This is a genomic window from Streptomyces sp. TAA040 (assembly GCF_000424845.1).
The window spans coordinates 226,678-283,285 of the sequence record NZ_AUKR01000006.1 but is presented as its reverse complement, the minus strand read 5'-3'; the positions used below and the strand labels follow the sequence as shown (position 1 = coordinate 283,285).

The 56,608-nt window shown below is 72.2% G+C and carries 52 protein-coding genes and 2 pseudogenes (2 of these 54 running past the window's edge); 17 read left to right on the top strand and 37 right to left on the bottom strand.

The window, feature by feature from the left end:
* From H300_RS29160 to ychF, 4 genes are all read right to left on the bottom strand, one after another.
* On the bottom strand, positions 1 to 593 hold the 5' portion of the coding sequence (locus tag H300_RS29160; protein WP_028426872.1) for a TetR/AcrR family transcriptional regulator. It extends 13 nt beyond the left edge of the window; the window shows 593 of its 606 coding nt (coding positions 1–593); its start codon is at positions 591 to 593; its stop codon lies off the left edge, out of view.
* A gap of 371 nt (positions 594 to 964) precedes the next feature.
* Positions 965 to 1,528, bottom strand: coding sequence for a carboxymuconolactone decarboxylase family protein (locus H300_RS0106995; RefSeq protein ID WP_028426871.1), 564 nt, complete (start codon positions 1,526 to 1,528; stop codon positions 965 to 967).
* Between the two features lie 75 nt (positions 1,529 to 1,603).
* Positions 1,604 to 2,404, bottom strand: a complete 801-nt coding sequence (locus H300_RS31415; protein WP_028426870.1) for an SDR family NAD(P)-dependent oxidoreductase — start codon at positions 2,402 to 2,404, stop codon at positions 1,604 to 1,606.
* 1,024 nt (positions 2,405 to 3,428) lie between these two features.
* Complete coding sequence (ychF, locus tag H300_RS0106980; protein ID WP_028426869.1) at positions 3,429 to 4,538, bottom strand: redox-regulated ATPase YchF; 1,110 nt, start codon at positions 4,536 to 4,538, stop codon at positions 3,429 to 3,431.
* A 367-nt stretch (positions 4,539 to 4,905) separates the two neighbouring features.
* Here ychF and H300_RS25395 point away from each other — a divergent pair, with 367 nt between their 5' ends.
* Positions 4,906 to 5,385, top strand: a complete 480-nt coding sequence (locus tag H300_RS25395) for a DUF6542 domain-containing protein (RefSeq protein WP_078515767.1) — start codon at positions 4,906 to 4,908, stop codon at positions 5,383 to 5,385.
* Between the two features lie 76 nt (positions 5,386 to 5,461).
* Here the strand turns inward: H300_RS25395 and H300_RS0106965 are convergent, their stop codons facing one another.
* Entirely contained in the window at positions 5,462 to 6,466 is a 1,005-nt protein-coding gene (locus tag H300_RS0106965) for a 4-hydroxy-3-methylbut-2-enyl diphosphate reductase (protein WP_037979370.1), read from the bottom strand.
* Positions 6,467 to 6,570: 104 nt separating this feature from the next.
* Between H300_RS0106965 and xseA the strand changes: the two genes are divergently transcribed.
* The 3 genes from xseA (at position 6,571) to H300_RS0106950 (ending at position 8,905) form a co-directional block, all read left to right on the top strand.
* Complete coding sequence (gene xseA / locus H300_RS0106960; RefSeq protein ID WP_028426866.1) at positions 6,571 to 7,794, top strand: exodeoxyribonuclease VII large subunit; 1,224 nt, start codon at positions 6,571 to 6,573, stop codon at positions 7,792 to 7,794.
* Between the two features lie 71 nt (positions 7,795 to 7,865).
* Entirely contained in the window at positions 7,866 to 8,189 is a 324-nt protein-coding gene (locus tag H300_RS32215; RefSeq protein ID WP_078515766.1) for an exodeoxyribonuclease VII small subunit, read from the top strand.
* Between the two features lie 122 nt (positions 8,190 to 8,311).
* Entirely contained in the window at positions 8,312 to 8,905 is a 594-nt protein-coding gene (locus H300_RS0106950; protein WP_028426865.1) for a malonic semialdehyde reductase, read from the top strand.
* Between the two features lie 23 nt (positions 8,906 to 8,928).
* Here the strand turns inward: H300_RS0106950 and H300_RS0106945 are convergent, their stop codons facing one another.
* Positions 8,929 to 9,507, bottom strand: coding sequence for a DUF4245 domain-containing protein (locus H300_RS0106945; protein WP_486583593.1), 579 nt, complete (start codon positions 9,505 to 9,507; stop codon positions 8,929 to 8,931).
* 247 nt (positions 9,508 to 9,754) lie between these two features.
* Between H300_RS0106945 and glpX the strand changes: the two genes are divergently transcribed.
* A complete protein-coding gene (gene glpX, locus H300_RS0106940) occupies positions 9,755 to 10,798 on the top strand; it encodes a class II fructose-bisphosphatase (protein ID WP_028426863.1) in 1,044 nt (347 codons plus the stop codon).
* Between the two features lie 130 nt (positions 10,799 to 10,928).
* Here glpX and H300_RS0106935 read toward each other — a convergent pair whose 3' ends face one another.
* Both H300_RS0106935 and H300_RS0106930 read right to left on the bottom strand, forming a co-directional pair.
* A complete protein-coding gene (locus H300_RS0106935; protein WP_028426862.1) occupies positions 10,929 to 11,303 on the bottom strand; it encodes a WhiB family transcriptional regulator in 375 nt (124 codons plus the stop codon).
* A 123-nt stretch (positions 11,304 to 11,426) separates the two neighbouring features.
* A complete protein-coding gene (locus H300_RS0106930; protein ID WP_028426861.1) occupies positions 11,427 to 12,083 on the bottom strand; it encodes a DUF1707 and DUF2154 domain-containing protein in 657 nt (218 codons plus the stop codon).
* Between the two features lie 284 nt (positions 12,084 to 12,367).
* Between H300_RS0106930 and H300_RS0106925 the strand changes: the two genes are divergently transcribed.
* The 5 genes and pseudogenes from H300_RS0106925 to H300_RS25385 all read left to right on the top strand — a co-directional run bounded on the left by H300_RS0106925 (position 12,368) and on the right by H300_RS25385 (position 19,125).
* Positions 12,368 to 14,074: a fumarate hydratase gene (locus H300_RS0106925; RefSeq protein ID WP_028426860.1), complete on the top strand. Its 1,707-nt coding sequence runs from the start codon at positions 12,368 to 12,370 to the stop codon at positions 14,072 to 14,074.
* 91 nt (positions 14,075 to 14,165) lie between these two features.
* Positions 14,166 to 15,572, top strand: a complete 1,407-nt coding sequence (locus H300_RS0106920) for a class II fumarate hydratase (RefSeq protein ID WP_028426859.1) — start codon at positions 14,166 to 14,168, stop codon at positions 15,570 to 15,572.
* Positions 15,573 to 15,680: 108 nt separating this feature from the next.
* Positions 15,681 to 16,370, top strand: coding sequence for a cytidylyl-2-hydroxypropylphosphonate hydrolase (gene fomD / locus H300_RS0106915; RefSeq protein ID WP_037979292.1), 690 nt, complete (start codon positions 15,681 to 15,683; stop codon positions 16,368 to 16,370).
* Positions 16,371 to 16,490: 120 nt separating this feature from the next.
* A pseudogene (locus H300_RS0106910) lies at positions 16,491 to 17,051 on the top strand (class I SAM-dependent DNA methyltransferase); the annotation flags it as partial.
* Positions 16,972 to 19,125, top strand: coding sequence for a SpoIIE family protein phosphatase (locus H300_RS25385; RefSeq protein ID WP_486583590.1), 2,154 nt, complete (start codon positions 16,972 to 16,974; stop codon positions 19,123 to 19,125). The pseudogene H300_RS0106910 and the gene H300_RS25385, both read left to right, overlap by 80 nt.
* A 247-nt stretch (positions 19,126 to 19,372) precedes the next feature.
* On the opposite strand, the gene H300_RS0106900 is transcribed toward H300_RS25385, so the two are convergent.
* Positions 19,373 to 19,993, bottom strand: coding sequence for a TetR family transcriptional regulator C-terminal domain-containing protein (locus H300_RS0106900; protein WP_028426856.1), 621 nt, complete (start codon positions 19,991 to 19,993; stop codon positions 19,373 to 19,375).
* Between the two features lie 86 nt (positions 19,994 to 20,079).
* On the opposite strand from H300_RS0106900, the gene H300_RS0106895 reads away from it, so the two are divergent.
* Positions 20,080 to 20,478, top strand: coding sequence for a DnaJ family domain-containing protein (locus tag H300_RS0106895; RefSeq protein ID WP_028426855.1), 399 nt, complete (start codon positions 20,080 to 20,082; stop codon positions 20,476 to 20,478).
* Between the two features lie 349 nt (positions 20,479 to 20,827).
* On the opposite strand, the pseudogene H300_RS0106890 reads toward H300_RS0106895, so the two are convergent.
* From H300_RS0106890 to H300_RS0106875, 4 genes and pseudogenes are all read right to left on the bottom strand, one after another.
* Positions 20,828 to 21,037: pseudogene (locus tag H300_RS0106890) on the bottom strand (SPFH domain-containing protein); the annotation flags it as partial.
* Between the two features lie 117 nt (positions 21,038 to 21,154).
* Positions 21,155 to 23,494: an ABC transporter permease gene (locus tag H300_RS0106885; RefSeq protein WP_028426853.1), complete on the bottom strand. Its 2,340-nt coding sequence runs from the start codon at positions 23,492 to 23,494 to the stop codon at positions 21,155 to 21,157.
* On the bottom strand, positions 23,491 to 24,195 hold the full coding sequence (locus tag H300_RS0106880) for an ABC transporter ATP-binding protein (RefSeq protein WP_028426852.1): 705 nt from the start codon (positions 24,193 to 24,195) through the stop codon (positions 23,491 to 23,493). Before H300_RS0106880 ends, H300_RS0106885 begins: the two co-directional genes overlap by 4 nt.
* Positions 24,192 to 24,716 carry a PadR family transcriptional regulator gene (locus H300_RS0106875; RefSeq protein ID WP_028426851.1) on the bottom strand — a complete coding sequence of 175 codons (525 nt, stop codon included), beginning with the start codon at positions 24,714 to 24,716 and terminating at the stop codon, positions 24,192 to 24,194. Before H300_RS0106875 ends, H300_RS0106880 begins: the two co-directional genes overlap by 4 nt.
* 435 nt (positions 24,717 to 25,151) lie before the next feature.
* Between H300_RS0106875 and H300_RS0106870 the strand changes: the two genes are divergently transcribed.
* Entirely contained in the window at positions 25,152 to 26,942 is a 1,791-nt protein-coding gene (locus H300_RS0106870; protein WP_078515765.1) for an alpha/beta hydrolase, read from the top strand.
* Here H300_RS0106870 and H300_RS25380 read toward each other — a convergent pair.
* The 4 genes from H300_RS25380 to H300_RS0106850 form a co-directional block, all read right to left on the bottom strand.
* The gene (locus tag H300_RS25380) at positions 26,936 to 28,300 is read right to left on the bottom strand and encodes an AI-2E family transporter (RefSeq protein ID WP_051269605.1); all 1,365 of its coding nucleotides are present in this window, start codon (positions 28,298 to 28,300) and stop codon (positions 26,936 to 26,938) included. The two genes, H300_RS0106870 and H300_RS25380, sit on opposite strands and share 7 nt — an antisense overlap.
* A gap of 141 nt (positions 28,301 to 28,441) precedes the next feature.
* A complete protein-coding gene (locus H300_RS0106860) occupies positions 28,442 to 29,176 on the bottom strand; it encodes an aggregation-promoting factor C-terminal-like domain-containing protein (RefSeq protein WP_028426849.1) in 735 nt (244 codons plus the stop codon).
* 637 nt (positions 29,177 to 29,813) lie between these two features.
* On the bottom strand, positions 29,814 to 31,136 hold the full coding sequence (phoH2, locus tag H300_RS0106855) for an RNA 5'-3' helicase PhoH2 (RefSeq protein ID WP_028426848.1): 1,323 nt from the start codon (positions 31,134 to 31,136) through the stop codon (positions 29,814 to 29,816).
* A 468-nt stretch (positions 31,137 to 31,604) separates the two neighbouring features.
* Positions 31,605 to 32,381 (bottom strand): isoprenyl transferase, encoded by a 777-nt coding sequence (locus H300_RS0106850; protein ID WP_028426847.1) that lies wholly within the window; start codon positions 32,379 to 32,381, stop codon positions 31,605 to 31,607.
* Between the two features lie 159 nt (positions 32,382 to 32,540).
* Here H300_RS0106850 and mgrA point away from each other — a divergent pair, with 159 nt between their 5' ends.
* Positions 32,541 to 33,596 carry an L-glyceraldehyde 3-phosphate reductase gene (gene mgrA, locus H300_RS0106845; RefSeq protein WP_028426846.1) on the top strand — a complete coding sequence of 352 codons (1,056 nt, stop codon included), beginning with the start codon at positions 32,541 to 32,543 and terminating at the stop codon, positions 33,594 to 33,596.
* 701 nt (positions 33,597 to 34,297) lie between these two features.
* Here the strand turns inward: mgrA and H300_RS0106840 are convergent.
* Positions 34,298 to 35,020, bottom strand: a complete 723-nt coding sequence (locus H300_RS0106840) for a prepilin peptidase (protein ID WP_028426845.1) — start codon at positions 35,018 to 35,020, stop codon at positions 34,298 to 34,300.
* Between the two features lie 342 nt (positions 35,021 to 35,362).
* Between H300_RS0106840 and H300_RS32210 the strand changes: the two genes are divergently transcribed.
* Entirely contained in the window at positions 35,363 to 35,662 is a 300-nt protein-coding gene (locus tag H300_RS32210; protein WP_051269655.1) for a DUF192 domain-containing protein, read from the top strand.
* Positions 35,663 to 35,864: 202 nt separating this feature from the next.
* On the opposite strand, the gene H300_RS0106830 is transcribed toward H300_RS32210, so the two are convergent.
* Together H300_RS0106830 and H300_RS0106825 are read right to left on the bottom strand one after the other, a co-directional pair.
* On the bottom strand, positions 35,865 to 36,293 hold the full coding sequence (locus H300_RS0106830) for an OsmC family protein (RefSeq protein ID WP_028426844.1): 429 nt from the start codon (positions 36,291 to 36,293) through the stop codon (positions 35,865 to 35,867).
* Positions 36,294 to 36,577: 284 nt separating this feature from the next.
* Positions 36,578 to 37,315 (bottom strand): SDR family oxidoreductase, encoded by a 738-nt coding sequence (locus H300_RS0106825; protein ID WP_028426843.1) that lies wholly within the window; start codon positions 37,313 to 37,315, stop codon positions 36,578 to 36,580.
* A 93-nt stretch (positions 37,316 to 37,408) separates the two neighbouring features.
* Between H300_RS0106825 and H300_RS0106820 the strand changes: the two genes are divergently transcribed.
* Positions 37,409 to 38,272, top strand: a complete 864-nt coding sequence (locus tag H300_RS0106820; protein WP_028426842.1) for a LysR family transcriptional regulator — start codon at positions 37,409 to 37,411, stop codon at positions 38,270 to 38,272.
* Between the two features lie 146 nt (positions 38,273 to 38,418).
* Here H300_RS0106820 and pip read toward each other — a convergent pair whose 3' ends face one another.
* The 13 genes from pip to H300_RS25360 form a co-directional block, all read right to left on the bottom strand.
* Positions 38,419 to 39,387: a prolyl aminopeptidase gene (gene pip / locus H300_RS0106815; protein WP_028426841.1), complete on the bottom strand. Its 969-nt coding sequence runs from the start codon at positions 39,385 to 39,387 to the stop codon at positions 38,419 to 38,421.
* A 122-nt stretch (positions 39,388 to 39,509) separates the two neighbouring features.
* A complete protein-coding gene (locus tag H300_RS0106810) occupies positions 39,510 to 40,121 on the bottom strand; it encodes an OmpA family protein (protein WP_028426840.1) in 612 nt (203 codons plus the stop codon).
* 5 nt (positions 40,122 to 40,126) lie between these two features.
* A complete protein-coding gene (locus tag H300_RS29840) occupies positions 40,127 to 40,717 on the bottom strand; it encodes a hypothetical protein (RefSeq protein ID WP_486583587.1) in 591 nt (196 codons plus the stop codon).
* Position 40,718: 1 nt separating this feature from the next.
* The gene (locus H300_RS31410) at positions 40,719 to 41,261 is read right to left on the bottom strand and encodes a hypothetical protein (protein ID WP_158678331.1); all 543 of its coding nucleotides are present in this window, start codon (positions 41,259 to 41,261) and stop codon (positions 40,719 to 40,721) included.
* Positions 41,262 to 41,305: 44 nt separating this feature from the next.
* Positions 41,306 to 41,482 (bottom strand): hypothetical protein, encoded by a 177-nt coding sequence (locus H300_RS31770; RefSeq protein WP_028426839.1) that lies wholly within the window; start codon positions 41,480 to 41,482, stop codon positions 41,306 to 41,308.
* 486 nt (positions 41,483 to 41,968) lie between these two features.
* Complete coding sequence (locus H300_RS0106800; protein ID WP_028426838.1) at positions 41,969 to 42,859, bottom strand: type II secretion system F family protein; 891 nt, start codon at positions 42,857 to 42,859, stop codon at positions 41,969 to 41,971.
* Positions 42,860 to 42,905: 46 nt separating this feature from the next.
* On the bottom strand, positions 42,906 to 43,907 hold the full coding sequence (locus tag H300_RS0106795) for a type II secretion system F family protein (RefSeq protein ID WP_078515763.1): 1,002 nt from the start codon (positions 43,905 to 43,907) through the stop codon (positions 42,906 to 42,908).
* Positions 43,908 to 43,927: 20 nt separating this feature from the next.
* Positions 43,928 to 45,265: a TadA family conjugal transfer-associated ATPase gene (locus tag H300_RS0106790; RefSeq protein ID WP_028426836.1), complete on the bottom strand. Its 1,338-nt coding sequence runs from the start codon at positions 45,263 to 45,265 to the stop codon at positions 43,928 to 43,930.
* A 167-nt stretch (positions 45,266 to 45,432) separates the two neighbouring features.
* Positions 45,433 to 45,756, bottom strand: a complete 324-nt coding sequence (locus H300_RS0106785; protein WP_028426835.1) for a TadE/TadG family type IV pilus assembly protein — start codon at positions 45,754 to 45,756, stop codon at positions 45,433 to 45,435.
* A gap of 146 nt (positions 45,757 to 45,902) precedes the next feature.
* The gene (locus tag H300_RS25370; RefSeq protein ID WP_078515761.1) at positions 45,903 to 46,355 is read right to left on the bottom strand and encodes a TadE/TadG family type IV pilus assembly protein; all 453 of its coding nucleotides are present in this window, start codon (positions 46,353 to 46,355) and stop codon (positions 45,903 to 45,905) included.
* 3 nt (positions 46,356 to 46,358) lie between these two features.
* Entirely contained in the window at positions 46,359 to 47,672 is a 1,314-nt protein-coding gene (locus H300_RS25365) for an AAA family ATPase (RefSeq protein WP_051269598.1), read from the bottom strand.
* A gap of 7 nt (positions 47,673 to 47,679) precedes the next feature.
* Positions 47,680 to 48,396: a Flp pilus assembly protein CpaB gene (gene cpaB, locus H300_RS0106770; RefSeq protein ID WP_028426834.1), complete on the bottom strand. Its 717-nt coding sequence runs from the start codon at positions 48,394 to 48,396 to the stop codon at positions 47,680 to 47,682.
* Positions 48,397 to 48,579: 183 nt separating this feature from the next.
* A complete protein-coding gene (locus tag H300_RS25360) occupies positions 48,580 to 49,515 on the bottom strand; it encodes a hypothetical protein (RefSeq protein ID WP_486583585.1) in 936 nt (311 codons plus the stop codon).
* 315 nt (positions 49,516 to 49,830) lie between these two features.
* On the opposite strand from H300_RS25360, the gene H300_RS0106760 reads away from it, so the two are divergent.
* On the top strand, positions 49,831 to 51,534 hold the full coding sequence (locus H300_RS0106760) for a glycoside hydrolase family 18 protein (protein WP_028426833.1): 1,704 nt from the start codon (positions 49,831 to 49,833) through the stop codon (positions 51,532 to 51,534).
* A 238-nt stretch (positions 51,535 to 51,772) separates the two neighbouring features.
* On the opposite strand, the gene H300_RS0106755 is transcribed toward H300_RS0106760, so the two are convergent.
* The 4 genes from H300_RS0106755 to H300_RS0106740 form a co-directional block, all read right to left on the bottom strand.
* The gene (locus H300_RS0106755; RefSeq protein ID WP_037979291.1) at positions 51,773 to 52,678 is read right to left on the bottom strand and encodes a S1 family peptidase; all 906 of its coding nucleotides are present in this window, start codon (positions 52,676 to 52,678) and stop codon (positions 51,773 to 51,775) included.
* 201 nt (positions 52,679 to 52,879) lie between these two features.
* Positions 52,880 to 53,293, bottom strand: coding sequence for a RidA family protein (locus H300_RS0106750; RefSeq protein WP_028426831.1), 414 nt, complete (start codon positions 53,291 to 53,293; stop codon positions 52,880 to 52,882).
* Between the two features lie 9 nt (positions 53,294 to 53,302).
* Positions 53,303 to 54,079: an IclR family transcriptional regulator gene (locus H300_RS0106745; RefSeq protein WP_028426830.1), complete on the bottom strand. Its 777-nt coding sequence runs from the start codon at positions 54,077 to 54,079 to the stop codon at positions 53,303 to 53,305.
* Positions 54,076 to 55,170 carry a sugar kinase gene (locus H300_RS0106740; protein ID WP_486583602.1) on the bottom strand — a complete coding sequence of 365 codons (1,095 nt, stop codon included), beginning with the start codon at positions 55,168 to 55,170 and terminating at the stop codon, positions 54,076 to 54,078. Before H300_RS0106740 ends, H300_RS0106745 begins: the two co-directional genes overlap by 4 nt.
* Before the next feature lie 178 nt (positions 55,171 to 55,348).
* Here H300_RS0106740 and H300_RS0106735 point away from each other — a divergent pair, with 178 nt between their 5' ends.
* Positions 55,349 to 56,608, top strand: partial view of an alanine racemase gene (locus tag H300_RS0106735; RefSeq protein WP_078515760.1) — the 5' portion only. 135 nt of this gene lie beyond the right edge of the window; 1,260 of the gene's 1,395 nt are visible here — the first part of the coding sequence; it begins with the start codon at positions 55,349 to 55,351; its stop codon lies off the right edge, out of view.

The following is a 56,608-nucleotide window of genomic DNA, read 5'->3' as shown; positions in this document are numbered from 1 at the left end:
GATTCGGCCGCGAGGTGCACAGCTTGAAGGTACCGGCGTATCTCCTCGGCGCTGGCACCGGAACGCATGATCACCTGAAGCCCCAGCAGAGACGTGGTGAGCAGGTCGGCACGGGACCGGATGACATCGGGCTCCGCGCCGGACAGTCCCCGGGTGACGAGGTTCTCGATCTGCTGCCCCATCTGCTGTCGATAGTCGGTCGAGAAGTCGTACCCAGGGAGTCTGCCGCGCAACTCGTTCGAGGCCATCACCATCAGACAGCCGTCCCGGCCACGTTCGGAGACCGCGTCGGCTTCAAACAGGTCCAGGAATGTATGGATACCTTCGATGCCAGGGCCCGCCTGCTCGATCATGTCGGCGAACATCTGCATCCGCTCGGCGAGGTATCGGCGCAGCACTTTCGCGAACAGTTCGTCCTTGCCACCGAAGGTCCTGTACAAGCTGGGCTTGTGGACACCGCTGGCCTGTACGATCTGTGCCACCGTCGTCTGGCTGTATCCCTGCCGCCAGAAAAGAGCCGTCAGCCGGGAAAGCACCGCTTCTTCGTCGAATAGTCGGGGGCGACCGATCGTGGCGGGTGGTCTGTCGCTCATCTTTCCATCATACGTCTCCGAAAGGGTCCGGTACCCGTCGGTACCCTGGGCGGCAGTCCCACACGCAGCAGTCCCGGCCGTGGAGGAGCCGACGGCGAACCCACGCGTCAAGTCGGCGGGAATGGACCGCGCGGAGGTCCCGCTGCCGGTTGGCGGTACGTCGCCGCCGGACTTCCGGAGGAGCCGTGGGTAGTTCACCTACCGGTGCCACACGCAACCGACAGGCGGCCTGCCCCGGCGAGCGCACCGACCGCTTCAGCCCCGGACCGCCGACGGGAAGAGGTTCCTGACCCGATCGCGATTCTGGGGAGCTGAAGCCGGCCTGCACGACCCTTCCGCGGGCTCGGCCGCCCCGAAGCCTGGCCCCGGTCTCAGTTCGCCGTCTCGCCCCCACGCCATTCGTACTTACGGGACGGCGCATCAAGGGGCGTTTGTGCCAGATGGTTGGTGTAGTTGGACATCACCTTCTGCGAGACACCGAGAATGACCTCGAGGACCTGGCGGCGGGTGAATCCAGCGGCAAGGAACGCCTGAACCGCGGCCTCGTCGACATCGCCTCGTTCACGCAGTATGGCCAGCGTGAACGTACGAAGCGCTTCAAGTCGCGCATTCGGCAGTTCTGTTTCGTCGCGCAGCGCCTCCGTGATGGCGTCGTCCACCTTCATGGCCTTGGCAATCCCGGTGTGCGCGGGAACGCAGTAGTGGCAGGCATGCTCCACGTTGGCGGTCTGCCAGACGACCGTGAGCTCGTCCTTGTCGAAGCTGGAGTTCATGAACAACGCGTGAAGCGTCTGGTATCCCTCAAGCAGGCCGGGCGCTTCCGCCATGACGGCGTGCAGGCCGGGGATCATGCCGTTCTGCTTCTCCGACTTCGCGAGTAGGTCCTTGCTCTCCTCGGGCGCGGTGTCCTTGGTGTGCAACTGAAACTCACTCATGGGTATCTCCCTCTCGATAGTGGCGCTTGCTGGTCTTCACGCGGCAAAGGGGCGCGACTCGCCGCTCCGTACGGGTCAGATGCTGCGGTGGTCGCGAACGGCCGCCTCCAGCCCCTCCAGCTCCGGAGCGATGGCGGCATCGACCGCCAACGGGTCGGTGACGTTGAGCTGCTGCATCTCACGACTGTCCTGGGCGGTGGCATTGATCTCGTGGTCCCCGACGGAGAGCCCGGCCATGACGTCCGCCACGACATCGGCGACCGGTCGACGAGCCCAGTCGGCATTCTGGGTGGTCATCATGGCGGTGTCGGTGGCCCCCGGGTAGACCGTGGCGACATGCACACCGGTACCCTGCAGTTCACGTCGCAGGGATTCCCCGAAGCTGGCCAGGCCCGACTTCGTGGCCGCATAGACGGCATAGAACGGCATGGCCACCAGTGCGATCTCGCTGGAGATGTTCAGCACGAGACTTCTGGAGCCTACGGCGCCGGCACGCAGTTTCGGCAGGAGTTCACGGGTCAGCAGAATCGGTGCGGCGAGGTTCAGGTCGACCATCGCTCGAAGATCGGCGGCACTGGAGCCGTCCAACCGGCCGGCCCGGACGTTGCCGGCATTGTTGACGAGCAGATCTACCGCGTTCCAGTCCTGCACGAACGAGGCCACACGCTCCGCAGCGCCCGGGGCACTCACATCCTGCACCAGGGTTTCCGCGCTGCCACCGGCACTCTCGACCTGACGCGCCGTTTCCCGCAGCGTCTCTTCCGTACGCCCCACGAGGAGGAGGTGGGCTCCCCGGGCGGCGAACTCGATGGCCAGTTTCTGGCCGATCCCCTGGCCAGCCCCCGTGATGACGCCTCGAAAATTCTTGAGGTCCACGATGAAGATCCTTCCCAGTCGGGCAACGGGCCACGGCAGCAGCCCGAAGAATGCTTCGTTCTGTACCGAACGGTACCATACTCCTCGGAGGCTCTGACCCGAGTGAACGTGAGTATGCAGCGGGAACGGGCTCGGACGGTGGCGTATGTGGTGCCGCCCGGCCGGGCGGACACTCAGTCGGCGGCGTCCAGAGGGTGCCGGTGAGGGCGCGGTGGAGGGCTGCGAAGGAGCGCACGGTGAGCCGGGCCGACGCGCACTGTTCGGGCTGGTGGCAGCCGGAAGTCCTCGACGGGGTCTTCGTCGGGCGCAGGACACGTGCGCCGCAGTCGCCGGTGAGGGGGACGTGGCGGGGTCATCGGCGTATCGGAGCACGTGAGGAGCCTGCTCGCGCGGACGTGCCAGAGGGTGACGAGCGGTGGACTGTTCTCGCCCCTCGGCCGCGGCGAGTTCGCGGACCAGGTGGGCCCCGCACAGCCGACGGGTGCAGGTGTCCGGCATACGGCGACAGCGAGTCGTGCACAACCACGCCGCGGTCGTGCGGCAGCGCCGCGCCCGTGTCGCCGTCGGCTCGCAAGCGCGCCGCAAGGCGGAGCAGGGTGAGGAGCCCGGTGCAGGCCACGGCGGTCACCGGCGGGGCACACTGATCGTGGTGGTCGTCTCATCCGCCTGCGGGATGTGGCCGTGACCGGCAGGGCGGAAGACCAGCGGGGGGGGGACGACGGCACAGCCCCCGGCCCCGACGACGTGACCACGGTTCCCGCCCCTCCCAGGCCCGGCCCCTCACGTCGTCAGGTCCGGGCGGACGGTCGGCATGCTGAACGATCACACCCCTGTGGTGCAGCCCTGGGAAGCGCCGAACCCGTTCCGTCGCCTCCCTCCGCGTGGCGGCCCTTTCGGACCCGTCGCGACGGCCCTACCGCCGACGACGCGTCGGTTGCCGGTCCTCAGGGCAACGCACTCGTGCCCCTGAGGACCTCATGGTCGTCGCCCTCCCGATCCACGGCACGGGTACCCGTCGCGGCTCTCACTTCTTTCCGCTCCCGGACGTTCCTCCGTGACGGAACTCGACGACGTCGCCGTCGCGCATGACGTAGTCCTTGCCCTCCATGCGGGCCTTGCCCCTGGCGCGCGCCTCGGCGACCGAACCGGTCTCGACAAGGTCCTCGAAGGAGATGATCTCCGCCTTGATGAACCCCTTCTGGAAGTCCGTGTGGATCACGCCGGCGGCCTCGGGGGCGGTGGCGCCCTTGTAGATCGTCCAGGCGCGGGTCTCCTTGGGACCGGCGGTCAGGTACGTCTGGAGTCCGAGCGTGCGGAAGCCGACGCGGGCAAGTGTCGCGAGACCGGGCTCCTCCTGGCCGACGGACTGGAGCAGCTCCAGCGCCTCGTCCTCCTCCAGCTCGACGAGCTCGGATTCGAGCTTGGCGTTGAGGAAGATCGCCTCGGCGGGCGCGACCAGAGCGCGCTGCTCTTCCTTGAATGCCTCGTCGGTCAGCTCGTCCTCGTCCACGTTGAAGACGTAGAGGAAGGGTTTGACGGTCAGCAGGTGCAGTTCCCGCAGCGGTTCAGCCCGCTCGCTGCCCTGCGCGATACCGGCCGAGAAGAGGGTTCGGCCGTCCTCCAGGATCGTCTGGGCCTCCTGGAGCGCCTTGACGGTGACCAGTTTGTCCTTCTGGATGCGGGATTCCTTCTGCAACCGCGGCAGGGCCTTCTCGATGCTCTGCAGGTCCGCCAGGACCAACTCGGTGTTGATGGTCTCGATGTCGTTCCCCGGCGAGACCTTGCCGTCCACGTGCACGACGTTGTCGTCCTCGAAGGCCCGGATGACCTGGCAGATCGCGTCGGACTCGCGGATGTTCGCCAGGAACTTGTTGCCCAGCCCCTCACCCTCGCTGGCGCCCCGGACGATCCCGGCGATGTCGACGAAGTCGACGGTGGCGGGGAGCTGCTTCTGCGAGGAGAAGATCTCGGCCAGGGTGCCCAGCCGGGGGTCGGGGACGCCGACCACGCCGACGTTGGGCTCAATGGTGGCGAAGGGGTAGTTGGCCGCCAGCACGTCGTTCTTGGTCAGGGCGTTGAACAGAGTCGACTTGCCGACGTTGGGCAGGCCGACGATTCCGATCGTGAGCGACACGTGGCGACTTCCCGTTGCGAGTGGATCAGGTGGGCGGCCCGGGGACGCCGGGCCGGTCCACCAGTCTACGGGCGACCCCGGGCCGGTACGGCCGTACCGGCCCGGCGGCGGTCGCGGCGGTTCGAACAGGTGGCGAACAGATCACGTCAAGGTGTGTCCATGCCGTACGGAGGCGCAGGCGGCGGCCTACGTTGGTGCGGTGGAGCATCACAGCGCACCCCTCAGCCGGCCGAGTCGGCGGCGGACCTTCCCCGCGCAGGCCGCGCCGCCGCACCCCACGCCGACGCAGCCCGCCGTGCCGCGCGGCGCGGGCAGCTCCCGGACCCGGTCTGCCGCCGGCGTACCCGCGGGCGGCAGACCCCGGCCCATGCGGGACCGCTCCGCGGAGGCGGCCGTGCGCGGCGGCTCGGCGGCCGCAGGGCTGCGCACCCTGCCGCAGCGACTGCCGGCCCCGAAGCTGACCGGGCTGGGCGGCGGGCTGCTGACGGCGGCGGCGATGCTCGTCCTCGGCGGGCTGACGGGCCTGCTGTTCGGCGGCTCGACCACGTTCTACGGGGTCTGCTTCCTGCTGGTCGCGGTCGCCTCCGCGCTGTCCCTGCGCCCGGCGGACGTGTTCACCGCACCCGTGGCCGCCCCCATCGCCTACGTCTGCGGTCTCGCGCTGCTCGGCGAGGGCGGGGACGGGTTCGGCGGCCGGGTGATGGGCGTCGTCACCGCGCTGGCCGTCAATGCGGGCTGGGTGTACGCGGGCACGCTGGCCGCCGCGCTCACGGCGCTGCTGCGCCGGGTGGCGCGGGCCGCGGCCAAGCGCCGGGCCCTGCGCGCCGGAAGCGCCCCGACGCGGTGACCCGGCGCGCAGGGTCACCGGCCCGGCAAGCGCGGCGGCCGGGCCCCGCGGGGCCCGGCCGCCGAAGAACGCTCGCTCAGGCGGACTCGGCGGTTCCGGCGGGCTCCGCCAGCTTTCCGACGGCCTCCGTGCGCAGGTCACGGCGGAGCTCCTTGGGCAGCGAGAACTGCACGTGCTCGTCGACCGGCTGCACCAGGTCCACGTCGCTCCAGCCGCGTGCGGCCAGCCAGTCCAGGACGCCTTCGACCAGGATGTCGGGTACCGAGGCCCCGGAGGAGACACCGACCGTGGCGACGCCCTCCAGCCAGGCCTCGTCGATCTCGTCCGCGTTGTCGACCAGGTGGCCGTCCTTGGCGCCGTGGTTCAGCGCGGTCTCCACCAGCCGGACGGAGTTGGAGGAGTTCTTCGAGCCGACCACGATGACCAGGTCGGACTGCGCGGCGACCTCCTTGATCGCCGTCTGGCGGTTCTGGGTGGCGTAGCAGATGTCGTCGCTGGGCGGGGCGATCATCAGCGGGAACTTGGTGCGGAGCGCGTCGACGGTCTCCATGGTCTCGTCCACCGAGAGGGTGGTCTGGGACAACCACACCACCTTCTCCGGGTCCTTCACCTCGACGTTGGCGACGTCCTTCGGGCCGTCGACGAGGGTGATGTGCTCCGGGGCCTCGCCGCTGGTGCCGATGACCTCCTCGTGCCCCTCGTGGCCGATGAGGAGGATGTCGTAGTCGTCCTTGGCGAACCGGACGGCTTCCTTGTGCACCTTGGTGACGAGCGGGCAGGTGGCGTCGATGGTCGCGAGCCGGCCGCGTTCCGCCTCCTCGTGGACGACCGGGGCGACGCCGTGCGCGGAAAAGATGACGATCTCGCCGGGCGGGACCTCCTCGGTCTGCTCGACGAACACGGCGCCCTTCTTCTCCAGGCTCTGCACGACGTACTTGTTGTGGACGATCTCGTGCCGGACGTAGACGGGAGCACCGTACTGCTCCAGCGCCTTCTCCACGGCGATCACGGCCCGGTCCACGCCCGCGCAGTAACCACGGGGGGCGGCGAGCAGGACGCGGCGGGCTGTCGTAGCAGTCATGCCGTCCATCGTACGGCCGTACCGCGCGGCCCCCGCAGGGCGCACGGGTGTGCGGCGGACCGCGGGGCACCCGGTTGTCCGGGGCGGCCGATAGCCTCGTCCGCATGGCACTCACCACCTCCCCCGAGGCACCGATCCCGGTCGGCCAGGTGTCCCGGCTGATCGGCGGCTGGATCGACCGGCTCGGCGCCGTCTGGGTGGAAGGGCAGATCACCCAGCTGAGCCGCCGCCCGGGAGCCGGGGTGGTCTTCCTCACCCTGCGCGACCCTTCCCAGGAGGTGTCGCTCAGCGTCACCTGCTACCGCCAGATCTTCGATCAGGTCGCGGATCTGATCACCGAGGGCGCCCGGATCGTGGTGCACGGCAAACCGGAGTGGTACGCCCCGCGCGGGCAGCTCTCGCTGCGGGCGGCGGAGATCCGCCCGGTGGGGGTCGGCGACCTGCTGGTCCGGCTGGAGCTGCTGAAGAAGTCGCTGACGGCGGAGGGGCTGTTCGCCGCGGACCGGAAGCGTCCGCTGCCCTTCCTCCCCGGTGTGGTCGGGCTGGTGACGGGCCGGGCCTCCGCGGCCGAGCGGGACGTGCTGGAGACGGCGCGCAGCCGCTGGCCGGCGGTGCGCTTCCGGGTCCGGCACGCCGCAGTCCAGGGGGTGCACGCGGTGCCGCAGGTCATCGAGGCGGTTCAGGCGCTGGACGCGGACGGCGAGGTGGAGGTGATCGTGGTCGCGCGCGGCGGCGGCAGCGTCGAGGACCTCCTGCCGTTCTCCGACGAACGGCTGGTCCGGGCTGTCGCGGAGTGCCGGACCCCGGTCGTCTCGGCGATCGGCCACGAGCCGGACACCCCGCTGCTGGACCTGGTCGCGGACCTGCGCGCGCGCACTCCGACGCACGCCGCCAAGGACGTGGTGCCGGACGTCGGTGAGGAGCGGCTGCGGATCGACCAGCTCCGCGGTCGCGCGCTACGCTGCGTGACGACCCATCTGGAGCAGCAGGAGCGCGGCCTGGCCGACTGGATGAGCCGTCCGTCGATGGCGTATCCGCACCGGATGCTGGAGGAGCGCGGCGATCGGGTGGACGAGCTGGTGGTCCGGGGCCGGCGCACCCTGTCCCACCTGCTGGACCGCGCGGACGCGGAACTGGCCCACACCCGGGCCCGGGTGGTGGCGCTCTCCCCCGCGCAGACCCTGCGGCGCGGGTATGCCGTGCTCCAGCGCGAGGACGGCGGCGCGGTCCGCGACCCGGCCGAGGTCGGTCCGGGCGAGCTGCTGCGGGCCCGCGTCGCGGAGGGCGACTTCCGGGTCACGGTCGCGCCGCCGCCGGGCGACGAGTGAGCACGGCACCCGGTACCCGGCGCCCGGCTCGCGCCGGAACGACCGACCGACGAATTCCCGAGGAGCGAGAGTTGACAGACACCGACAGCGCCGGGACCGGCGAGGACGCGACCGGCGCCGGGCCGGAGACGGGCAGCAGGCCGGAGACGGGCAGCGGGACTGCCGGCTCCGAGTCGGCGCTCGGCTACGAGCAGGCCCGCGACGAGCTGGTGGACGTGGTGCGCCGGCTGGAGGCCGGCGGTGCGACGCTGGAGGAGTCGCTGGCGCTGTGGGAGCGCGGCGAGGAGCTCGCCGGCATCTGCCGCGACTGGCTGGCCGGGGCCCGCGCCCGGCTGGACGCCGCGCTCGCGGAGGGGGGCGACGGGAGCGGCGGGGCGGACCGTCCCGAGCGATGACGGTCCCGGCCCGTGTCGCGTCCGGTGGCGCCCGGAGTGGGGTGCGTCACCGGAGGGCACGCGGGGCGGAGGCAGCGCGCTAGCGTAGTAGTGCAAATGCGAACTACTACTGCGAGGACACCATGGCCACGCCGCTCGATCCTGCCGCCCAGGACCTGCTCTTCCGCCAGGCGCACACCGCCTACACCTTCAGCGACGAGCCCGTCGCCGACGAGCAGATCCGGGCCGTGTACGAGCTGGTCAAGTACGCGCCGACGGCGTTCAACCAGTCGCCGCTGCGGGTCACCCTGGTCCGCTCCCCCGAGGCCCGCGAGCGCCTGGTGCAGCACATGGGCGAGGGCAACCGGCCGAAGACCAGGGCCGCGCCCATCACCGCCGTCCTCTCCGTCGACCTGGAGTTCCACGAGCGGCTGCCCGAGCTGTTCCCGGTGGTGCCCGACCTGAAGGACACCTTCTTCGCCACCGCGGAGGTCCGCGAGAAGCACGGCGGCTTCAACGCGACCCTCCAGGCCGGCTACTTCATCCTCGGTGTCCGGGCGGTCGGCCTCGCCGCGGGCCCGATGACCGGGCTCGACTTCGACGGCGTCGACAAGGAGTTCTTCGGCGACGGCAAGCAGCGCTCGCTGCTCGTCGTGAACATCGGCCACCCGGGCCCGGACGCCTTCCGTCCGCGCGGCCCGCGGCTCTCCCACGAGGACACCGTCACCAGCATCTGAGCGCGCCCGCACCCCCGCCCTGGTCAGCCCTGCGGGGTCGTGCTCTGCGGCCCCGCAGGCGCGGCCGCCTCGGCCGCGGCGCCGGACTCCAGCGCCGCGGCGAGCCGCCCCAGCCGCTCGAAGGGCGCCGTCCCGGTGACCACCGTGGTGACGTCCGACTCCCGGAGGACCAGCGCGTCGTACTTCGGGCCCTCCCAGCGCTCCCACTCCCTGCCGGCCAGCCGCTCCGTCCGGTCGGTCGCCTCGGCACCGTGCGTGACGGCGGCAGCGAACCGGTCCGGGTCGCCGTCGCTCTGCTCGACCGCGGCGTACTCGTTCGCCGGGTCCACGAGGCCGAGGTGCCAGGCGGCGCCGTACTCGCTCTGGTCGCGGTAGCGCACCGAGGTGGCGCGCCACTCCTGCGACAGGCCGCCGGGGGCCGCCACCGGGTAGGGCGCCGCGCGCTGCGCGGTGACCAGTTCGGTGCGGTAGCCGATCTCGTGCACGGGGTCCTGCTGATCGTCGTGCGGGAGGAAGAGAGAGAGGAACCAGGCACCCAGCCCGATCACCGCCATCGACAGCATCATGTCCCGCACGGTCTTCTTGCCTCGTGTCGTTGCCACGCCCCCATCGTCCCCCATGTACCGGAACGGCCCGACACGCACCCCGCCGACGGGGCCCGCGCCGCGGGGCCGGCGCCCGGCGCCGCGCCGCTCCACCGCTCGGACACCCATGCTCATCCGTGGACCGCCCCGCTCATCCGTCGACCACTCTGCTCATCGTGGCGGGATGCGGATAAGGTCGTACCACCCTCACTACCGTTGACTGCCCGGCCGTCGTTCCGGCAGCCGTGCGGAAAGGTGCGTCCCGATGTCGGCTCCTTCCGAGCACCACCCCCTCCCCTCGCCCCTGGACGTCAGCCCGGAGGCCCCCGATCGCAACCTCGCCCTGGAGCTGGTCCGCGTCACCGAGGCAGGCGCGATGGCCTCGGGCCGCTGGGTGGGCCGCGGCGACAAGAACGGAGCGGACGCGGCCGCCGTGAAGGCGATGCGCACGCTGGTCTCGACCGTGTCCATGAACGGGGTCGTGGTCATCGGGGAGGGCGAGAAGGACGAAGCCCCGATGCTCTACAACGGCGAACGGGTGGGCGACGGGACGGGCGCGGAGTGCGACGTGGCCGTCGACCCGGTGGACGGCACGACACTCACCGCGAAGGGCATGTCCAACGCCGTCTCGGTCCTGGCCGTCGCCGAGCGCGGGACCATGTTCGACCCCACCGCGGTCTTCTACATGGACAAGCTGGTGACCGGCCCCGAGGCCTCCGAGTACGTGGACATCGACGCCCCGGCCTCGGTGAACGTGCGCCGGGTCGCCAAGGCCAAGGGCTGCGCCCCGGAGGACGTCACGGTCGTCATCCTGGACCGGCCCCGGCACGAGGGCATCGTCAAGGAGGTCCGGGAGGCGGGTGCCCGGATCAAGTTCATCGCCGACGGCGACGTGGCCGGGGCGATCATGGCGGTGCGCGAGGGTGCCGGGGTGGATCTGCTGCTGGGCATCGGCGGGACGCCCGAGGGCATCATCACCGCCTGCGCCATCAAGTGCCTGGGCGGCACCATCCAGGGCAAGCTCTGGCCGAAGGACGAGGCGGAGCGGCGGGCCGCGCTGGAGGCGGGGCACGACCTCGACCGGGTCCTGCACACCGACGACCTGGTCTCCGGGGAGAACGTCTTCTTCGTCGCGACCGGGATCACCGACGGCGATCTGCTGCGCGGGGTGCGCTACCGGGCCGAGACGGCCTTCACCGAGTCCCTGGTGATGCGCTCGAAGTCCGGAACCATCCGCCAGATCGACTCCACGCACCGGCTGGCGAAGCTGCGCGCCTACAGCGCGATCGACTTCGACCGGGCCCGCTGAGACCACCGTCCGTCGGGGTGTGTCCGGCTGCCGGGCACACCCCGACGGGCGCCGAGGCGGCCAGGGCGCCGGAACGGTTCGGGCGGTGCGGCCGTCCGGGCGCCGGAGCTGCGCGGAAGCCCCCGACGGTTCAGGCGATGCGGCGCGCCGCGGAGCCCACCGGGTCGGAGGCGCCGGGCGCCCCGGCGTCCAGGCGTCGGCGGCGGGCCAGCACCACCCGGCGCTCCGCGGCCGTCAGCCCGCCCCACACGCCGTACGGTTCCGGCTGGACCAGGGCGTGCTCACGGCACTCGATCAGCACCGGACAGCGTGCGCACACCCGCTTCGCCGCCTGCTCCCGCGCCAGCCGGGCCGCCGTGGGCTCCTTGGACGGGGCGAAGAACAGTCCGGCCTCGTCCCGGCGGCAGACCGCCTCCGAGTGCCAGGCTTCCGCTTGGTCCCTCGCATGGGTTCGCTGCGGGGGCACTGCAGCGGCATGCAGGGGCTGATGCGGCGGTTGCAGCACGGTCTACTCCTGACGACGGCGATGGAGTCACCCTTTTTCGCCTGCCGCGCACAGCGATTCGCATGTGTGTCCGCGCAAGCGGCGATGCCCGGAGCCCTACCCGCTGTGCGCACGCTTATGCGCTCAGTCGCGGCGCTTGTGGAGGTCCCGGAGTCGTTTGCCGCGCCTCGCGACCACGTGCACGCCCCCGAGCACCGCGGCCCCGCGCACCACCACGACCGGCGCCTGCGGGTCCCCCGCCTCCTGGAGTTCCAGCTCGAAGGCACCGAGGATTCCGGTTCCGCCGCCCCGGACGGAGACGTTCTCCGGCACCGCGATGTCGACGCCGCCCAGGACGCAGTACGCGGTGATCACCACCTCCTGGTGGCTGAAGAGCGCCTCGCTGAGGTCGATCTCCACTCCGCCGAGGCAGGCGTAGGCCTTGATCCGGCGCGGGACCCGCCAGCGCCCTCTGCGGGTGGCCGCGGAGAAGACCGCGGCCAGGCTGAGCAGCTGCTCCGCCGCGGGGGCGGGGGCCGGGCCGCGGCCCGACGCCGCGCCGAGCCCCGCCCACCGACCGCCCGGGAGATCGCGCAGCAGCGGCTCCAGTTGGCCCGTCGTGCGGGCGGCGTACGCCGCCTCCAACCGCTCGGCGTGCTCCCGTGCGTCGAGCCGCCCCTCGCCGAACGCCTCCCGGAGGAGGTCCGCCACCCGATCGCGGTCCGCGTCGGAGGCCAGGAAATCCGGGGTCTGCACGGGTCCGCCGGAGCCGGGCTGCTTGCGGAAGGAGATGTCGCTCACCCCTCCACTCTAGCGAGACGCGATAGATCGCGACAGGGGGCGGGCGCCGGCGCAGGAGACAGCCGCCGCGCGCTCGGCGCAGCAGCAGGTGCGCGGGCCCGGGGGTGGGGCCCTCCGGTGAGGCGGCCTGCACTGCTCCGCGGTCGGCGGAGCCGCGCCTCACGGGACTGGGCCGCACCTCACCCGGCCCGCCGTGCCGGGGGCGTTCTACGCTGTGAGACGCCCTCGCCGTCGATCGGGCCGCTCCGGGCCGATCGGGCCGAACAGAAAGGGAAGATCGCCTCATGGCTGCCAGCTCCCACCCGTCCCGGCCGTCGTTCACGTACACGGAACTGCTTCCGCTGGGTGCGGACTCCACGCCCTACCGCCTGGTCACCGCGGAGGGCGTGAGCACCTTCGAGGCGGACGGCCGGACGTTCCTGAAGGTCGAGCCCGCCGCGCTGCGCACGCTCGCGGCCGAGGCGATGCACGACATCGCGCACTACCTGCGCCCCGAGCACCTGGCCCAGCTGCGCCGGATCCTCGACGACCCGGAGGCCAGCGCCAACGACAAGTTCGTCGCGCTGGACCTGCTGAAGAACGCCAACATCTCCGCCGCAGGGGTGCTCCCGATGTGCCAGGACACCGGCACCGCGATCGTGATGGGCAAGCGCGGCCAGCAGGTGCTCACCGAGGGCGGTGACGAGGCGGCCCTCTCGCACGGCATCCACGACGCCTACACGGAGCTGAACCTGCGCTACTCGCAGATGGCGCCGCTGACGATGTGGGAGGAGCGGAACACCGGCACCAACCTCCCCGCCCAGATCGAGCTGTACGCCACCGACGGCGACGCCTACTCGTTCCTCTTCATGGCCAAGGGCGGCGGCAGCGCCAACAAGTCCTTCCTCTACCAGGAGACCAAGGCGGTCCTCAACGAGAGTGCCATGATGGCCTTCCTGGAGGAGAAGATCCGCTCGCTGGGAACCGCGGCCTGCCCGCCCTACCACCTGGCGATCGTGGTCGGCGGGACCAGCGCCGAGTACGCGCTGAAGACCGCCAAGTACGCCTCCGCGCACTACCTGGACGAGCTGCCCGGCGAGGGCTCGCCGGGGGGCCACGGTTTCCGGGACGAGGAGCTGGAGCAGCAGGTCTTCGCACTCACCCAGCAGATCGGGATCGGCGCGCAGTTCGGCGGCAAGTACTTCTGCCACGACGTCCGCGTGGTGCGACTGCCCCGGCACGGCGCCTCCTGCCCGGTGGCGATCGCGGTGTCCTGCTCGGCTGACCGGCAGGCCAAGGCGAAGATCACCGCCGAGGGCGTGTTCCTGGAGCAGCTGGAGCGGGACCCTGCGCGCTACCTGCCGGAGACCACCGAGGAGGAGCTGACCGAGGGCGCCTCGCTCGCCCCGGACGACGGGGTGGTCCGGATCGACCTGAACCGCCCGATGGACGAGATCCGCGCCGAACTGTCCCGGCACCCGGTCAAGACGCGGCTGTCCCTCACCGGGCCGCTGGTGGTGGCACGGGACATCGCGCACGCGAAGATCAAGGAGCGGCTCGACGCCGGCGAGGAGATGCCGCAGTACCTGCGCGACCACGCGGTCTACTACGCCGGCCCGGCGAAGACACCGGAGGGCTACGCCTCGGGCTCGTTCGGACCGACCACCGCCGGCCGGATGGACGCCTACGTGGAGCAGTTCCAGGCGGCCGGGGGCTCGTACGTGATGCTGGCCAAGGGCAACCGCAGCAAGCAGGTCACCGACGCCTGCCGGACGCACGGCGGCTTCTACCTGGGCTCGATCGGCGGCCCGGCCGCCCGGCTGGCGCAGGAGTGCATCAGGTCCGTGGAGGTTGTGGAGTACGCGGAGCTGGGCATGGAGGCGGTGTGGCGGATCGAGGTCGAGGACTTCCCCGCGTTCGTCGTCGTCGACGACAAGGGCAACGACTTCTTCACCGATCCGGGCCCGTCCCAGCCGTTCGTCACGAGCATCCCTGTCCGCAGCGGGAGCTGACGGCCGCGCGGGCCGTCGGGCCCCGGGGCGGTGCGGCCGCACCGCCCCGGGTTCCGTCGGGGGCGGGGGCCGCCGCCGTAGGCTCGACGGCATGAGCGAGTACAGGGACGAAACGCGAGAGTTCCGGATCGAGCACGACTCGATGGGCGAGGTACGGGTCCCCGCGGATGCCAAGTGGCGGGCGCAGACGCAGCGGGCGGTGGAGAACTTCCCGCTCTCCGGCGCGCGCCTGGAGCGGGCCCATATCGAGGCCCTCGCCCGGATCAAGGCCGCCGCGGCGAAGGTGAACGCCGCGCTCGGAGTGCTGGACGCCGACGTCGCGGACGCGATCGCCGGGGCCGCCGCGGAGGTCGCGGAGGGCCGCTGGGACGCGCACTTCCCAGTGGACGTCTTCCAGACCGGTTCCGGCACCTCCTCGCACATGAACATGAACGAGGTACTGGCGACCCTGGCCACCGAGCGGCTGGGCCGCCCGGTCCACCCCAACGACGAGGTCAACGCGAGCCAGTCGTCGAACGACGTCTTCCCCTCCTCCGTCCACGTGGCGGCCACGGCCGCCGTGAGCCGGGACCTCGTCCCGGCCCTGGAGCACCTGGCCGCCGCACTGGAGCGGAAGGCGGCCGAGTTCGCCACCGTCGTGAAGTCCGGGCGCACCCACCTGATGGATGCCACCCCGGTGACCCTGGGTCAGGAGTTCGGCGGCTACGCGGCGCAGATCCGGTACGGCGTGGAGCGGCTGCGGTCCGCGCTGCCGCGGCTGGCCGAGCTGCCGCTGGGCGGCACCGCGGTGGGAACCGGCATCAACACCCCGCCCGGCTTCGCGGCGGCGGTGATCGAGGAGCTGGCCCGGGCGACGGACCTGCCGATCGCCGAGGCCCGCAACCACTTCGAGGCGCAAGGCGCCCGGGACGCGCTGGTGGAGACCTCCGGCCAGTTGCGGACGATCGCCGTCTCCCTGACCAAGATCTCCAACGATCTGCGCTGGATGGCCTCCGGGCCGCGCACCGGGCTGGCCGAGATCGCCCTGCCCGACCTCCAGCCCGGGTCCTCGATCATGCCGGGGAAGGTCAACCCGGTCGTGCCGGAGGCGGTGCTCATGGTGGCCGCGCAGGTGACCGGGAACGACACCACCATCGCGGTGGCCGGGGCCGCGGGCAACTTCGAGCTGAACGTGATGATGCCGGTGCTCGCCAGGAACGTCCTGGAGTCGGTCCGCCTGCTGGGCAACGCGAGCCGGCTGCTCGCCGACCGCACGGTCGACGGCGTCACCGCCGACGTCGAGCGGGCCCGGGAATACGCCGAGTCCTCGCCCTCGGTCGTCACCCCGCTGAACCGGTACCTCGGCTACGAGGCCGCTGCGGGCATCGCCAAGGCCGCGCTCGCCGAGCGGAAGACGATTCGGCAGGCGGTGCTGGACGCCGGCTGCGTGGAGCGCGGAGAGCTGACCGAGGAGCAGCTCGACGAGGCGCTGGACGTGCTGCGCATGACGCACCCCTGACCGTCCGTCCGCGTCCGCTGCCCGGGCCGGCGGGCCGTCCCCGGCCGGCTTCCCACGCCGGGGGCGCGGCTCACGGCTCGACGCGGGGGCCGTGGGTAGGATCCGTGGATGACAGCCGAGATCCAGCAGGGGCCGGGGGGCGGTGCCACCGGGGGCAGGTGGGCGGCGGGCAGCCACATCCTGTGGCGGTATCGCGCCAACGGCCTCCCGGACCCGCACATCTGCCGGCCGGTGACGGTCGTGGCGGACACCGAGGAGCTGCTCGCGGTGTGGGTGGCGCCGGGGACCCGCTGCATCAAGCCCGAGCTGGCCGACGGCACCCCGATCCACCGGGAACCGCTGGCCACCCGTTACACCAAGCCGCGCACCACGGTCGCCTCCCGCTGGTTCGGCACGGGGGTGCTGAAGCTCGCCCGTCCCGCCGAGCCCTGGTCGGTGTGGCTCTTCTGGGAGCCCGGCTGGCGGTTCAAGAACTGGTACGTGAACCTGGAGGAGCCGCGTGCCCGGTGGTCGGGCGGGGTCGATTCGGAGGACCACTTCCTCGACATCGAGGTGCACCCGGACCGGAGCTGGCGGTGGCGGGACGAGGACGAGTTCGACCGGGCCCGGGAGGTGGGCCTGATCGGTCCCCGGGAGGCCGCGCGGGTGCGGGAGGCGGGCCGGGCAGCGGTCGCCGCCGTCCGCCGCTGGCACACGCCGTTCGCGGACGGGTGGGAGCACTGGCGGCCCGATCCGTCCTGGCCCCTGCCGGAGCTGCCCGCGGACTGGGACCGGCAGGACGCGCGGCGGACCTCTTGATACGGACCCGGTCGGCAACCGTAGGATCAGCCTCCGTAACGTGCAAGGACGACCAGGGACTTCGAGCAACTTCCCCGCACCGCACAGTTTCTGACGGCCGGAAGTGAGGAGCGCCACCTCGTGAGCAGCACGGACAGTACGGGCAGCACGGAGGAGTCCGCCGCCTCCGGTGACCTCGACCGGCCGGGGCGGGACCGCGCGGGCCAGGCCGAGGCCTTCGACGCCATAGGCGACCGCTACGACGCGGCCTTCCCACACAAGGAGGGCCAGCTCGCCGCCGGGGCCTGGCTGGCGGCCGAGCTGCCGGCGGACTCGCGCGTATTGGACCTGGGCTGCGGCACGGGCGCCCCCACGGCGCGGCAGCTCGTCGACGCCGGCCACCGCGTAGTGGGCGTCGACCTCTCCGAGGGCATGGTGGAGCTGGCCGAGGAGCACGTGCCCGAGGCCGATTTCCACCGGCTGGACTTCGCCGATCTGCCGGAGCACCCCGCCTTCCCGCCCGGCGGCTTCGACGGCGCGGCGGCCTTCTTCTCCCTGCTGATGCTGCCGCGGGAGGAGATCCCGGTCACGCTGCGTATGCTGCACGAGCAGCTCCGGCCCGGTGGGCTGCTGGCGCTCGCGATGGTGGAAGCGGACGTGGACGACTTCACCATCCCCTTCCTCGGCAACACCATCCGGGTCTCGGGCTACCTGCGCGACGACCTGCGCCGGGTGGTGCGCGGCACCGGGTTCGAGGTCCTCGGCGAGGAGTCGTTCGCCTTCGCACCCGCCAGTACCGACGTGTCGCCCGAGGTCCAGCTCTTCCTGCACTGCCGACGGCCCTGATCGCTCCGGACGGATGGAACCCCGACACGTGACGGAGTACCCGACAAGCCCCCAGCAGCCGGCCGCCGGCCGGGCCGCGGCCCGGCCGGCCGACTCCGCGACACCGCACGCCCGTGCACAGGCGGGCGCGGCAGCGGAGGATGGCAGGGTGCGAGAGCCGGCGAGGCCGGCCCCGGAGGGCGGACATCATGACGGCGGTAATCGAGTGAGCGAGCACGACCGGCGCGGCGGGGACCGGCTGCGGTTCATCGGCGCGGCGACCCGGCGGGTGGCCCGCGGCGTCGATCTGGACGAGACGGTCCTCGGCCTGTGCCGGGCCACGGTCCCGGCCTTCACCGACGCCATCCTGGTCTACCTCCGCGACCCGCTGCCCGTCGGGGACGAGCGCCCCGCCGGGCCGGTGCGGCTGCGGCTGCGGCGCAGCGACCGGCTGCCGGACTACGCCGGCGAGCAGGACGTCCCCTCGCTGCCAGTGGTGCCCAGCGGGACGGTCCCGAGCGCGGCCCACCCAGGGAGCGGGGCGGTGGAGGTCGTCGAGGTGCTCAACGGCGGCCCGCTGGCCGAGGTGCTGCGCGGCGTCCGCCCGCTGTTCGGGGACGCCCCGGCCGCGCTGGCAGCGCTGCCGGAACTGCTGGGCGACCCGGACTCGCTCTGCGGCCGGCGGGCGATACTCGCTCCGCTGCGCGGCCGGCGCCGGGTGATCGGCGCGGCGGTCTTCCTGCGCCGCCCGGAGCGCGACGACTTCGAACCGGACGATCTCCTGGTGGCCGCCCAGCTGGCCACCCACACCGCGCTGGGCGTGGACAAGGCCGTGCTCTACGGTCGCGAGGCCTACATCGCGGACGAGCTCCAGCGCACGATGCTGCCGGACAACCTCCCGCAACCGACCGGGGTGCAGTTGGCGAGCCGCTACCTGCCCGCCGCCGAGTCGGCACGGGTCGGCGGCGACTGGTACGACGCGATCCCCCTCCCGGGGAGCCGTGTCGCGCTCGTGGTGGGCGACGTCATGGGCCACTCGATGACCTCCGCGGCGATCATGGGCCAGTTGCGCACCACCGCGCAGACGCTGGCCGGGCTGGACCTGCCGCCGCAGGAGGTGCTGCACCACCTCGACGAGCAGGCCCAGCGGCTCGGCCAGGACCGGATGGCGACCTGCCTCTACGCGGTCTACGACCCGGTCGCCCACCGCATGGTGATCGCGAACGCGGGCCATCCGCCGCCCGTGATGCTGCACCGCGGCGGACGCGCCGAGGTCCTGCGGATACCGGCCGGGGCGCCGATCGGCGTCGGCGGGGTCGACTTCCAGGCGGTGGAGCTGGACGCGCCCGCCGGGGCGACCCTGCTGCTGTACACCGACGGCCTGGTGGAGTCCCGGCACCGGGACGTCTGGACGGGGATCGAGCAGCTCCGGGAAAAGCTGATGGAGACGGCCCGGCTGACGCTGCCCGGGCACCCGGCGCCGCTGGAGCCGCTGTGCGACGAGGTACTGGACATCCTCGGCCCGGGCGACCGGGACGACGACATCGCCCTACTGGCGGCCCGTTTCGACGGGATCGCGCCGAGCGATGTCGCGTACTGGTACCTGGACCCGCGGGCACAGACCGCGGGCCAGGCGCGGCGGCTTGCCCGCCGGGCGCTGACCCGCTGGGGCCTGGAGGAGCTGTCCGACTCGGTGGAACTGCTGGTCAGCGAGGTGGTGACGAACGCCGTGCGGTATGCCGAGCGGCCGATCACGCTGCGACTGCTGCGGACCGACTCACTGCGGTGCGAGGTCGGCGACGACGTGCCGCAACTGCCCCGGCTGCGGCAGGCCCGGGTGACCGACGAGGGCGGCCGCGGCCTGTACCTGGTCAACCGGCTGGCCCGCCGCTGGGGGGCCACCCGGCTGTCCACCGGCAAGGTCGTCTGGTTCGAGCTGCCGATCCCCTGACCGGACGCCCGTCCCGTTCCCGACCCTCGCCTCCTGCCCCTGCCCGGCCGGGAGGCCGGCCGGGCAGGGGCTGCGGGGCAGGGGCTGCGGGGCAGGGGCTGCGGGGCCGCGGCAGGGTGTGGCACCCGGTCCCGCCGTTCGGGTGAGGGCCGGGGGCGCGATCCGGCCCCGGCCCTCACCCGAACGGCGGGACCACCGGTTGTCGATCCGCCTCGGCCGGGGCCGGCGGGTCCGCACCCTCCCTGCCTCACCGGCCGGGCGCGGGCGACGCCGGGAAGAGGCGGTCGAGGTGGTACTCCAGCACCCGGGCGGCCGACGCGGTCGTGCCCCGGCCGGCCAGCAGCCCGGTTCCCAGGCCGTGGGCCAGGTTCAGCAGCCGGGCCGCCTCCAGCTCCGGGTCCGCGTCACCGGCCAGCAACCCGCGGGCGGCCGCCTGCTCCAGCACTGCGACCATCCGCCGCTCCAGCCGGTCCGGGCCGTCCGCGAAAGCGCGCACCTCCGGATCGGCCCCCGTCATCGTCTGGACCGCGCACGCGGTCCAGACGAGGTGGAAGTCACGGCTCGGGCCGTCCGCGGGCAGTGCCTCGGCCAGCAGCGCCTCCACGTGGGCGCGCGGTTCGACCGGCTGCGGCAGAGCGGCGAGCCGGGCCGCCCAGCGCCGGTGGCTCTGCCCCTCCAACCGCTCCAGTGCGGCGGCGACCAGGTGGGCCCGGTCGCCGAACCAGTACTGCACCAGTCGCAGCGAGACACCGGCCTCAGCCGCCACCGCGCGGAGGGTGACGGCGTGCAGTCCGCGCCGGACGGCCACCCGGACGAAGGCGTCGGTGAGCAGCGCGCGCCGCTCCTCGTGGTCGACGGTCCTCGGCACAGGCACTCCTCGGGGCCGGTTTTTGTGGTACGGCTGTACCATAAGGAGTGGAGCAGGCAGCCCGCCACCGCAGGGAGGACCGTGCCGTGACCGAGCGCAAACCGCCCCGGATGGACTTCGAGTCCTGGGTCGACAAGCAGATCCGCGAGGCCGCCGAGCGCGGCGCGTTCGACGACCTGCCGGGAGCGGGGAAGCCGCTGCCGAGGGACACACAGCCGTACGACGAGATGTGGTGGATCAAGGAGAAGATGCGCCGGGAGGAGGTCTCGTACCTCCCGCCCGCGCTCGCCCTGCGGAAGGAGGCGGAGGAGGCGCGGGCGGCGGCGCTCGCCGCCCCCACCGAGGAGGCCGCCCGGCGGATCGTCGCCGAGATCAACGAGAGCATCCGCGAGGCGGTCCGCCGCCCGCCACCCGGCCCCGCCGCGGGCCTCTCCCCCCTCGACCCGGAGGAGGTCCTCCGGGAGCGGCGCGCGCGCCGTCCCTGACCCGCCGCCGCTCCCGCCCCCGGTGGGAGCGGCGCGCCCTCCCGCGCGCCTCAGCCGCCCCCGGGCCCGTCGCTCCCGGACCGGTCGCCGTCGCCCCCGCCGCGCTCTCCGGGGCCGGCGGGCCGGGCGTCCGCGGCGCGGATGCGGCCGGGCGTCCCGCGGCAGGCGGCCGGCCTCACCGAGTGCGCGCCGCAGCGGGAGGTCGATCTGCGCGTTGGTGCTGCGCAGTTCGCCCACCGCGCGAGCGCGTCGTGGACGGCCGGATCGAGCCGCAGCAGCACCTGTTTGCGGGCACCGCGGCGGGCCGGCGGCTCGGTCGCTGGTAGAGCGAGCCCGAGTTGAGGACCGGCTACGGGGTGCGGTCGCCGTACAGGACGACCAGCAGGGCGGAGACCATCGCCGCCTTGCGCTCCTCGTCCAGCTCGACGAAGTCCCGCCCGGTGATCCGGGCGAAGGCGGACTCGACCATTCCGCAGGCGCCCTCGACGATCTCCCGGCGGCCGGCGATGATCGCCCCCACCTGCTGCCGCTGGAGCATCGCGAAGGCGATATCCGGGGCCCGCGAGGGGCCCGAGGACGGCGATGACCGGGCCGAGGCCGCCGCCGATGCGGTGCGCGGTGACCTCGCGCACCGGGGCGGTCGGCATCCGGGGCTCCTCGCCGCCATGGGCGTGCCTCACTCGGTGCGCAGGCCCTCCGGACGCATCATCCGCCACAACGAGGGCATGCTGGCCAGCGTGATCAGCAGGATCATCGCCAGCCCGGCGCCCGCCAGCGGCAGGAAGGTGAACCAGCTGCCCATCGGGACGTCCACCAGCCGCACCAGCAGAGCCCCGAGCCCGGTGCCGCCCGCGCTGGCCAGGACAAGGCCCAGGCCCACCGGTACCGCCGTCTGCCACAGCACCGAAGCGCCCAGCGTGCCGCGCCGGGTCCCGAAGGCGACGAGCACCGACAGCTGGCGCCTGCGCTCGCGGAGCTGCTCGATGGTGTTGACGATCATGCTGGCTGCGATGAGCAGCATGATCAGCGAGGAGCCGACGAGCAGACCGTTGCGGATCGCCGCGAGCTGCTTCGAACTGCGCTCGCTGGACAGCGTGAAGAGGTAGCTGTCCGGGTTGGTGACCGGCACGGCGTTGCGGAGGTGCTCGAACCGGTCGGGGACACGCGCGTCGGTCCGGACCAGGGCCCTGGCCGTCGCGTCCCGGAGCTGCTCGGGGGCCAGGGCCTGCGGCGTGGCGAAGATCCCGCCCTCCTCAGCCCCGGTCGGGTCCTGCCGGACCTCGGCCTGCCGCACGCTCTCAGGCACGGTCCACCACACCGGAGAGCTGGGACGCGCCTCCCGCGGGTCGCCGTGCAGGTCGATCCGGTCGCCGGCCCGGGGAAGCGGCTCGCGGTCCCATGCGCCTCGGGCGAGGAAGACGTCGCCCGGCTCGCAGGCACCGATGTCCACGACCTCGCGGAGCGTGGCGCAGTCGCCGATCGAGATCCCCACGGCCGGACGCCGATCCTCCTCCATCTTCGCGCCCTCACGGATGGCGTCGCCGCGGACGACCCCGAGCACGTCCCGCGCTCCACGGGTGTCGCCGAGCTCCCGGAAGAAGGCCTCGGCCTGCGCGCCGTCCGCCACCGAGCGATTGGCCACGACTTGCGCCCGGTCCGTTTCCTGCCCCGTGAAGCTGCGATCCTGCTCCTCCACCGCGGAGAAGAGCATCTGGAGGGCGATGGCGCCGGCCACCGCTACCGTGACCCCGCTGACCGCGCGGGCTGCCAGCCCGCTGTTCAGCTGGAGCCGGCGGACGGCGAGCTGCCAGGAGAGCGAACCGCCGCCCAGCCGGCCGACCACCCGCTCCACCAGCCAGGGCAGCAGCAGAGTGAGGCCCAAGAGCGTGAGGACGACACCGCCGGCGATGGCCCACTCGGCCACCTCCCCGCCGTCGTTCACCTGGTCGCTGGAGAGGCCGAGCGTCGCGACGCCGACGACCAGCAGCAGGAGCCGCCACCACACCCGGCGGCCGGAGTCGCCGCCCTCCCGGGCGATGCCCAGCGGGCTCATCGCCACCCCGCGCAGCGCGGACAGGGTGACCGCGACCGCCGACACCGGCACGGCGAGGAGGATCAGCACGGTCAGCCAGCCGACCGGCGTGAGGTCCGACGGGTAGACGCTGGTGCCGAACATGGTGATCCGGCCGACGAACATCCGCCCCAGCAGGAAGAACCAGCCGCCGATCAGCAGACCCAGCAGCGCACCGAGGAGCGACTCCCCGGCGGCGATGCGGCGGGTCATCGCGTTGTCCGAGCCCACCAGCCGCAGCGCGGCCAGTCGCCGGTCCCGGCTCTCACCGCCGAACCGGACGGCGGTGGCGATGAACACCGCGATCGGCATGAGCAGCACCACCACCATGACCACCACGAGCACCAGCAGCATGGGGTGCAGAGACTCCTGCCCGGTCTCCGCCCCGAAGGAGTCCACGCGTCCGACGGCGCTGTCCTCGTCGTAGCGCAGTTCGTCGGTGCCGAGGTAGAAGGCCAGCTCGCCCGGCCCGGCGAGCCCTTCCCTGCCGAGGGTGCCGACGGTCTCGGCGCCCCCCAGACGCGGTGCGAACAGCTCGCCGTCCGAGGACCGCAGCAGCTCGTCCAGCGCGGGCGAGACCACCATCTCGCCGGCGGCGGGGAGCTCCTCGACGCCCGGCGGCCGGGCGGCCTCGGACGGGTCGCCCTCCGGCTGGATCAGCCGACCGAACACCGAGGTGCTCCGGAACTCGGTGCGCGCCTCGGTCATCAGGACGGAGGAGTCCGACTTCGGCACGTCCTCCTCCATCGTGAAGTACGGTCCGCGGCTGTCCGTGCGCTCGCCCTGGGCGCTGATCGCGAACGGCACCGAGGCGGCCAGCAGCAGCACCGCGACCCCCAGTCCGACCCCGACCGCGGTCAGCAGCGTCCGGGTCCAACCCGCCCGTCCCCCGGTGACGGCGAACCGCGCACCCATCGCCAGTTCCCGTGCCCACTGCTGGATCATGCGGCGCCCGCCATGCCGGCCATGTCCCGCGCCTTGCCGTCCCGCACCACGACCTCCCGGTCGGAGTAGGCGGCGACCCGGGACTCGTGGGTGACGAGGACGACCGCGGCCCGGGTGTCCCGGGCGGCCGCGGTGAGCAGTTCCATCACCCGCTCGCCGTTCAGGGAGTCCAGCGCCCCGGTCGGCTCGTCGGCGAAGACGACCTTCGGGGTGGCGACGAGGGCACGGGCGATCGCCACCCGCTGGCCCTGGCCGCCGGACACCTGCCCCGGACGGTGGTGGCGGACGTCGTCCACCTCCAGCCGCTCCAGCCACTCCCTGGCCCGTGCCTCGGCCTGCTTGCGGCCGGTACCGGCCAGGCGGAGGGGCAGGGCCACGTTCTCGGTGCAGGTCAGTTCGGGCACGAGCTGACCGAACTGGAAGACGAACCCGAAGTCGCCCCGCCGCAGCGCGCTGCGCCGGGCGTCCGACAGGGCCGACACCTCCTCGCTCTGGTAGTGCACCGTGCCCTCGTCCGGCGGCACGATGCCGGCGAGGCAGTGCAGCAGCGTCGACTTCCCGGACCCGGAGGGGCCCATCACGGCGACGATCTCCCCGGCGTGGATGGTGAAGTCGGCACCGGCCAGCGCCTTGGTGGCGCCGTAGGTCTTGTGCACTCCGGAAGCGGCGAGCAGCGCTGCGGACGAATCGCCGGCGGTCATGGGGACACCTCCTGGGCGAGCTTGTCGAGCCGGGCGGCAGTGAGCTCGAGCCACCGCAGATCCGCCTCCAGATGGAACAGCGCGTGGTCGCAGATCAACTGGTCGGCGAGATCTCCGCCGCGCTTGCGCACGGTCAGTTCGCGCATCAGGCGCAGGTGCTCGCTGCGCTGGGCGTCGAGCAGTTCGCCCGCGTCCCGGCCGGTCAGCAGCGCGAGTACGACCTTGGTGTACAGCGTGCTCTGCAGGTACGGCTCCGGCTTCTCGGGCCGCGTCAGCCAGCCCTCGACGTCGGTGATGCCCGCGTCGGTGATGGCGTAGCGCTTGCGCTCCGGTCCGCCGCCGGCCTCCATCCCGTCGACCTCCACCATGCCGTTCTTCAGCAGGCGGGACATCGTGGAGTAGACCTGCCCGTAGTGCAGGGGGCGGTCGTGACCGAACCGTTCGTCGAAGGCGCGCTTGAGGTCGTAACCGTGGCGTGGGCCGGCCTCCAGGAGACCGAGCAGGGTGTGGCCAATGGACATGCACCGCACTGTACACCACGTGTATACACGCAATGTATAGACGCCGCGTACAGTGCCCGCACGGCGTGAAGGGCGCGCCCTTCAGGTGCGGTGTCGCCACCGGTGCGGTACCGAAGCCCCAGGAAGGGCCGACTCCGGGCTTCGCGCGACGAGGGGTGGCAGCGGGACGGTACGAGAGCCCGCCGGCGCCTCTGCCGAGGACCACCCCGGGCCGGTGGGGGCTCAGGAGAGACGGTAGGGGGCTTCACGGGAGGGAGTACGGGGCGGGGGCCGGACAGGGGGCGGCGCGGCGACGACGGGCGGGGGCACCGGCCGCGTAGGCTGCGCTTCGACTGTGTCCGGTCAACCCGCCCGCCCGCGGGTGCGTCCCAGGGAAAGGCGCCGATTCATCTACCGTGACGCCAGGGCGCGCGAGTGACAGGCCGGGAGAATTCCATGCTCGACACCACGGGGGGCCAGGCCCCGGTTCGGGAGCGGGAGACATCCCCCGAGGAGCGGCTGCGCCGCCTCGCCCGGCGCGCGCTCGCGCTCCTCCGCCGGCCCTACTGGGAGCGTCCGGACGCGACCTGGCTGGTGCGCCGCTGGCCCGACCTGACGGCCACCACCGCGGCCACCGTCTTCTTCTGGCTGTCCCTGACCCCGTCGCTGGTACCGCGCCCCTGGTACCTGCAGGGGGTGATCGGCGGGATCACGGCCGCCATCGGCTACGCCCTGGGCTGCCTGGTGAGCTGGGCGGTCCCCGCCCTGGTCCGCCGACGCCCGTCCCCCACGGTTCAGGCCAGGTTGCGTGCCCGCGCCTGGCAGGCGTACTTCCCGCTGAGCGCGCTGCTCACCGTACTGCTGCTGTCGGAGAGTGCCCGCATGCAGCAGCAGCTGCGCGCGCTCCAGGGCCTGAACCCCACCCTCACCTGGCACTCGCTGATGATCGCGCTGATGGCGGTGACCCTGTGCTGGGCCCTGCTGCTGGCCGCCCGCGGCGTCCGGCTCGCGACGAGGCGGCTGATCGCGACGCTGCGCCGCTTCGTCCCCCGGCCGGTGGCGGTCGTGGGCGGCCTGACGATCAGCGCGCTGGTGGTGCTGTTCGGCGCGAAGGACGTGGTCTTCGAGCGCGGCGTGGTGGACATCGCGGCCCGGATCGCCGCCAACACCGACCGGAGCACCAAGGACGGGATCGTCCAGTCCGGGTCCCCGTTCGTGTCCGGCAGCCCCCACTCGCTGATCCCCTGGGACGACCTGGGCTACCAGGGGCGCAACTTCACCGGCAGCGTCCTGCAGCGGGAACAGATCGCCTCCTTCACCGGACGCGAGGCACTCGATCCGATCCGGGTGTACGTAGGACGGGCGGGCAACCCCTCGGTGAGCGAGCAGGCCGACCTGGCCCTCGCCGAGCTGGACCGCACCGGCGCCTTCGAACGCGAGGTGCTGGCCGTCGCCGGCACGACCGGCAGCGGCTGGATCGACGCCCGCACGGCGGAGCCACTGGAGTACCTGCACAACGGGGACACCGCCATCGTCGCCGTCCAGTACTCCTACCTGCCCAGTTGGGTGTCGTTCGTGGTCGACCGGGAGGAGGCGGGGCGGGCCACCCGCGAGCTGGTCACCGCCGTCCGGGAGCGGCTGGACGGCATGCCTGCGGAGGACCGGCCGAAGCTGCTCGTCTTCGGTGAGAGCCTGGGTGCCACGGCGATCGAGGACTCGTTCGACGGTCTCGACGACCTGCTGGCGAGGACGGACGGCGCCCTGCTGGTGGGGCCGCCCAACTACAGCCCGATCCGGTCCGCCGTGGTCCGCGAACGGGAGCCGGGCAGCCCGGTGTGGCGCCCCGTCCACGACGCCGGCAGGCACGTCCGCTTCGCGCAGTACCCGGAGCGCGACCTGCGCAGGCCGCAGCCCGGAGGCTGGCTGCACCCCCGGGTGGTGTATCTGCAGAACGCCTCGGACCCGATCGTCTGGTGGTCGCCCGAACTGGCCCTCCAGCCTCCGGAGTGGCTGAGCGAGCCGCTGGGCCCGGACGTCACCGATGAGATCGACTGGTTCCCGTTCGTCACCTTCTGGCAGACGACCATGGACATGGTCACCTCGTACGGCGTCGAGGCCCCGCACGGCCACCGCTACGGGACGAACGCGGTGGAGGGCTGGGCGGCGATCGCGCCGCCGGCGGGGTGGACGGACTCCGACACCCGCCGGCTCAAGGCGTTCGCCGAGGCGCACGAGTCGCCCTACTGACGCCCGTCCTCCACCGGGGCGGCCGGTGTGCCCGCCCGCTCCGAGTCCGCCGGGGCGGCGGCGCGTTCGGCGTCGGCCTGCAGCGCGGACACACCCGGCGGCGGGTCCGCGACGGCGGTGCCCCCGTGACCGTGCTGCCCCGCGTAGCCGCGCAGGTAGCTCACCACCGTGTTGGAGACCGCGACCAGCGGCACCGCGACCACGGCACCGGGGATGCCCGCCAGCAGCGAGCCCCCGGTCACCGCGAGCACCACGGCCAGCGGATGGACCCGCACCAGGCGTCCCAGGATCAGCGGTTGCAGGATGTTGCCCTCGATCTGCTGGACGAGCAGCACCACGCCGAGCACCAGCAGGGCGGTGACCGGTCCGTTGGTGACGAAGGCGACCACCACCGCGAGCGCCCCGGAGACCGTCGCCCCCACGATCGGCACGAACGCGGAGAGGAAGACCAGGACGGCCAGGGGCACCGCCAGCGGCACTCCGAGGATCGCGATGCCGATGCCGATGCCGACGGCGTCGATGAAGGCCACTATGACCGTGCCGCGCACGTAGCTCGTCAGGGTCGACCAGGCTCGCGGGCCTGCACTGTCGACGGCCTCCCGGGCGCCGGCCGGCACGAAGTTCAGACTCCACGACCAGATGCGGGAGCCGTCGTAGAGGAGGAACAGGCAGACGAACGCGGCGAGGGCGGCGCCGGTGAGGAACGTCACCAGGATCGACGCGCCCTCGATGCCGGCGGTGGTGAGCTCCTGACTGTGCTCGCCGATCCACTGGTTCAGGTTGTCGGTCAGGTCGTTGAGCTGGTCGTCGGTGACCTCGAACGGGCTGTGGAGTATCCAGGTGCGGAGTTCGTCGATACCGCTCTGGACCTGCTTGACGAGGTCCTCCTGGTTCTCGATGACCTGCCAGACCACGAACCAGCCGATCAGGCCCATCACGGCGAACCCGGCCACGAAGGTGAGCGCGGTGGACAAGCCCCGCCCCAGACCGAGTCGCTTGAGCCGGGCGACGGTCGGCTGCAGCAGTGCGGTGATCAGCAGACCCGCGGAGAAGGCGATGACGATGACGCTGATCGCCGCGATCACCTGCATCAGCACCCACAGGACACCGGCGAGTACCAGCAGCCGCCAACCGGCCTCGGCGGCGACCCGCATGCCCCACGGGATCACCGTGTCGGGGGCGGGTTTTGCCGGGTGCGGCGCCGGTGAAGCGGCAGCGGGCGGCGTCGCGTACTCGTCGTCCCGTGCGCCGCGCCTGCGGTCGCGCGCGGCTCGCTCCTCCTCCGCCCGCGCGCGAAAGCGGGAGACCCGCTCCGCGACGCGTTCGGCCCCCGTCCTGAGTCGGTCGATTCTCGACATCCCGTAGTCCTCGCCGGTCGCCAGTGATTCTGTATCCCACCGGGGGACGACGTTACCCGGGTCGGAGGTTGCTTCCGCTCAGACGCGCGTCGCCCCCGCTCCGACATGGAGCGGGGGCGACGTACGCGGACTCGCGGGTGGTCAGTACCAGTTGTTGGCCTGCCAGAAGTCCCAGGCCCCGCACGGACTGCCGTAGCGGTCGTTCATGTAGTTGAGGCCCCACTTGATCTGGGTGGCGGGGTTGGTCCGCCAGTCGGCACCGGCCGAGGACATCTTGGAGGCGGGAAGCGCCTGCACGAGACCGTACGCGCCCGAAGAGGGGTTCTGCGCCTGGTAGTTCCAGGTGCTCTCGTGCTGCACGATGTTCGAGAAGCACTGGAACTGGCCGCCGCCCACGATCTGCTGCGCCATCGCCTTGACCTCGGCGACGGTGTACGAGGACTGCTGCACGAAGTCCGCGGCGGATACCGAGGGCTCGTCGCGCTCGGCGGCGCGGCTCGCGGCCTCCTTCTGCTCGCGGAGCTCGGCCGCCTTCTCCTCGGCGGCCTCCTCGGCAGCCTTCTCCTCGGCGAGCTGCTTCTTCGCCGCGGCGTCCTTGGCCGCCCGCTTGCGGGCGTCCTCCTCGGCGGACTTCTTCGCCGCGGCGCTGGCCGCGTCGGACTGCTGGTCCGCCTGCTGGGTCAGGGATGCGGTCTGCGTCTGGGTGTTGCCGTTCACCGGTATGTCAGCGAGGAGCGTGGCGTCCGCAGCAGCGAGTTCGACCGGCTCGGTCGTTCCTGCCTGCCCACCCGAGGCCACTCCGACGACGGCGCCGACGGTGGTGACCGCGGTGGCGGACGCCACGGCGAATCCCCGGACCGAGATCCGAGCAGTCACACAGTTTCCTTCCACAATCCCCGCTTAGGTGACCTCGCGGGCGCAATCGTGCTCCTGAACACGGACCCCCTCGAACTCGGCCACAGGGGGTACTGGCCCGAACGGCCTCCGAGGAGGTCCGCATGGTGCTCGGGCGGCATACGGCGGTGACGGATGTTGAGTTGAAGACGTGGTGCATCCCGCAGGATGCGGTGTGCCGTATGCGGAGCCTGACAGGACCCACACCCTGCCGGAGACCGCGAGGGAAGGCAATTCCCTCCCGCGTGGGAAAGCTCACACCCCGTTTACGGCCGACGATTTCCGGACACGCGGGCGTAGCGCGCGACGCCGCACTACAGTTCTTCGCCCGGCGGGTCGGCTCTCCCGCCGGCGCCGCCCCGACCGCCCGTCCCCGAAAGCGGACCGGCAGGAAAGGGAACGTGCCAGGGCGAACTGCCGCAAACAGTGCGTGAGACGACCGGATACGCACGGGTCTGCTCAGGGAGGGGCGGTGCGTCCCGGACGTACCGCGCGCCGGTGGCGGTACCACCGGCGCGCGACGCGTCCGTCAGATCCTCATCCCGCCCTCACCTGCCCTCGCCCGGCGTCGTCCCGCCCTGGCCCGGCCGGAGTGCCGCGACGGCGGATCGGGAGCGGATCAGATGTGGCCCTCCTCCAGCATCTCCGTCACCAGAGCGGCGATCGGCGACCGCTCGGACCGGCTCAGGGTCACGTGGGCGAACAGCGGGTGCCCCTTCAGCTTCTCGACCACCGCGACCACTCCGTCGTAGCGACCGACCCTGAGGTTGTCGCGCTGGGCGACGTCGTGGGTCAGCACCACCCGGGACCCCTGCCCGACCCGGGAGAGCACCGTCAGCAGCACGTTGCGCTCCAGGGACTGCGCCTCGTCGACGATGACGAAGGCGTCGTGCAGCGAGCGGCCCCTGATGTGGGTCAGCGGCAGCACCTCCAGCATCCCGCGGGCCACCACCTCCTCGACCACCTCACGCGTCGTCACCGCGGAGAGGGTGTCGAAGACCGCCTGCGCCCACGGCGACATCTTCTCGTCGGCGGTGCCCGGCAGGTAGCCCAGGTCCTGGCCGCCCACCGCGTAGAGCGGGCGGAAGACCATCACCTTGCGGTGCTGCCGGCGTTCCAGCACCGCCTCCAGTCCGGCGCAGAGTGCCAGCGCGGACTTGCCCGTACCGGCCCGGCCGCCCATCGAGACGATGCCGATGTCCGGGTCGAGCAGCAGGTCCAGCGCGATGCGCTGCTCCGCGGAGCGCCCGTGGATCCCGAACGCCTCCCGGTCGCCGCGCACGAGCTTCACGCGGCCGTCCGGAGTGACCCGGCCGAGTGCCTTGCCCTTCTCCGACTGGATCACCAGCCCGGTGTGCACCGGGAGCCCGTCCGCCTCCGGCAGCGAGACCACGTCCGAGGCGAAGAGTTCGTCGACGTGGCCGCCGGGGAGCGTCAGCTCGCTCATGCCCGTCCAGCCGGACTCGGTGACCGCCAGTTCCGCGCGGTACTCCTCGGCCAGCAACCCGACCGAAGAGGCCTTGATCCGCAACGGCAGGTCCTTGGAGACGACGGTGACGTCGTACCCCTCGGCCTGGAGGTTCCTGGCCACCGCCAGGATGCGGGAGTCGTTGTCCCCCAGCCGAAAGCCGGCGGGCAGGATGCCCGGATCCGTGTGGTTCAGTTCGACCCGGAGCGTGCCGCCGACCTCCCCGATCGGGATGGGCGCGTCCAGACGTCCGTACCGGACGCGGTACTCGTCGAGCAGCCGGAGGGCCTGACGGGCGAAGTAGCCCAGCTCGGGATGGTGCCGTTTGGCCTCCAGTTCCGTGACCACCACGACGGGCAGCACGACCTCGTGCTCCTCGAAGCGGGCCATGGCCGACGGATCGGCGAGTAGGACGCTGGTGTCGATGACATAGGTGCGCCGGTCGTGGTCGCGGCGCTTCTTGCTGGTCACCACGGATGGACGAACCCCCTCGGAAGAGGTCGGTACGCGACGTCGGCGTCGCGGGGGAAGAGCCGGGCTCGAACCGCTCTGCACGGGCCGGGGCACCGGCCCTCCGCGTCCTCCGCACCGGGTGCGCGGATGTCCGTGGCTAGCAAAGGGCCTCCCGTGGGCCGGGACCCGTGAATGGGGTTCCGGCCTGGTGACGGTATTCCCACGTTCCTGCCCGCGCATGCCCCAGTGTGGCCGGGCGGGTGAGTGAACAGCGCACGACCGGGGCACGGACCCCGTTGGATCGGGCTTCACAGAGATCGCGACGGGGTGGCGGAGCGCCCCGGAGAAGCGGCGACCGCAGAGGCGGAGCGCCGCGAACGCGCGGCGCTCCGGGCTGCCGCTGCGACGGGCGGCGCCGGGAGGGGACGTCGGACGGCGGCCGGCGGTGTGTGCGCCGCCGCTGTCCGCGGGAGGGCCGCGCCGGGGCGCTCAGCTCCCGTAGCGGCGGTGGCGGGCGGAGTAGTCCCGCAGCGCCCGGAGGAAGTCGACCTTGCGGAAGGCCGGCCAGAAGACCTCGCAGAAGTAGTACTCCGAGTGCGCACTCTGCCAGAGCATGAAGCCGGACAGGCGCTGCTCCCCGCTGGTGCGGATCACCAGGTCCGGATCCGGCTGCCCGCGGGTGTACAGGTGCTCGGCGATGTCCTCGACGCTCAGGGTCTCGGCCAGGTCGGCGAGCCGCTCACCGCGTTCCGCACGCTCGGCGAGCAGCGAGCGGACCGCGTCCGCGATCTCCTGTCGGCCGCCGTAGCCGACCGCCACGTTGACGACTATCCCCGTGCGGTCCGCCGTCGCCGACTGGGCGTCCTTGAGCACCCGCTGGGTGTGGTCGGGAAGCAGGTCGGGATTGCCGACGTGGTGGACCCGCCAGCGACCGTCCGCGGCCAGCCCGCGCACGGTGTCCTCGATGATCCCGAGCAGCGGATTCAGCTCCACGGCCGGGCGGTCCAGGTTGTCGGTGGAAAGCATCCAGAGCGTGACCACGCGCACGTCCGTCTCGGCACACCAGCCGAGCATCTCCTGGATCTTCTCCGCGCCCGCCCGGTGGCCCTGCTCCGTCGTGCCGCCCGAAGCCTTGGCCCACCGGCGATTGCCGTCCAGGATGACGCCGATGTGGCCGGGCACCTGCGCATGGTCGAGATGGCCCTCGACCCGGCGGGAGTAGAGCCGGACCACAAGCTCGCGCAGCTTCGCCTTCATCTCCGCCATACGCCCTTCCCGCGCTTACCGTTCCCGCTCCCCGCTCCAAGCCCTGGGAAGCCTACTGCCACTCGGGGGCCCGGTCCGCACGCCCACTGTCACAGCTCGGTGATAGTCGGCGTCCCCAGCGGTGGTCCGCGCCACGGACCCACGTGATAGGCAGTGGTCATGAGCGATTCCTCCCCCGACACCCCGCACTACCGCGCCGCCGACAGCCGCTACGACACGATGCAGTACCGGCGCAGCGGCCGCAGCGGTCTGAAGCTTCCCGGCATCTCGCTCGGACTGTGGCACAACTTCGGCGACGACCGCGCACTGGACACCCAGCGGGCCATCCTGCGGCGCGCCTTCGACCTCGGCGTGACGCACTTCGACCTCGCCAACAACTACGGCCCGCCGCCCGGCTCCGCCGAATCGAACTTCGGCAAGCTGATGGCCCAGGACTTCCGCCCGTACCGGGACGAGCTGATCGTCTCGACCAAGGCAGGCTACGACATGCACCCCGGCCCGTACGGCGAGTGGGGTTCCCGCAAGTACCTGCTCTCCTCGCTCGACGCCTCGCTGCGGCGGATGGGCCTGGACTACGTGGACATCTTCTACTCGCACCGCTTCGACCCGGACACCCCGCTGGAGGAGACCATGGGCGCCCTGGCCTCCGCGGTCCAGCAGGGCAAGGCCCTCTACGTCGGCCTCTCCTCGTACAACTCCGCCCGCACCCGCGAGGCGGCCGGCCTGCTGCGGGAGAGGGGGGTGCGCCCGCTCATCCACCAGCCGTCCTACTCCATGATCAACCGGTGGACGGAGGAGGACGGCCTGCTGGACACCCTCCAGACCGAGGGCATGGGCTGCATCTCCTTCGCGCCACTCGCCCAGGGCCTGCTCACCGGCAAGTACCTCCGCGGCATCCCGGAGGGCTCCCGGGCCACCCAGGGCAAGTCGCTGGATCCCGGACTGCTCACCGAGGAGGTGCAGGAGCGGCTGCGCGGACTGAACGCCGTCGCCGAGCGGCGCGGCCAGTCGCTCGCCCAACTCGCCCTGAACTGGGTGCTGCGCGACCCCCGGATGACCTCGGCCCTGATCGGCGCCAGCAGCGTCGGGCAGTTGGAGTCCAACGTCGCGGCACTGGCGGCCGAGCCGCTCAGCGAGGCCGAGTTGGACGAGATCGACGGCTATGCGGTCTCCCAGCCCGGGACCAACATCTGGGCCCGCAGCAGCGACAGCTGACACCGGGCACCGGGCACCGGGCACCGGGCACCGGGCACCGGGCACCGGGCACCGGGCACCTGGCACCGACGCAAGGGCGGGGCCGTTCGGGCTTCCGGGCCGCTCGGGCTTCCCGGGCGGCGGACAGGAAAGCGGGCCGGTCCGTGGGGGGAGACGGACCGGCCCGAGGGGGGGGGGGGTTCCACCCTAGCCCCCTGCCGGCGCAGGGGGCGGACGTCGGCCCCGTGTCGGGCTCGGAGCGGCCGAACCGGCACGGCCCGACGGGCGCCCTCCGCACCGCGGGGGCCGGTGCCGCGCGGCGGCCCGGCCGCCCCGACGACCTCCGGGCGGGCGCCTCACGCCTGCCTGCGACGGCTCCCACCTGCCCGGTCGGGAGCGCGGGACCGACCGGCGCGTGCGGCCCGCAGGCGGCGCGCGGCCCGCTCCGGCGGCCGGGTGGTGAGCGCCGGTGGAGCAGTGGGCCATCCGCTCGAACAGATCTGCGGGAGCTGAGTCCGTGGCCCCGCATTGACCCCGAGCCACCGGTCTCCGGCCCCCGCGCCCCGGGGCCGCGCGCACATGGTGCCCCGGGCGCGACCCGGGACCGCGCGCAGGTCCCGCCCGGGGCCGCACACGTCCGGCCCGAGGCCGCGCGCAGGTCGCGGGCGGGGCCCTCGGAGGCGGCGGCCCGGCCCGGAGCGCCCCAGGGGGAGAGAGCGGACCTACCGGGCTCCGAGCAGCACCCCCAGGTAGGCGCCTGCCAGCATGAACGGCCCGAAAGGCATCGGAGTGCGCCGCCCGGCCCGGCCCAGGACGATCAGTCCCACCCCGTACCCGGCCCCGAACAGGAAGCCGATCAGTGTGCCGGCGAACAGAACGTCCCAGCCGTACCAGCCGAGCACCGCACCCACCGGAACCGACAGCTTCACGTCGCCGAATCCCATCCCCCGGGGATTGACGAGGAACAGCAGCAGGTACCACCCGGCGAGTCCCGCCGCGCCCAGCAGCGAACCCGTCCAACTGCCCGCCGTGCCGGGCAGCAGAGCAGCAGCGCCCAGCAGGACGGGGGCGGCCGCCGCGAGCGGCAGGGTCAGCACGTCGGGCAGCCGGTGCACCGCGCGGTCGACCAGCGCCAGCAGCACGAGTGGAGGGAGGAGCAGCAGGAACGCCGCCAACTCCGGCCGCGCCCCCACCACCGCGGCCGTACCGCCGCACAGCACCGCGGTCAGCGCGGCGATCAGGGCCGCCGAGGGCCCGTACGGCGTCCCGCCGCACACGCGGCAGCGGTTGCGGCCCAGCGGGCCGGGCAGCGGATGGCCCTCCGGGCAGTCCGTGGCCCAGGGCTCGCCGGGCACCACCGAGAGCAGATGGGCGGGGCGCGGCAGGAGCGCACCGGCGACGGCACCGAAGGCGGCGGCAGCGAGGACGGTCAGCGGTTCGGCCACCCGGCCGAGCCTACGGGCGCGACGGCCGGGGAAGGCGCGTACGGCCTCCGCCGGCCGGCGGCCGAGCGGGCCCGGGAGCGACGGGAGTTGCCCGGGCGCGCGCGGAGCGGTCGGGAACGCGGCAGGATGGTCGCCGACGCGGGCGGCTCGACCGGGGACGCGCGCGGCGCGAGCGAGGAGGAGGCGACCGTGCACCGTGCAGGCAGGCTGACCGACGGACCCGCACTGCTGCGGATCGTGCACCACGAGGCAGCGCGGGGCGGCAGCTCTCGCGGGTGCCGACCGGACGAGGAGGGCGTCTCTCCCCCGGAGCCGCGGGCCGCGGACCCCGCCGACGTCCCGCTGGAGGTGGCGTCCTCCTACCGCAGGCGCACCCGCGGGCTGCTCGGCCGGGACAGGATCGAGGGCGCGATGCTGCTCACCCCGGCGAGCAGTGTGCACACCTTCCGGATGCGGTTCACCCTCGACGTCGCCCACCTGGACCGCACGTGGCGGGTGCTGTCCGTCCGGACGATGCCCCCGGGACGACTGGGCGTCCTGCACCTGCGGGCACGCCATGTGCTGGAGGCCGAAGCCGGGGCGATGCGCCGGTGGGGGCTCCGGCCCGGGGACCGGGTCCGGGTGCTGCCGCCCCCGGAGTGAGCGCCGGGGCCTGGGCCTGGGCGCCTGGCCGGCTGCCGCCCCTTCCGGGCCGTCCCGCCGGTACGCCCGGGCGCGCCCCGTCCGTGCGCCCCTCCGTGTCGTGCGCGGGGCGGGCCGCACGGCAGCGGCGCCGCCCGCGCAACGACACGGGGTCGTGTGCGGGGCGGCGCCGGACCGGCGACGCCGCCGGTGCTACGGAGGCTCAGACGAGCTTCGCGTCCAGGGTGATGTTCTTGACCCCGGCGAGCGCCTGGCTGATCGGGCAGTTGGCCTTGGCGTCCTCCGCCGCGGCCTGGAACTCCTCCTCGGACAGGCCCGGCACGCTGGCCCGGACGGTCAGCACGATTCCGGTGATGCCCTCGCCCGGCTGGAAGGTGACGTCGGCCTTGGTGTCGACCGAGGTCACCGTGTGGCCCTTGCCGGCCAGACCGTGCGAGAACGCCATGGAGTAGCAGGAGGAGTGCGCGGCGGCGACGAGTTCCTCGGGGCTGGTCCTGCCGTTCGCAGCCTCGGAGCGCGCGGGCCAGCTCACGTCGTAGGTACCGATCCCGGACGTGCTGAGATCCACCGTCCCCTTGCCCTCCAGCAGGTTGCCCTCCCAGTGGGTGTTCGCGGTACGCGTGGTGGCCATGTTGTTTCCTTCCGGAGATGTTGGGACAACGGCACTCGCCATCCTTCCCTCCCGCACCGCTCATGTCGAGCAGCGTCCGGCCGGTCCCTGGCGCTGCGCGTGTCCTGCGGGTACGTCCACCCGGCTGCTCCGGCCCCGCGGGCCCCGCTCGCCCGCTCGTCCGCTCGCCGCGTGCGGCACAAGAAGGTTGGAGGCGAGGCGTTGACGCCGTGTTCCGGGAGCTCCGACCGCTTCCGGGGGCGCGCGAGGCCGGGGCCGCGCGAGCTTCCGAAAGCTCCCGGGAGTCACCAGGGGATGACGCCGGCGTCCTCGAAGAACGAGCCGCTCGGGCCACCGTCGGGCAGCGTCGCGAGCCGGATCGCCGTGGCCGCGCCCTCCTCTGGGGAGCGGGGTGCCTGGAAGCCGGTGAAGTCGGTCGCGACCAGGCCCGGGCAGGCCGCGTTGATCAGGATGTTCGTCCCGGCGAACCGCCGGGCGTACTGGACGGTGACAGCGTTGAGGAAGGACTTCGAGGGCGCGTAGGCCGCCATGACGGGGCCGACCTCGATGTCCGGGTCCGCCTGCCGGGTCAGGGAGGCGACGGCGCTGGAGAGGTTGACGATACGCGGAGACGCCGCGTGCCGGAGCAGCGGCAGCATCGCGTTGGTCACCCGGACGGCGCCGATCACGTTGGTCTCCACAACCCTGCGCACCTCGTCCAGGTCGAGCACGGTCGGGTCCTGCCCCCACCCCGGGCCCGTCGCTCCCGAGATACCGGCGTTGTTGACCAGCGCGTCCAGACTCCCGACCCGGCGTTCGACGAGGTCCGCGGCGGCGGTGACACTCCGGTGGTCGGTCACGTCCAGCGGTACGCCGAACGCGTCCGCCCCGGCGGCGCGCAGCTTCGCGACGGCGTCCGCACGCCGGGCCTCGTCGCGGGCGCCCACTCCCACGCGGTACCCGAGGGCGGACAGCCCCTTCGCGATCTCGTACCCGATTCCCTTGTTCGCGCCGGTCACCAGCGCGCTCTTCTTTTCACTCATGCCGTCGATGCTCACGCGCGGCCGAGCGCCGCGGCCAACACCGATACGGTCCTCTGCCATACCTGGCAGGTATCACAGCGCTACTCTGGAGCCATGGACACCCTGGAGACCCGCGAACTGCGGTACTTCGTGGCGGTGGCCGAGGAGCTCCACTTCGGCCGTGCCGCCGAACGCGTCGGCATCGCCCAGCCACCGCTTTCCCGGGCGATCCAGCGGCTCGAGCGCCGGCTCGGCGTTTCCCTCCTGGAACGCGACCGACGCGGCGTCTCCCTGACCGGTGCCGGAGAGGTCCTGCTGCACGAGGGCCGCGCCGCCCTCGACGCGACGGCCGCCGCCGCTCGCCGCACCTGCCGCGCCGGCGGCGCGGACAGCGCGGGCCGCGCCCGCGAACGGCTGGTGCTGGCGGTGAAGGCCGCCGCCTCCCACGAACTGCTGCAGAGACTCCTCGACGCGTACGCCGCCGAGCCCGAAGCCGCCGAGATCGAGGTGCTGCCCAGCGGCATGTGCGAGCAGGGCGAGATGCTGCGGGACGGTCGCGCCGACGTGGCACTCGTGCACGCGCCGTTCAACTCCCTCGCCGGCTTCGACAGCGAGGAACTGCTGACCGAGGGGCAGATCGCGATCCTGCCCACCGGGCACCCTCTCGCGGCACGCCGGACCCTGTCCCTCGCCGAGGTCCGCGACATTCCCGACCTCCCCCTCGCCCGCTGGTCCCGCCACGGCGCGTACCCGCCCGGCCCGGGACCGGAGATTCACGACCAGACGCAACTGGCCCAACTGATCGCCCTCGGACGCACCACAGCCGTCTTTCCGGAGTCCGCCGCCGCCTGGCTCTGGTCCGAGCACACCGCCGTGCCGCTGTCCGACGCACCCCCCGTCGTCACACACATCGCCTGGCCCGCCCACAGCCGCTCCCTGACCCTGGCCCGGCTGATCCGCACGGCCACCCGACTGTGACCGGCACCGTCGCGCCTCCCCCTCTCGGGCGCCGTCGGGCGCGTGACGGGGCGGGGCAGTCAGGCCCGTGACGGGGCGGGTGCCGACGGGTCGGGGGCGGGGCGGAGCGGGGCGGGGCAGCCGGACGTATCGCGGTCGGGGGCGGGTCAGCCGGCCGACGGACGGTCGGCGAAGCGCTCGGCGGCGGCGAGCAGCGCCTCCTGCGTGGCGCCCTCCCGTGCGCCGTGCCCGGCCCCGTGGATCAGGACCAACTCGGCGTCCGGCCAGTTCTGCGCCACCTGCCAGGCGATGTCGGGCGGGCTGCTCAGGTCCTGCCGTCCGTGGATCAGGACTCCGGGGATACCGGTCAGCCGAGAAGCGTCCACGATCAGCGCACCGTCCGGCAACCAGGCCTCGTGCCGCCAGTAGTGGGTCACCAACCGGGCGAACACCATGCGAAAGGCGGGGTCCTCATACCGGGGATCGGGGCGGTGGTCGGGCCCGGTGACGACATGCGAGTCCTCCCACGCGCACCAGTTTTGGGCGGCCTGCTCCCGGACAACGGGATCCGGGTCGTGCAGCAGACGGCTGTAGGCGTGCACCAGACTCCCGTCGCGGTCCTCCGGCGGCACCCCGTCCCGCAACCGCGTCCACTCCTCAGGGAAGAACCGGCCGACGTCCCGCGTTATCCACTCCACCTCGCGCCGGGTGGTGGTGCCGACGCTGAGCAGAATCACCTCGGAGACGCGGTCGGGGTGCTGCTCCGCGTAGGCCAGCCCGAGCGTCGTCCCCCAGGAGACCCCGGAGACCAGCCAGCGGTCGATGCCCAAGTGCTCGCGCAACTGCTCCATGTCGGCGAGCAGATGACGGGTGGTGTTCTCCCTCAGGCTGACGGTCGGGTCGGCCGCGTTCGGGGTGCTCCGCCCGCACCCGCGCTGGTCGAACTGCACCAGGCGGTAGACGGACGGATCGAAGTAGCGCCGAAACCCCGGGCTGCTGCCGGACCCCGGTCCGCCGTGCAGCAGGACGGCGGGTTTCCCGTCCGGATCGCCCGTCACCTGCCAGTGGACCCGGTGGCCGTCACCGACGTCGAGCATGCCCTCGTCGTGTGGCTCGGTCTGCTCGTAAAGCTGCACTCGGGCTCAGCCCTTCTGCCGATTCGCCGGCGGGATGGTCGGCTGCCCGCCGATCCGTGCAGTGGCCCCAGTCGGCCACCGCGTCAACGGTACGGGTCGGCACCGCGGAGTCGATGTGCGGTCTATTCGGTCCGGGGGAAGGAGACCTCGACCCGCCGGTTCTTCTTCCGGCCCTCTTCCGTGGCGTTCGAGGCGATCGGGTAGTCCTCGCTGTAGCCGCGGATGTTGAACGTCCCGCTGGTGTCGTTCAGATCCACCACCAACCGCTCGTGCACGGCCTCCGCCCGTTCGCGCGAGAGCGTGACGCCGTGCTGGTAGGAGCCGAGGTTGTCGGTGAATCCGAAAATGTTCACCTCCGAGGCGGCCTGTCCGTTGATCTCTCCCGCGATGTCCTTGATGCGGGCGTTCGCCTCACCGTTGAGCTTCGCGCTGTCCCGACCGAAGAGGACCTCGGCCTGAAGCGTGAACTTCGTCTTGGCGTTGGAGTCCTCGCGGCGCTCTTCACCGCCCTCGTCCTCCACCACCTGCACGATGTCGATCACCCGCGCGTCGGCGAGTGTCGCCCCGTCCCGCATCTTCAACTGCGGCGAGGTGCGGTCGATCTCCACCGGCGCGTCCTCGTTCGCCGGAACGTCCGGCGGATCGTCGGCCCGAGCCACCGGAACCACCGCGAACGCCACCACCCCCGCGACCACCGTCGCGAGGACCCCCACCGATGCACGCCGTATCGACATACCCCTCACCCCTCGGAAAGTTCGACAGTCGCAGGCGTCATCCCCGGCAATTGAAATTCCACCTGTGCAACGTTGCTCGGCGGCGCAGGAAATTGGGCGTAGATGGGACGTTCTTCATCGGGCTGAATGTTGGTCAGGCCCGTTGTACAGAGACATTCTCCGTCCGTATCACGCAGGATCAAATAGCGCTTCTTGCCCTCTACATCGACCAGGGTCGCCCCTGATATGGATGACTTGGACTTTACTGAATTCTCCTCCGACCTCCAGCGGTTCGCGATGAGCGGGCGATCTCCTTCATTGACAAGGGTTCCGCTGACAGTGACGAATCCACCCGCTTCACGCTCGGCAGAATGCACCCGAACGACAATATCGTCCGCCCCCCTCAACTCTCCGACAATCGTATCCGTGTCCACATAATTTTCGACACGAGTGGAGCTGGACGAATTCTTGCCACTCTCCTTGGCCTCACCACTACCCTCTTCAACTTCTCCACCACCACCGCTGCAGCCAGCCACAGAGGTCGAAGCAAGCAGAATGGCGAAAAATGATCCGCTGACTCGTCGACGCCCGAAACTCATAAATTCCCTGACTCTCATCTTATTGACCAACGCCGACTAGACGGACAGTAAATATCTCGTCGAAACCACCATCGAGGGAGGGCGATTCGATTTTGATCTCAACAATCCCGTCTTCACAGTCAAAACGAAGCACTTCGCTGTCCTCCGCTCCAACGAAGGTACAGTCCACCTGCAGCGCCGCCGCTGCTCTCGCGACGGCTCTCTGCTCACTGGTTCCTGGTACCACGGATTGACCAACGGAATCAGAGGACTCGACTGCCACAGTAAAGCGGCCCGCTCCCCACGAGCAAGACTCAAGGGTTGCACCGTTGCGCTCGGCAAAGTAACCGGACCGACCGCAGGAGTCAGCCACGCTGAAATCCCGTCGACTCAATATCTCTTCTATGAATTCTGGTTCATCGATCGCCTGCAGAACTTCTGAGATCAACTGGTCACGAGCGTCCTGAGCAGCGGCCAGAGCCGCAGCATCGGCGGCTCCTTGAGTACCGCCGCGCAGGAAAGCGGCCTGCCCCACCGCAAAATAGGCGAAGGCAAGAAAGAGGAGCCCGCCGACCAGGGTCACATATACGGGGAATGCTTGACCCCGGTCCGTGGAGCCGGTCGACCTCAGCCGCCCCCTGTGACGCGACTGATCTGCTGCCCGATAGCCTCTGCAATGGTCGAACCGAAGTCGGTAGTGAGCAGCACGACGATGATGGCGGCTACTACGGCGAGGATGCCGAGGTACTCGACGGCGGTCTGGCCTCTGTCGTCCAGACGGTGGCGGTCCTTCAGGAAGTGCATGGTGGTCTCCCTCTCCGGTCTCGGCCGAGACTGTTGTACCCGTGGCCCGGGAAAGGTACACCCGGTTCCCTGCCCCGGAGACGGCGCTTCGTGCCCAACTCCGCTCCGTCGCGGGGTGTGTGGCGCGATCCGCTCGCTCGGGCGTTCTGTCGCTGCGGGCCGGGGCCGCGGCGCGGCGGGGCACGGCCGGGGGTACGGGCGCGTCCCGGGCCGGCTCGGCGGCGGGGCCCGTACGGGAGTGGTGGGGCATGGATCCCGACCTCCTCTGACTGCCCGGTGTGCTGGTCCCGTCGTGTGCGGCGGCTGGTGCGCTCGGCTGGTCGGTGGCGCCGCACGAGGACGACGGCACCCACGCCCTTCCGCTGAGTGACTCTGCCACAACAGGTTGCGCGTGCGAAGGGCTCCCCGCAAAGTCCCGCCAAAACGAGACAGTTGGCTCAGGCGGAGACACCGCGGTGTGCTTCCTGCGTCCGGCGGGCACCGTGCTCACTCCCCCGTGATTCGGCCGAAGTCGGTCTCGGTGCCGAGGAAGAGACCGGCGACGAGGAGGATCAGGGTCGCGGGAACCATCACCGTGGTGATGACCAGGGTCGCCTTCGGCACTGTCCTGGCAGCCCTGCGGCGGGCACTCTGGGCGTCGGTCCGGCGCATGTCGGTGGCGATGGCGATCAGGGTGTCGACGATGGGTGCGCCGAGTTCCTCGCCCTGCTGGAGCGCGGTGACGAACATGGCGACCTGTTCCGAGTCGTTGCGCCGACGCAACTCCTCGAATGCTTGGCGGCGGCTGACGCCCATGTCCATCTGGCGGAGGGTGATGCGCAGTTCGTCGGCCCACGGGCCCGCGTAGTGGTCGGCCACCCGGTCGAGTGCCTGGCGGAAGCCGAGGCCGGCCGAGACGACGACGGCGAGGACGTCCAGGAAGTCGGGCAGGGTGCGTTCGATCTCGTCCTTGCGGATGCGGATGGCGGCGACGATGCCGACCTCGACCCAGAACAGGCCGAAGGCGACCATCAGGGCGGCGAGCAGGTACTGGCCCCTGGTCACCATGGCGAAAGCGCCGAAGAAGCCGAGGAAGCCGTACACGGCCCGCCGGGCGGCGTAGCGGTCGAGGGTGAGTCCGCCGGGGTTGCCGGCGAGGTCGATGCGGCGGCGCACCGCGTTGACGCGCCTGGCACCCATCAGCCGGAGGACCAGGGGCGCCCAGCGCATGCCGAGGCGGTCGACAGCGGAGCCGACGGGGGTGGTGCGGCTGGCGCCGACCTCCAGGGCGACGGCCAGGTCACCGGGGAGCCTGGTCTCGGCGCGGTACATCCGCACTCCGAGCAGGACCCCGGTGGCGCAGAGCGCGGCTGCCAGGGCGAGCAGCAGTCCCGTCATGGTGTCTTCCTTCCTCCCCTCGGACGGATCGGGTGTGCCGGGCGGTTCAGACGTCGATTCTCGACATGCGGCGGATGACGAAGAAGCCGATCGCGTAGAGGCCGAATGCCACGACGACCGCGGTCTGGCCGAGCAAGGAACCGGTCATCCGGTCCAGTACGCCCGAGCCTGCCCGGTCCATCATCAGCAGGACGGCGAATCCGATCAGCGGGACGGAGTAGGCGGTCATGTTGACCTGGGAGAGCTGGGTCCTCACCTCGCGGCGGGTCTCCTTGCGCTGTTCCAGGGTGTCGGTGAGGTTCCGCAGCGAGCCGACGACCTGGCCGCCCGCCCGGTTGGAGAGGATGAGGGTGGTGACGAGCACCACGAGTTCGCGTGACGGGAGCCTCCGGGTCAGTTCGCCGAGTGCGTCGTCGACGGAATGGCCGAGGGCCAAGCGGTCGGCGACCATGCCGAGTTCCTCCCCCGCGGGTGACTCCATCTCCTCCGCGGCCATGGTGACGGCGGTGCGCAGCGCCAGTCCGGCCTGGGTGCCGTTGGCGAGCAGACGCGCCAGTTCGGGCAGTTGATTGATGAACTTCTCGATCCGCTTGGAGCGCTGCCAGTTGAGGAAGGCGAACGCGGCCCAGACCCCCAGTACGGCGGCGAGCGGTCCGAAGAAGGCGGCGAGCAGGGACTGGGCGACGATCCACAGAGCCGTGACGGCGACGAGGACGTAGGCCGTGAACTCGCCTGGAGCGAGGTCGAGTCCGGTGGCAGCGAGCCGCAGTTCCAGGGCGCGTCCGGCTCGGGTGCGGCGCAGCCGGCGGTCGAGGACGCCGAACCTGCGGCGGCGTCCGCCGGTGGTGCCCGTACCGCTGTGGGCGAGCCGGTCGACGAGTTGCTGCCGCTGGGCGCGCCCGGAGGCGTAGCTGTGGATCCCGGCGACGGCCAGTACGCAGGCGAGCAGGGTGACGCCCAGCGTGAGCAGGGCGAGGCGGTCCACTCGCTCCAGGGCGAGGAGCAGGGTCGCGGCCGGTGGGTCCGGCGGTGTCGGGTGCGGTGCCATGTCGGTGTCGTCCCTGTCCTCTACCGGGCGTGGCGGCTGGTGAGTTCCAGCTCGGAGTCGGCCACCCCGAAAGCCGCCGGCAGCGCCTCACCGGAGAGGTAGAGGCGCTGGGCGACGCTGCGGGGCAGTGGGTGGTAGCTGAAGTGGCCGCGGACCACGTGATCGGTGTCCATCGGCCGGGCGTGGAAGCGGGCCACCGTGGTGAGTCGGTACTCCTGCCTGCCGTGGGAGTCCAGCACGGCGATCTCGGTGATTCGCCGCGTGCCGTCCGGGTGACGGGTGAGCTGCACAAGCACGTCGAGGGCGCTGTTGATCTGGTCGCGGAGCGCCTCGAAGGGGATCTTCACCTCGGACATCGACGCCAGCGTCTGGAGCCTCGTCAACGCGTCCTCGGCGCTGTTGGCGTGCACCGTGGCCAGCGAGCCGTCGTGGCCGGTGGACATGGCCTGGAGCATGTCCAGGGTCTCACCGCCGCGCACCTCGCCGACGATGATGCGGTCGGGCCGCATCCGGAGGGAGTTGCGCACCAGGTCCCGGATGGTGATCTGACCCTTGCCCTCGACATTGGGCGGGCGCGACTCCAGGGAGATGACATGGCCCTGCTGGAGCTGGAGTTCGGCGGCGTCCTCGACGGTGATGATGCGCTCGCCCTCCGGGATGAGTCCGGAGAGGGCGTTGAGCAGGGTGGTCTTCCCGGAGCCGGTGGCGCCGGAGACGATCACGTTGAACCGGGCGCGGACCAGGGCGGCCAGCAGCAGGGTCATCGCCTCGTCGAGTGAGCCGAGGCCGATGAGCTCCTGGAGGGTGTAGGAGCGAGGGAAGCGGCGGATGGTGAGCGTGGCGCCCGTCAGGGCGAGCGGCGGGATGACGACGTTGACCCGTTCGCCGGAGGGGAGCCGGGCGTCCACCATCGGGTTGGACTCGTCGACCCGGCGGTTGACGGTGGAGACGATGCGTTCGATGGTCTGCATCAGCTGGTCGGGGGAGGCGAACCGCAGCGCAAGCTGTTCGACCCGCCCGTTGCGTTCGACGAAGATCTGGTCGGGGCCGTTGACCATGATCTCGGTGATGCCCGGGTCCTCCAGGAGGGGTTCGAGGATGCCCAGGCCGAGGGCCTCGTCGACCACCCGGCGGATGAGGGCCGCGCGTTCGTGGGTGGGGAGCACCGGGCCCTCGCGGCTGATGATGTGCCCGAGCACGCGTTCCAGGCGGGCGCGGCGCTCCGCCGCGGCCAGCGAGGACATCTCGGCGAGGTCGATCTCCTCCAGCAGCTTCGCCCGGTAGGCGGTGACCAGGTGACTCTCCTCCTGCTGGGCCGAGGCGGGTTCGGGCGCGGTGAGGCGTGCCTTGAGGCTCATCGACGTGCTCCCCTGGTCGGTGGCTGCGGTGGCGTCAGTGGCGTCGGTAGCCGCGGTGGCCGCGGTCGGGGCGGTCGGGGCGGTTGCGCGCCGGTGGCGACCGTGGCGCGCGGTCCCGCGCACGCCGGGCACGGGGCCGGTCCGAAGGGCGTGGTACGCGTCACCCGTCAGTCCCGGGCCCGGGGCATGGTGGCCGACTTCTCGACGCTGCCGAAGTCGACGCCGGGGATGACCGAGGGGATCTGCACGGTGGCGGTCACGGTGACCTCGCCGGCCGGCCGGCTCTCGGTGAACCCGGCGTTGTCGGCGAGCCAGCCGCTCATGGCCTGACCGGCGCCCGTCTGCGCGCTGCGGTCGTCGTCCTGTGAGACGTAGCGGGCGCCGGCGCGGGCCGCGGTGCTCGCCTGCGAGGCGGTGTAGGCGACGAGGCCGAGTTGGACCCCGGTGAGGGCGAGCAGGAGCAGCAGCGGCACGAAGCCGATGAATTCGATCGCCGCCTGTCCCCGGTCCCGCCGGTCCCGCCGGGCGCCCGGGGCGGAGGGCGGAGCGCCCGCGCTCGGCGCGGCGGCATGCGACGACGAGGCGGCATGCGACGGGAACGGAGGGCAGGGCGTGGGCGGGGACGTACGGTGGCGCGTCATTCGGCCGCCTCCGATACCGCTCCGGCCTCGCCGGTGACGTCGAACGGGAAGGGGACGCCTCCCGGGAAGAGCACGGGCACCTGGAGGTCGACGGTCGCCCGGGATATCTGGCCCCGGGCGCCCCGGTCGCAGGTGGTGCCGGATCCCGCCTGCCAGGCGCCGGGCAGGTCCTCCTGCGCGGCGCTGCTCGCGTCCTCGCCCAGGGCGCAGGCCCGGGCGGCCTCGTCGGCCGCGTTCCCGGCCAGGGTGAAGGTGTAGCCGACCAGGACGAACTGCCACACCAGGACCAGCACCAGCAGGATCAGCGGGAGCATGCCGAGGAACTCGACGGTCGTCTGCCCGGCGTCCGTCCGGAGCCGTCGGGGCCCGTATGCGGCCCGGCGCGGGCGGGTGCGCGGGGGGCTCCCCGGACGACCCGGCCCGCTCCTGCGACTGCTTCGCTGCGGCATGGCTCAGCGCTCCCCCGGTGTTCCACGCCGGCGGCCCAGCGCGAGTGGCTTGCCGCGGCCACCGCGGTCACCGCCGGCCTTGTCGGGCGGTCCGCCGCGGTCCCCGCGCCGCATCAGCCCCTTGCCCGCGGGCTGCGCCTCGGCCGTGGTCAGGCCGAGTTCGCCGGCGAGGGCCCACAGCGCCTGCCGGACGGCGCCGCGGCTGTCCAGCTCGTGCATCCGGGAGGAGTCGAGACATCCCTGGAGCTCGCGGAAGTTGGCGGGCACGGTGGTACGGGCCAGCCGGGTGCCGGTGATCTGCTGGATCAGCGAGGGCTGGATCTCGCTGCTGCGGGTGTGCCGGTTGACGACGGTGACGGTCTCCTCCGCCTTGCGGATCTGCAGGCGGTCCCACAGGCCGACCGTGCGCTTCACCCCGCGTACCGCGATCACGTCCGGTGTGGTGACCAGGACGGCGGTGTCGGCGCGTTCGATGACGGCGGCGTTGGCGCTGTGGAGTTGGCTGCCGCAGTCGACGACGACGGTGTCGTAGCGGGAGCGGACGGCGGCGACGATCTGCCGGGCGGCCGAGTCGTCGACCTCCTCGGCACGCTCGCCCTCGGCGGGCGACAGCAGCAGCGCCAGACCGGTCGTGTGGGCGAAGACGGCCTCCTGGAGCACCCGGTGCGACAGGTCGCTGATCTGGGCCAGGTCGGCGACGGACCGGCGGAACTGGACGTCCAGGAAGGAGGCCACGTCGCCGGACTGGAGGTCCATGTCCACCAGAGCGGTGCTGCGCCCGGAGGCCTGCGCGGCGAGGGCGAGTTGGACGGCGGTGAGCGTGGTGCCGACGCCGCCCTTCGCGCCGGCCACGGCGACCAGGGTGCCGCCGGGGCCCGGCGGGCCCTCCCACGCGTCGCCGCTGCCCAGGTGGCGGCGGACGCTGACGGCCCACTGCGCGGCGGAACCGACGCGGGCGGCGAGGTCGTCGTAGGTCAGCGGCAGGCCGACGACGCCGCGCGCGCCGGCGTCCATGGCGGCGGAGTAGACGGCCGGGCCGGCGTCGGTGGTGATGAGCACAGTGCCGACCGCCGGGAAGCGCAGCGCGATCTCCCGGACGAGTTCCAGCACCGGCATCGGGCCGATGTGTTCGTGCACCAGCACGACCTCGGGCAGGTCCGCGACGGAGGTGGCGGCCAAGCGGGCGAGGGCGTCGAGAAGTTCGGTGGTGTTGCCGAAAGGTGCCGAGGGCTCGGCGTCGGGCAGCCGGCCGAGCAGCGACACGACGGCGCGTGCCACGTCGACGTCGCCCGCCGCGGAGATGATTCGGGTGGCCATGGGTGCCTCACTCGTCCCCGGACAGCGTGTAATTGCGCTGGTCCTGCGGAATGTCGGACGCCTCGCTGCCGGGGGCGACGAGCGCGAGCCGTACGTGGGTGGCGAAGGACTCGGCATAGGCGAGGCGCTGGGCGTCGGTGGTGCCCAGGGCGAAGGTGATCGGGACGGCCTGGCCGCTGCCGCCGGGGGCCGGTTCCCGGTTGTCGTCCTCCGGACGGATGCTGGTGAGCTGGCCGACGTCGATGACCCGGGCGTCGGAGATCAGGACCCGCGAGACGGGCTGCTCGTCGCCCTCGCCGCGGAAGGTGGCGTAGATGTTGACCCGCGAACCGGGCGTGATCTTGCCGGCCACCCCGGTGGCAGCATCGATCATGATGGCGATCTCCTGCTGGCCGGTTTCGAGCGCGGGCCGTTCGGCGATCATGTCGGACTGGAGCAGCGACCCCTTGCGCAGCGGGTTGACGGCGATCTTCCCCTCGATCTGCGCGAGATCGGTCACGGCCGTCTCGGGAAGCCACCGCTCGGGCATGCTGGTGCGGCTGAACTGCCCGCGCCGGAGTTCCTGGTAGGGCTCGATGTCGTCCTTGAGTTCGTAGGCGGTGACCTCGGGACCGACCTTGGACTCGACATCGTTGATCACCGAGAGCACACCGGCGAACACGGCGAAGGCACCGAGTATCGACAGCAGCATCAGGATGACGCCGCGGCGCTGGCGGGAGTTCATGTCCGGTGGCTACCTCGTTCGGAAGGGCGGTCGGTCGGTGCGTCGGGTCCGTGCGCGTCGGCCGGTGCGGCCGGGGCGACGCCGGTACGCCGTCCGTTCGTTGTACACGCGGTGCGGTCCGCGCGGGGGGTGTTTCGGGTCGGAGCCCGTACGGCTCCGACCGACTGCTGCTGCTGTACCCGGCTAGGCATGTCCGTATACCGAGGACTGCGAGGTCCCGCCGGGGCCGAGCGCCGCGCGGTCCGGCCGCCCCCGCCCGAGTGTCGCCGGGCCGCCCGGTGCGCGGCCCGGCTGACCGGTACTCGAAGGAACCGGCGCGGTGCAGAACGCACATCGGTCGCCGATGAGTTGCAGCCCGCACCAGTGACAGTTGGTGCGCTGGACGGAGCTCACGACCTGGTAGAGCACCGAGATGTCCGGAATGGCGGCGGCGAACTCGATCAGCTTCGCGGTGCCCCACCAGCGCACCGACTCCGGTGGCAGGTCGGCCTGTTCCAGGCCGCTTACCTGCCACTGCGGGGCCAGCGTCTCGGAGGGCCAGTCCGAGGTGATCCTGCCGGCGGCGACGGTGAGCCGGGTCGCGTACTCCGGACCCTTCAACCGGTCCGAGCCGCCGAGCTTGACCAACTGCGGTCTGGGAGCGGCCAGTACGGCGAACTGGCTGCCCGGCACCCAGGACCTGGCGTGCGAAGTGAGCGAGACCGGGATGTGCTCCAGTCTGGCGACCGAGTTGAGCAGCGCCCCGGCGTGGACGTAGTGGGCGAGCAGCCGGACGGCCGAGGCCAGGACGCCGGGGCTGAAGTCCGTGACCGAGAGCTGGCGCAACTGGCGCACCAGGAGGCTCAGCCCCAGCGGCGGCAGTTCCGAGTGCACGAGCGCGATGCGCTCGCTGCCCAGGATGGCGCGGACGGTGTGCAGCCTCCGGCGCAGCACCTGCGGGGCGGAGCGCGGGGCGACGACGACGAGGTAGCCGCAGCGGTCGAGGAGCGACCGGGTCTCGTCGATGGCGGCGTCCAGCGGCTGCTGGTCCGGGTGGGTGAGCACGTGGGCGGAGGGGGTCTGCCGATCGGGCGGCGGAAGCACCATCTCGCGGCTGGTGACTGCTATCGCGGTGGACACGTGATCTGATTCCCCGCCTTCTCGCCTCGTACACCCGGTGGTCCCTGCCCTGCGGCTCACCTTGCGTGCCGTGCCTGTCACCGAAGCCTATCCGGGCATTGCTCGCGAGAGAACAGTCACCGGACGGCAGTTGACCGGTGCCGCGCAGCGCTCCCGGCGGGCAGCGGGGTGCCGGTACGCGCGGGAAGCCTTGACAAGGCGAATGGTCTGGACCATTCTTCCGGCTCAACAGCACACGGTGGCCACCGTTCCCCCCACGCGTTCGCACCCATTCAAATCCCCCTCGCCCTTCGCCCCTATGCCCGGAGGCATGCAGTGGAACGCACATCCCCGCGCGGCGGCAGACGCCCGCTCAAGCGCACCCTCGCAGCCGCGGTGGCCGCCGCCGGCCTGCTGCTCGGCGGTCTCACCGGCGGTGCCGACGCCGCGGAACCCAACCTCGTCGGCAACCCCGGCTTCGAGTCCGGCATGTCCGGCTGGACCTGTTCGAACGGCAGCGGCGAAACGGTGGGCAGCCCGGTCCGCAGCGGCGCCGCCGCCCTCCGCGCGGCGCCCGGCGGCAGCGACAACGCCCGCTGCTCCCGCACGGTGAGCGTGCAGCCCGGCGCGGACTACGAGTTGAGCGCCTGGGTGCAGGGCTCGTACGTCTACCTCGGCGCCTCCGGGACCGGCACCACCGACGTCTCGACCTGGACCCCGGGGGCATCCGGCTGGCAGCAGTTGACCGCCTCGTTCCGCACCGGCCCGAACACCACCTCGGTGACCGTGTACACCCACGGCTGGTACGGGCAGTCCGCCTACCACGCGGACGACTTCGCCCTCGCCGGTCCGGGCGACCCCCCGGAGGAGCCCGACCCGGAGCCGCCGGCCGCCCCGGGCGGTCTCGCCGTCGGATCGACCACCTCCTCCTCGGTGACCCTCAACTGGGGCGCCGTACAGGGCGCGACGCAGTACCGGGTCTTCCGGGACGGCGAAGCGGTGCAGTCGGCACCGGGCACCTCGGCGACCGTCCCCGGACTGGCCGCCGCGACCTCCTACGAGTTCCGGGTGAGCGCGGTCAACGGCGCCGGCGAGTCCGCGAGGTCCGCCCCCCTCACTGCGACGACCAGGCCCTCGGGCGGCAACCCGGGCCCCGTGGTCCCCGGCCACGCGCTCACCGGGTACTGGCAGAACTTCGACAACGACGCCACCGTCCAGAAGCTGGCGGAGGTGCAGGAGGCCTACGACGTCATCGCCGTGTCCTTCGCGGACTCGACCGCGAACACCGGTGAGGTCGAGTTCAACCTCGACCCGGCGGTCGGCTACAACTCCGAGGCGGAGTTCAAGGCGGACATCGCCGGCAAGCAGGCCGACGGCAAGTCCGTGATCATCTCGGTCGGCGGCGAAAAGGGCAACGTCACCATCAACGACCCCGCCTCCGCGGCGCGGTTCGCCGACAGCACCTGGGCGCTGATGCAGGAGTACGGCTTCGACGGAGTCGACATCGACCTGGAGCACGGCATCAACGCGACCTACCTCACGCAGGCACTGCGTACGCTCTCCGGGCAGGCCGGCCCTGACCTGGTGCTCACCATGGCACCGCAGACCATCGACATGCAGTCCACCTCGTCCGAGTACTTCAAGCTGGCGCTGAACGTCAAGGACATCCTGACGGTGGTCAACATGCAGTACTACAACAGCGGTTCGATGCTCGGCTGCGACGGGCAGGTCTACAGCCAGGGCTCCGTCGACTTCCTCACCGCCCTCGCCTGCATCCAACTCGAAGGCGGACTCGACGCCTCCCAGGTCGGCATCGGCGTCCCCGCCTCCACCCGCGGCGCCGGCAGCGGATACGTGGCGCCCCAGGTGGTCACGCACGCCCTCGACTGCCTGGCACGCGGCACCAACTGCGGAGCGTTCCAGCCCTCGCAGACCTACCCGGACATCCGGGGCGCGATGACCTGGTCCACCAACTGGGACGCCACCGCCGGCAACGCCTGGTCCTCCGTCGTCGGACCGCACGTCCACGCCATGGGCTGACGCAGCCCCGCACTCCCGGCGAGAGCGGTACCAGGGGCCCGGCGCGCTGCGCCGGGCCCCTCCCCCCACCGGTTCCGCATCGACCAGGGCGCAGACCGCTCCGGGCCGTGCTCACGCCTCCTCGGGTGGCGTACCGGAGGAACATAGCGTGGTACAGCCGTCAACCACAGGGGCGCACGGGGGTATCACCGGGTGCTCGGACCGTCTCGCACGGGGGAGCACTGCGCTCCGCGTGCTCTCACGGCCGGGCGAGGGTGCACCCCGGCCGGTCGAGGTCGATCCGGCTGCCGGGTCCCACGCAGCCAGTGGTCTGGTGGGTGCGCTGCCCGTAGTTGATCCCCCGGCGGACGGTGACAGCGCCGGACTCGTCCACCTCGCAGGGGTTGTCGAGCGCGCACGCCCGTCCGTCGTCGTTGCCGGTGCTGTTGACACCCACCACCTTCCCGCTCCCCCGGTCGACCACCGGCGCTCCGGAGGTGCCGCCGACGGTGTCGCACCCCGGCGTGTAACGCAGCGGGTCCTCCGTCGTCCAGTCACCCTCGCGGAGTTCGTGGACGAAGCCGTCGATCCGGCAGCGGTAGACGCGTTTCCAGTAGCCCGAGGCGATCTCGACGGGGGTGCCCACCTCCGGGCGCGTGTCGGCGAGTTCCAGCGCCCGGATGCCGTGGCGGCTCACGATCTCCCGGTAGCGGGACGCCAGTTCGTACAGGGCGAGGTCGGTGCCGGTCATCGTCGCGTAGGAGAGCCGTACGGCACGCAGGACGGCGGTGTCCCCGCCGGCGGCGTCCAGCAGCGTGAAGCTCCGGTCCGACGGCTGGTCGAGCCACGCCTCCCCCGGTTCGGGCATCCCGTCCTCCAGGCAGTGGCCGTTGGTCATCACCAGTGCCGGGTCGGTGGGCCGGGAGCCGGGCATCCGCACCAGGGAGCCGGAGCAGTTGCTGAGCGCGACGACGCCCTCGAAGCCCCGCGTCCCCGGGGCGACCGCGGGCGCGGAGACCGGCTCCGGCTCCGGTTCGGGCTCCGTGACGCGGACACCGGCGGAGGCCGAGGCTGCGGCGGGGGCGACAGTGGCGGAGGCCGCGGCGCCGAGCAGCAGGGTCGCGAGCCACCCGAGGTGCGGGCGACGTGGTGCGGAACCGACCATGCGGGGGCCTGCCTCTCCCGTAGCGGGCGCCGCCCCTGCCGGACGGCGTCGTTCACGGGTGCCGTGCGTTCCCCGTACCGGCACGGGGAACGCCGCCGGGCGGGGCCCGGTCACGGCCCCGCCCGGTGGTCGGCCCGGACGAGTGACCCCGAACCCGGCAGCCGGGCCGCCGCCGTCGTGCCCCGGGCCCGCGGGAGGGCATCAGCCCAGGACGGCCAGGGCGTCGATCTCGACCAGCAGGCCCGGGGGCAGGCCGACGTACACCGTGGTGCGGGCCGAGGGCGCCTCGACGAGGTCGGCGAAGTACTCGTTGTAGAGGGCGTTGAACTCGGCGAAGTGGTCGGTGTCGGTGAGGTAGACGCGGATCATCATCACGTCCTCCCAGCTCGCGCCGCCCTCCTCCAGGACGGCCCGGACGTTGGCCAGGGTCTGCCGGGTCTGCTCGCGCAGCGTCGGTCCGGCGGGGGTCGGCGCCTGCCCCTCGACGGCCGGCAGGAAGCCGACCTGCCCGGCGACCTGGAGGATGTTGCCCTTGCGCACCCCGTGCGAGAACTTCGCGGGCGGGGTGGTGTGGGTGGCCGGAGTGAGGGCGGTCTTCGGCAGCTTCTCGCTCATGGGTGGTTCCTAGGGGTGAGGCGCGGACGAGGGTGTGGTTGCGGGTTCTTTCCCGGAGTACTCCGCGCTGATCGCGTCCGCGGTGCGGCGCACCAGCGGGAGCAGTTCGAGGAGCTGGTCGCGGGTGACGATCACGTTCGGCGCGGAGACGGAGGCGGCGGCGATCACCCTGCCGTCGGTGCCCCTGACCGGGGCGGCCACGCAGTTGATGGACTCCTCGTGGCCCCCGAGGTCGGTCGCCCATCCCTGGGTGCGTACCTGCTCCAGTTCGGCGAGGAAGGCGGCCGCGTGCGGCGTGGAACGGGCGGTGTACCGGGGGTACTCCAGTTGTTCCGCGATGCTGCGCCGCTCGGCCCGGGGAAGGTCGGCGAGCAGCAGCTTGGCGACGGCGGCGACGGTGATGGCCACCGGCTTGCCGATCCGGGAGTACATCCGGACCGGATAGCGGCTCTCCACCTTGTCGATGTAGGTGACCTCGTTCTCCTCGTGCACCGCGAGGTGGACGGTGTGGCCGCAGCTCTTGTTCAGCCCGACGAGGTGCTGGTGGGCCACCTCGCGGACGTCCAGGTTCTCCACCGCCTGCTGGGCGAGGGAGAAGAGGCGGGCGCCGAGCCGGTAGCGCTGGTCGGCCTGACGATAGACGATGCCGTGCTCGTTCAGTGTGCGCAGCAGCCGCAGCGCCGTGGACTTGTGCACGTCGAGCCGCTGGGCGACCTGCTCCAGGTTGGCGGGCCCCTCGGCGAGCAGCGGCAAAATGCTCAGGGCTCGGTCGACGGTCTGGCTCATACGGGCGCCTCCTCGGTGGTCCAGCGCGGGCCGAGACGCAGTCTGCCCCAAGCGGCCGCGTTCAGCGCGACCAGCCGGTCCGCGGCCGCGCGGCCCGGCGGCGCGGCGATGTCCCCGGGGTCGGTGAGCGCGGCGGCGGCGGTGAGGTGGCCGTGACGGAGCCGGCTGAGCAGCGGCAGCCCGCGGAGTGTGGCGGAGAGGAACCCGGCCGCGAACGCGTCCCCGGCACCGACCGAGGCGACGACCTCGACTCCGGGGGCGGAGCACTGCACCCGCTGCTCGGCCTGCGGGGCTTCCGGCCCGCTCGCGGCGCCACCGGCGGGCTCCCGGGTGAAGGCGGTGGCGCCCCAGGCACCCTGCTTCACGACCAGCGTGGCCGGTTCCGGCAGCAGCGCGCGCAGCGCGTCCGGGCCGCCGGTGACGCCCCAGGCCTCGGTCGCCTCGTCCTCGCCGACGAAGACGAGGTCGGCGCGGCGGGCGAGTTCGATCAGGACGTCGGCGCCCTCCCGGGTGCGGTCCGACCAGAGCCCGGCCCGGTAGTTGACGTCGAAGGAGAGCAGCGGCCCGGCCTCGGCGCGGTGCAGCAGAGCGCGCAGCAGCTCCAGGCAGTCCGCGGAGAGGGCGGCGGTGATGCCGCTCAGGTGCAGAATCCGGCCGGCCCGTGCGGCGGCGGTGGCCACCGTCAGCGGGGACATCGCGGAGGCGGCGGATCCGTCGCGGTAGTACGCGACTTCGAGGTCGGTCCCGCGCTCGCCGTGGGTGCGGAAGTAGACGCCGGTGGGGCGGCGCGGGTCGCGACCGACGTGGGCGGTGTCCACGCCGGTGGCGGCGACGGTGCGCAGCAGGTGCTCGCCGAACGGGTCGCAGCCGACCCGGCTGATCCAGCGCGTCGCGTGGCCGGCCCGGGCGAGCGTACAGGCCACGTTGGACTCGGCTCCGCCGATGCCGCGGTCGAAGGTGGCGGCGGCCGCCAGGCCGCTGGGTTCGGCGGGGCGGAAGGCGACCATGGTCTCGCCCAGGCAGACGATCTCCACATCGGCGGCCGCTTCCGGGCGCCGGTCGGTGGCGGGGGTGCCGTTGCTGGTCACGATCGTCTGCGCTCCTGGGTACTCAACCGGATGACCGGCGGTTTCATTGACCGGGTACTCAGCGGGATGCTAGACAGCAATCAGCATACGCCGCAATGGTCGTTGCACTCTTCGCAACGCCAGTGCCACGCCGGTCGCCACACCGCACCCCGCGGACGAGCACGGACGGAGCACCCGCACCATGGGCCACCAGTCGTCACCGGATTCCGCCCGGCCCAGCAGGCCCTCGTCGGACGGGCTCTCCGGTCCGACGCACTCCGTCGCGTCCCGGGGCGGCCCGCTCCGGCTGGGCCCGCTCCGGGACGAGGTGGTGGACCACCGCTTCAAGGGGCTGCCACCGGACGCGGCCGGGCTCACCGTCGGCGCACTCGCCGACCAGCGGCGGAACCTGTTCGAGGGCGGCTTCGGCACACCCGTACTGACGCTCTCCGAGGAGGCGCTGGAGCACAACCTGACCACCATGGCCGACTACACCGCCGCGCACGGCCTGGCCTTCGCCCCGCACGGCAAGACCTCGATGGCACCGCAGTTGTTCGCCCGGCAGTTGGAGCGCGGCGCCTGGGGCGTCACCGTGGCCAACCCCGCCCAGCTGCGGGTCTGCCGCGCATTCGGGGTGCCTCGGGTGTTCCTGGCCAACGAACTCGTGGACGCGGCCGCGCTCCGCGCCCTGGCCGCGGAGCTGAGCGCCGACCCGGGGTTCCGCTGCGTCGTCTACGTCGACTCAGTGGCCGGGGTGCGGCTGATGGACGAGGCACTGCGGTCCGCGGGCGGCTCCCGGCCGCTGGACGTGGTGGTGGAGCTGGGCGCGGGGGACGGCGCGCGCACCGGGGTGCGCACCGAGGGGGAAGCGGCCGCGGTCGCGGACGCCGTGGGCGCCACCGGCACCCTTCGGCTGGTCGGCGTGGCGGGCTACGAGGGCGAGGTCCCCGGCGCGGACGTGGCGCGGGTGGCGACCTGGCTGGAGCGGCTGGTGGCGCTGGCCGCGGACTTCGACCGGGCCGGCCGGTTCTCCGGCGGGTCGTGCGGACCTGTGGAGGAGATCGTGGTCAGCGCGGGCGGCAGCGCCTGGTTCGACGCGGTGGCCGAGGTGTTCGCGCGGATTCCCGCGCTGTCGGCACCGGTGCTGAAGCTGCTGCGCTCGGGCGCGTACGTCTCGCACGACGAGGGCCAGTACCGCACGGTGACCCCGTTCAACCGGGTGCCCGACGAGGGCGGGCTCCGGTCGGCGTTCACCCTCTGGGCCCAGGTGGTCTCCCGTCCGGAGCCGCGGCAGGCCTTCCTCAACGCGGGCAAGCGGGACGCGGCCCACGACCTGCACCTGCCCGTCCCGCGTGTCGTCCGCGAGGCAGGCACCGGCCGGCTCCTCCCGGCCGACGGCATCACCCTCACCGCGCTCTCCGACCAGCACTCCTGGCTGTCCGTGGACCCGGAAGCCGCGTCC

Bases quoted from the DNA above. Each gene is read 5' to 3' on its own strand.
- glpX (WP_028426863.1), top strand. From the start codon at position 9,755: ATGTCGGCTCCTTCCGAGCACCACCCCCTCCCCTCGCCCCTGGACGTC.
- H300_RS0106950 (WP_028426865.1), top strand. From the start codon at position 8,312: ATGGCCACGCCGCTCGATCCTGCCGCCCAGGACCTGCTCTTCCGCCAG.
- H300_RS31770 (WP_028426839.1), bottom strand. From the start codon at position 41,482: ATGCACTTCCTGAAGGACCGCCACCGTCTGGACGACAGAGGCCAGACC.
- H300_RS29840 (WP_486583587.1), bottom strand. From the start codon at position 40,717: ATGAGAGTCAGGGAATTTATGAGTTTCGGGCGTCGACGAGTCAGCGGA.
- H300_RS0106750 (WP_028426831.1), bottom strand. From the start codon at position 53,293: ATGAGCGAGAAGCTGCCGAAGACCGCCCTCACTCCGGCCACCCACACC.
- xseA (WP_028426866.1), top strand. From the start codon at position 6,571: ATGGCACTCACCACCTCCCCCGAGGCACCGATCCCGGTCGGCCAGGTG.
- H300_RS0106920 (WP_028426859.1), top strand. From the start codon at position 14,166: ATGAGCGAGTACAGGGACGAAACGCGAGAGTTCCGGATCGAGCACGAC.
- mgrA (WP_028426846.1), top strand. From the start codon at position 32,541: ATGAGCGATTCCTCCCCCGACACCCCGCACTACCGCGCCGCCGACAGC.
- H300_RS0106925 (WP_028426860.1), top strand. From the start codon at position 12,368: ATGGCTGCCAGCTCCCACCCGTCCCGGCCGTCGTTCACGTACACGGAA.
- H300_RS0106830 (WP_028426844.1), bottom strand. From the start codon at position 36,293: ATGGCCACCACGCGTACCGCGAACACCCACTGGGAGGGCAACCTGCTG.
- H300_RS0106790 (WP_028426836.1), bottom strand. From the start codon at position 45,265: ATGAGCCTCAAGGCACGCCTCACCGCGCCCGAACCCGCCTCGGCCCAG.
- H300_RS25380 (WP_051269605.1), bottom strand. From the start codon at position 28,300: ATGTCGAGAATCGACCGACTCAGGACGGGGGCCGAACGCGTCGCGGAG.
- H300_RS0106885 (WP_028426853.1), bottom strand. From the start codon at position 23,494: ATGATCCAGCAGTGGGCACGGGAACTGGCGATGGGTGCGCGGTTCGCC.
- cpaB (WP_028426834.1), bottom strand. From the start codon at position 48,396: ATGAACTCCCGCCAGCGCCGCGGCGTCATCCTGATGCTGCTGTCGATA.
- H300_RS25370 (WP_078515761.1), bottom strand. From the start codon at position 46,355: ATGCCGCAGCGAAGCAGTCGCAGGAGCGGGCCGGGTCGTCCGGGGAGC.
- H300_RS0106825 (WP_028426843.1), bottom strand. From the start codon at position 37,315: ATGAGTGAAAAGAAGAGCGCGCTGGTGACCGGCGCGAACAAGGGAATC.
- H300_RS0106745 (WP_028426830.1), bottom strand. From the start codon at position 54,079: ATGAGCCAGACCGTCGACCGAGCCCTGAGCATTTTGCCGCTGCTCGCC.
- H300_RS0106995 (WP_028426871.1), bottom strand. From the start codon at position 1,528: ATGAGTGAGTTTCAGTTGCACACCAAGGACACCGCGCCCGAGGAGAGC.
- fomD (WP_037979292.1), top strand. From the start codon at position 15,681: ATGACAGCCGAGATCCAGCAGGGGCCGGGGGGCGGTGCCACCGGGGGC.
- H300_RS0106875 (WP_028426851.1), bottom strand. From the start codon at position 24,716: ATGTCCATTGGCCACACCCTGCTCGGTCTCCTGGAGGCCGGCCCACGC.
- H300_RS0106800 (WP_028426838.1), bottom strand. From the start codon at position 42,859: ATGACGGGACTGCTGCTCGCCCTGGCAGCCGCGCTCTGCGCCACCGGG.
- H300_RS0106880 (WP_028426852.1), bottom strand. From the start codon at position 24,195: ATGACCGCCGGCGATTCGTCCGCAGCGCTGCTCGCCGCTTCCGGAGTG.
- H300_RS0106795 (WP_078515763.1), bottom strand. From the start codon at position 43,907: ATGGCACCGCACCCGACACCGCCGGACCCACCGGCCGCGACCCTGCTC.
- H300_RS25365 (WP_051269598.1), bottom strand. From the start codon at position 47,672: ATGGCCACCCGAATCATCTCCGCGGCGGGCGACGTCGACGTGGCACGC.
- H300_RS0106965 (WP_037979370.1), bottom strand. From the start codon at position 6,466: ATGACTGCTACGACAGCCCGCCGCGTCCTGCTCGCCGCCCCCCGTGGT.
- H300_RS0106820 (WP_028426842.1), top strand. From the start codon at position 37,409: ATGGACACCCTGGAGACCCGCGAACTGCGGTACTTCGTGGCGGTGGCC.
- H300_RS0106850 (WP_028426847.1), bottom strand. From the start codon at position 32,381: ATGGCGGAGATGAAGGCGAAGCTGCGCGAGCTTGTGGTCCGGCTCTAC.
- H300_RS0106810 (WP_028426840.1), bottom strand. From the start codon at position 40,121: ATGTCGATACGGCGTGCATCGGTGGGGGTCCTCGCGACGGTGGTCGCG.
- H300_RS25395 (WP_078515767.1), top strand. From the start codon at position 4,906: ATGCGGGACCGCTCCGCGGAGGCGGCCGTGCGCGGCGGCTCGGCGGCC.
- H300_RS0106870 (WP_078515765.1), top strand. From the start codon at position 25,152: ATGCTCGACACCACGGGGGGCCAGGCCCCGGTTCGGGAGCGGGAGACA.
- H300_RS0106755 (WP_037979291.1), bottom strand. From the start codon at position 52,678: ATGGTCGGTTCCGCACCACGTCGCCCGCACCTCGGGTGGCTCGCGACC.